This window comes from Streptomyces sp. NK15101, from assembly GCF_020400725.1.
Lineage (GTDB): Bacteria > Actinomycetota > Actinomycetes > Streptomycetales > Streptomycetaceae > Streptomyces.
Genome location: NZ_JAINVG010000019.1, coordinates 1 through 53978, shown reverse-complemented (window position 1 = coordinate 53978; position 53978 = coordinate 1). Strand labels below are relative to the sequence as shown.

Annotated in this window: 60 protein-coding genes (1 of these 60 running past the window's edge); 32 read left to right on the top strand and 28 right to left on the bottom strand. The window is 73.8% G+C overall.

Annotated features, from left to right (window positions below; translation table 11 throughout):
- Positions 1-403 carry the 3' end of a 1,4-dihydroxy-6-naphthoate synthase gene (locus K7G60_RS13415; protein WP_225801098.1) on the top strand. 452 nt of this gene lie to the left of the window's left edge, so only the last 403 of its 855 coding nucleotides appear in the window; its start codon lies beyond the left edge, outside the window; it ends in the stop codon at positions 401-403.
- 67 nt (positions 404-470) lie between these two features.
- Here the strand turns inward: K7G60_RS13415 and K7G60_RS39165 are convergent, their stop codons facing one another.
- Positions 471-854 (bottom strand): cold-shock protein, encoded by a 384-nt coding sequence (locus tag K7G60_RS39165; protein ID WP_190157633.1) that lies wholly within the window; start codon positions 852-854, stop codon positions 471-473.
- 143 nt (positions 855-997) lie between these two features.
- Between K7G60_RS39165 and K7G60_RS13405 the strand changes: the two genes are divergently transcribed.
- The gene (locus tag K7G60_RS13405) at positions 998-1276 is read left to right on the top strand and encodes a hypothetical protein (RefSeq protein WP_225801097.1); all 279 of its coding nucleotides are present in this window, start codon (positions 998-1000) and stop codon (positions 1274-1276) included.
- Here K7G60_RS13405 and K7G60_RS13400 read toward each other — a convergent pair.
- On the bottom strand, positions 1264-1908 hold the full coding sequence (locus K7G60_RS13400) for an HAD family hydrolase (RefSeq protein ID WP_225801096.1): 645 nt from the start codon (positions 1906-1908) through the stop codon (positions 1264-1266). The genes K7G60_RS13405 and K7G60_RS13400 overlap by 13 nt on opposite strands.
- A 100-nt stretch (positions 1909-2008) precedes the next feature.
- Between K7G60_RS13400 and K7G60_RS13395 the strand changes: the two genes are divergently transcribed.
- From K7G60_RS13395 to K7G60_RS13385, 3 genes are read left to right on the top strand one after another with little or no spacing between them, the layout of a single operon-like run.
- Positions 2009-3013: an iron ABC transporter permease gene (locus K7G60_RS13395; RefSeq protein ID WP_225801095.1), complete on the top strand. Its 1005-nt coding sequence runs from the start codon at positions 2009-2011 to the stop codon at positions 3011-3013.
- Positions 3010-4068: an iron chelate uptake ABC transporter family permease subunit gene (locus K7G60_RS13390; RefSeq protein WP_225801094.1), complete on the top strand. Its 1059-nt coding sequence runs from the start codon at positions 3010-3012 to the stop codon at positions 4066-4068. The genes K7G60_RS13395 and K7G60_RS13390 overlap by 4 nt, the downstream gene beginning before the upstream one ends.
- Complete coding sequence (locus tag K7G60_RS13385) at positions 4065-4871, top strand: ABC transporter ATP-binding protein (protein WP_225801093.1); 807 nt, start codon at positions 4065-4067, stop codon at positions 4869-4871. Before K7G60_RS13390 ends, K7G60_RS13385 begins: the two co-directional genes overlap by 4 nt.
- A 558-nt stretch (positions 4872-5429) precedes the next feature.
- Here the strand turns inward: K7G60_RS13385 and K7G60_RS13380 are convergent.
- Positions 5430-6485, bottom strand: a complete 1056-nt coding sequence (locus K7G60_RS13380) for a hypothetical protein (RefSeq protein ID WP_225801092.1) — start codon at positions 6483-6485, stop codon at positions 5430-5432.
- Between the two features lie 72 nt (positions 6486-6557).
- Between K7G60_RS13380 and K7G60_RS13375 the strand changes: the two genes are divergently transcribed.
- Positions 6558-9137: a helicase C-terminal domain-containing protein gene (locus K7G60_RS13375; protein WP_225801091.1), complete on the top strand. Its 2580-nt coding sequence runs from the start codon at positions 6558-6560 to the stop codon at positions 9135-9137.
- Between the two features lie 9 nt (positions 9138-9146).
- Here the strand turns inward: K7G60_RS13375 and K7G60_RS13370 are convergent, their stop codons facing one another.
- Positions 9147-9443 (bottom strand): hypothetical protein, encoded by a 297-nt coding sequence (locus K7G60_RS13370; RefSeq protein ID WP_225801090.1) that lies wholly within the window; start codon positions 9441-9443, stop codon positions 9147-9149.
- 225 nt (positions 9444-9668) lie between these two features.
- Here K7G60_RS13370 and K7G60_RS13365 point away from each other — a divergent pair, with 225 nt between their 5' ends.
- Positions 9669-11309, top strand: a complete 1641-nt coding sequence (locus K7G60_RS13365; RefSeq protein WP_225801089.1) for a DNA repair helicase XPB — start codon at positions 9669-9671, stop codon at positions 11307-11309.
- 13 nt (positions 11310-11322) lie between these two features.
- On the opposite strand, the gene K7G60_RS13360 is transcribed toward K7G60_RS13365, so the two are convergent.
- Positions 11323-11502 (bottom strand): hypothetical protein, encoded by a 180-nt coding sequence (locus K7G60_RS13360; protein ID WP_225801143.1) that lies wholly within the window; start codon positions 11500-11502, stop codon positions 11323-11325.
- A gap of 241 nt (positions 11503-11743) precedes the next feature.
- Here K7G60_RS13360 and K7G60_RS13355 point away from each other — a divergent pair, with 241 nt between their 5' ends.
- Positions 11744-13801: a UvrD-helicase domain-containing protein gene (locus tag K7G60_RS13355; protein WP_225801088.1), complete on the top strand. Its 2058-nt coding sequence runs from the start codon at positions 11744-11746 to the stop codon at positions 13799-13801.
- Between the two features lie 371 nt (positions 13802-14172).
- Here the strand turns inward: K7G60_RS13355 and K7G60_RS13350 are convergent, their stop codons facing one another.
- Both K7G60_RS13350 and K7G60_RS13345 read right to left on the bottom strand, forming a co-directional pair.
- Complete coding sequence (locus K7G60_RS13350; protein WP_225801087.1) at positions 14173-15054, bottom strand: aminoglycoside phosphotransferase family protein; 882 nt, start codon at positions 15052-15054, stop codon at positions 14173-14175.
- A 17-nt stretch (positions 15055-15071) separates the two neighbouring features.
- Complete coding sequence (locus tag K7G60_RS13345; RefSeq protein ID WP_225801086.1) at positions 15072-15662, bottom strand: TetR/AcrR family transcriptional regulator; 591 nt, start codon at positions 15660-15662, stop codon at positions 15072-15074.
- A 111-nt stretch (positions 15663-15773) separates the two neighbouring features.
- Here K7G60_RS13345 and K7G60_RS13340 point away from each other — a divergent pair, with 111 nt between their 5' ends.
- Positions 15774-16373 (top strand): DUF2867 domain-containing protein, encoded by a 600-nt coding sequence (locus K7G60_RS13340; protein WP_225801085.1) that lies wholly within the window; start codon positions 15774-15776, stop codon positions 16371-16373.
- A gap of 64 nt (positions 16374-16437) precedes the next feature.
- Here the strand turns inward: K7G60_RS13340 and K7G60_RS13335 are convergent, their stop codons facing one another.
- Both K7G60_RS13335 and K7G60_RS13330 read right to left on the bottom strand, forming a co-directional pair.
- Positions 16438-17130, bottom strand: coding sequence for a copper homeostasis protein CutC (locus tag K7G60_RS13335; protein ID WP_225801084.1), 693 nt, complete (start codon positions 17128-17130; stop codon positions 16438-16440).
- 51 nt (positions 17131-17181) lie between these two features.
- Positions 17182-18186, bottom strand: coding sequence for a hypothetical protein (locus K7G60_RS13330; RefSeq protein ID WP_225801083.1), 1005 nt, complete (start codon positions 18184-18186; stop codon positions 17182-17184).
- 186 nt (positions 18187-18372) lie between these two features.
- On the opposite strand from K7G60_RS13330, the gene K7G60_RS13325 reads away from it, so the two are divergent.
- The 3 genes from K7G60_RS13325 (at position 18373) to K7G60_RS13315 (ending at position 21439) form a co-directional block, all read left to right on the top strand.
- Entirely contained in the window at positions 18373-18654 is a 282-nt protein-coding gene (locus tag K7G60_RS13325; protein ID WP_225801082.1) for a heavy-metal-associated domain-containing protein, read from the top strand.
- Between the two features lie 197 nt (positions 18655-18851).
- Positions 18852-21116 carry a cation-translocating P-type ATPase gene (locus tag K7G60_RS13320; protein ID WP_225801081.1) on the top strand — a complete coding sequence of 755 codons (2265 nt, stop codon included), beginning with the start codon at positions 18852-18854 and terminating at the stop codon, positions 21114-21116.
- A 41-nt stretch (positions 21117-21157) separates the two neighbouring features.
- Positions 21158-21439 (top strand): metal-sensitive transcriptional regulator, encoded by a 282-nt coding sequence (locus tag K7G60_RS13315; protein ID WP_015035316.1) that lies wholly within the window; start codon positions 21158-21160, stop codon positions 21437-21439.
- 18 nt (positions 21440-21457) lie between these two features.
- Here the strand turns inward: K7G60_RS13315 and K7G60_RS13310 are convergent, their stop codons facing one another.
- Positions 21458-21613 (bottom strand): hypothetical protein, encoded by a 156-nt coding sequence (locus tag K7G60_RS13310; protein WP_158718993.1) that lies wholly within the window; start codon positions 21611-21613, stop codon positions 21458-21460.
- A gap of 83 nt (positions 21614-21696) precedes the next feature.
- Between K7G60_RS13310 and K7G60_RS13305 the strand changes: the two genes are divergently transcribed.
- From K7G60_RS13305 to K7G60_RS13275, 7 genes are all read left to right on the top strand, one after another.
- Positions 21697-22086 (top strand): BlaI/MecI/CopY family transcriptional regulator, encoded by a 390-nt coding sequence (locus K7G60_RS13305; protein ID WP_225801080.1) that lies wholly within the window; start codon positions 21697-21699, stop codon positions 22084-22086.
- Between the two features lie 102 nt (positions 22087-22188).
- A complete protein-coding gene (locus K7G60_RS13300; RefSeq protein WP_225801079.1) occupies positions 22189-23100 on the top strand; it encodes a M56 family metallopeptidase in 912 nt (303 codons plus the stop codon).
- A gap of 123 nt (positions 23101-23223) precedes the next feature.
- On the top strand, positions 23224-23706 hold the full coding sequence (locus K7G60_RS13295) for an N-acetyltransferase (protein WP_225801078.1): 483 nt from the start codon (positions 23224-23226) through the stop codon (positions 23704-23706).
- Positions 23707-23941: 235 nt separating this feature from the next.
- Positions 23942-24835 carry a cyclopropane-fatty-acyl-phospholipid synthase family protein gene (locus tag K7G60_RS13290; protein WP_225801077.1) on the top strand — a complete coding sequence of 298 codons (894 nt, stop codon included), beginning with the start codon at positions 23942-23944 and terminating at the stop codon, positions 24833-24835.
- Between the two features lie 100 nt (positions 24836-24935).
- Positions 24936-25376, top strand: a complete 441-nt coding sequence (locus K7G60_RS13285; RefSeq protein WP_225801076.1) for a Fur family transcriptional regulator — start codon at positions 24936-24938, stop codon at positions 25374-25376.
- Positions 25377-25513: 137 nt separating this feature from the next.
- The gene (locus K7G60_RS39160) at positions 25514-26545 is read left to right on the top strand and encodes a helix-turn-helix domain-containing protein (RefSeq protein WP_308080963.1); all 1032 of its coding nucleotides are present in this window, start codon (positions 25514-25516) and stop codon (positions 26543-26545) included.
- Positions 26546-26687: 142 nt separating this feature from the next.
- Entirely contained in the window at positions 26688-27740 is a 1053-nt protein-coding gene (locus K7G60_RS13275; RefSeq protein WP_225801075.1) for a helix-turn-helix transcriptional regulator, read from the top strand.
- Positions 27741-27919: 179 nt separating this feature from the next.
- On the opposite strand, the gene K7G60_RS13270 is transcribed toward K7G60_RS13275, so the two are convergent.
- The 6 genes from K7G60_RS13270 to asnB all read right to left on the bottom strand — a co-directional run bounded on the left by K7G60_RS13270 (position 27920) and on the right by asnB (position 35267).
- Complete coding sequence (locus tag K7G60_RS13270; RefSeq protein ID WP_225801074.1) at positions 27920-28126, bottom strand: hypothetical protein; 207 nt, start codon at positions 28124-28126, stop codon at positions 27920-27922.
- A 217-nt stretch (positions 28127-28343) separates the two neighbouring features.
- Positions 28344-29624 carry a D-inositol-3-phosphate glycosyltransferase gene (mshA, locus tag K7G60_RS13265; RefSeq protein WP_225801135.1) on the bottom strand — a complete coding sequence of 427 codons (1281 nt, stop codon included), beginning with the start codon at positions 29622-29624 and terminating at the stop codon, positions 28344-28346.
- A 145-nt stretch (positions 29625-29769) separates the two neighbouring features.
- Positions 29770-31335, bottom strand: coding sequence for a class I tRNA ligase family protein (locus tag K7G60_RS13260; protein ID WP_225801073.1), 1566 nt, complete (start codon positions 31333-31335; stop codon positions 29770-29772).
- A gap of 37 nt (positions 31336-31372) precedes the next feature.
- Complete coding sequence (locus tag K7G60_RS13255; RefSeq protein WP_225801072.1) at positions 31373-32119, bottom strand: SDR family oxidoreductase; 747 nt, start codon at positions 32117-32119, stop codon at positions 31373-31375.
- A gap of 99 nt (positions 32120-32218) precedes the next feature.
- The gene (locus tag K7G60_RS13250) at positions 32219-33118 is read right to left on the bottom strand and encodes a 2-methylaconitate cis-trans isomerase PrpF family protein (protein WP_225801071.1); all 900 of its coding nucleotides are present in this window, start codon (positions 33116-33118) and stop codon (positions 32219-32221) included.
- A 349-nt stretch (positions 33119-33467) separates the two neighbouring features.
- Positions 33468-35267, bottom strand: a complete 1800-nt coding sequence (gene asnB, locus K7G60_RS13245; protein ID WP_225801070.1) for an asparagine synthase (glutamine-hydrolyzing) — start codon at positions 35265-35267, stop codon at positions 33468-33470.
- 141 nt (positions 35268-35408) lie between these two features.
- Here asnB and K7G60_RS13240 point away from each other — a divergent pair, with 141 nt between their 5' ends.
- Together K7G60_RS13240 and K7G60_RS13235 are read left to right on the top strand one after the other, a co-directional pair.
- Positions 35409-36134 carry a PIG-L deacetylase family protein gene (locus K7G60_RS13240; protein WP_225801069.1) on the top strand — a complete coding sequence of 242 codons (726 nt, stop codon included), beginning with the start codon at positions 35409-35411 and terminating at the stop codon, positions 36132-36134.
- A gap of 110 nt (positions 36135-36244) precedes the next feature.
- Positions 36245-38626: a DUF11 domain-containing protein gene (locus tag K7G60_RS13235; protein ID WP_225801068.1), complete on the top strand. Its 2382-nt coding sequence runs from the start codon at positions 36245-36247 to the stop codon at positions 38624-38626.
- Between the two features lie 182 nt (positions 38627-38808).
- Here the strand turns inward: K7G60_RS13235 and K7G60_RS13230 are convergent, their stop codons facing one another.
- Entirely contained in the window at positions 38809-40140 is a 1332-nt protein-coding gene (locus K7G60_RS13230; protein ID WP_225801067.1) for a TerD family protein, read from the bottom strand.
- Positions 40141-40245: 105 nt separating this feature from the next.
- Here K7G60_RS13230 and K7G60_RS13225 point away from each other — a divergent pair, with 105 nt between their 5' ends.
- Complete coding sequence (locus K7G60_RS13225; RefSeq protein ID WP_225801066.1) at positions 40246-40830, top strand: YdeI family protein; 585 nt, start codon at positions 40246-40248, stop codon at positions 40828-40830.
- A 12-nt stretch (positions 40831-40842) separates the two neighbouring features.
- On the opposite strand, the gene K7G60_RS13220 is transcribed toward K7G60_RS13225, so the two are convergent.
- Together K7G60_RS13220 and K7G60_RS13215 are read right to left on the bottom strand one after the other, a co-directional pair.
- On the bottom strand, positions 40843-41214 hold the full coding sequence (locus K7G60_RS13220; protein WP_308080959.1) for an ATP-binding protein: 372 nt from the start codon (positions 41212-41214) through the stop codon (positions 40843-40845).
- Positions 41211-41411: a hypothetical protein gene (locus K7G60_RS13215; protein ID WP_225801065.1), complete on the bottom strand. Its 201-nt coding sequence runs from the start codon at positions 41409-41411 to the stop codon at positions 41211-41213. Before K7G60_RS13215 ends, K7G60_RS13220 begins: the two co-directional genes overlap by 4 nt.
- A gap of 117 nt (positions 41412-41528) precedes the next feature.
- On the opposite strand from K7G60_RS13215, the gene K7G60_RS13210 reads away from it, so the two are divergent.
- Together K7G60_RS13210 and K7G60_RS13205 are read left to right on the top strand one after the other, a co-directional pair.
- The gene (locus K7G60_RS13210) at positions 41529-42407 is read left to right on the top strand and encodes a helix-turn-helix transcriptional regulator (RefSeq protein WP_225801064.1); all 879 of its coding nucleotides are present in this window, start codon (positions 41529-41531) and stop codon (positions 42405-42407) included.
- Positions 42364-42567: a DUF397 domain-containing protein gene (locus K7G60_RS13205; RefSeq protein WP_225801063.1), complete on the top strand. Its 204-nt coding sequence runs from the start codon at positions 42364-42366 to the stop codon at positions 42565-42567. The genes K7G60_RS13210 and K7G60_RS13205 overlap by 44 nt, the downstream gene beginning before the upstream one ends.
- Before the next feature lie 3 nt (positions 42568-42570).
- On the opposite strand, the gene K7G60_RS13200 is transcribed toward K7G60_RS13205, so the two are convergent.
- A complete protein-coding gene (locus K7G60_RS13200; protein ID WP_225801062.1) occupies positions 42571-43488 on the bottom strand; it encodes an RNA polymerase sigma-70 factor in 918 nt (305 codons plus the stop codon).
- 12 nt (positions 43489-43500) lie between these two features.
- A complete protein-coding gene (locus K7G60_RS13195) occupies positions 43501-43974 on the bottom strand; it encodes a carboxymuconolactone decarboxylase family protein (protein WP_225801061.1) in 474 nt (157 codons plus the stop codon).
- A 180-nt stretch (positions 43975-44154) separates the two neighbouring features.
- On the opposite strand from K7G60_RS13195, the gene K7G60_RS13190 reads away from it, so the two are divergent.
- Together K7G60_RS13190 and K7G60_RS13185 are read left to right on the top strand one after the other, a co-directional pair.
- Positions 44155-44538, top strand: coding sequence for a DoxX family protein (locus K7G60_RS13190; RefSeq protein WP_225801060.1), 384 nt, complete (start codon positions 44155-44157; stop codon positions 44536-44538).
- A gap of 17 nt (positions 44539-44555) precedes the next feature.
- A complete protein-coding gene (locus K7G60_RS13185) occupies positions 44556-44846 on the top strand; it encodes a hypothetical protein (RefSeq protein WP_225801059.1) in 291 nt (96 codons plus the stop codon).
- A 31-nt stretch (positions 44847-44877) separates the two neighbouring features.
- Here the strand turns inward: K7G60_RS13185 and K7G60_RS13180 are convergent, their stop codons facing one another.
- The 3 genes from K7G60_RS13180 to K7G60_RS13170 are packed head-to-tail and all read right to left on the bottom strand — an operon-like array spanning position 44878 to position 46747.
- Complete coding sequence (locus tag K7G60_RS13180) at positions 44878-45318, bottom strand: nuclear transport factor 2 family protein (protein WP_225801058.1); 441 nt, start codon at positions 45316-45318, stop codon at positions 44878-44880.
- 26 nt (positions 45319-45344) lie between these two features.
- Positions 45345-46127, bottom strand: a complete 783-nt coding sequence (locus tag K7G60_RS13175; RefSeq protein WP_225801057.1) for an MBL fold metallo-hydrolase — start codon at positions 46125-46127, stop codon at positions 45345-45347.
- The gene (locus tag K7G60_RS13170; protein WP_225801056.1) at positions 46124-46747 is read right to left on the bottom strand and encodes an NADPH-dependent FMN reductase; all 624 of its coding nucleotides are present in this window, start codon (positions 46745-46747) and stop codon (positions 46124-46126) included. Before K7G60_RS13170 ends, K7G60_RS13175 begins: the two co-directional genes overlap by 4 nt.
- A gap of 135 nt (positions 46748-46882) precedes the next feature.
- Here K7G60_RS13170 and K7G60_RS13165 point away from each other — a divergent pair, with 135 nt between their 5' ends.
- The 4 genes from K7G60_RS13165 (at position 46883) to K7G60_RS13145 (ending at position 50193) form a co-directional block, all read left to right on the top strand.
- Positions 46883-47755, top strand: a complete 873-nt coding sequence (locus K7G60_RS13165) for a pirin family protein (RefSeq protein WP_225801055.1) — start codon at positions 46883-46885, stop codon at positions 47753-47755.
- Positions 47756-48042: 287 nt separating this feature from the next.
- Entirely contained in the window at positions 48043-49266 is a 1224-nt protein-coding gene (locus tag K7G60_RS13155; RefSeq protein ID WP_263985846.1) for an MFS transporter, read from the top strand.
- A 38-nt stretch (positions 49267-49304) separates the two neighbouring features.
- Complete coding sequence (locus tag K7G60_RS13150) at positions 49305-49988, top strand: TetR/AcrR family transcriptional regulator (protein WP_225801054.1); 684 nt, start codon at positions 49305-49307, stop codon at positions 49986-49988.
- A 16-nt stretch (positions 49989-50004) separates the two neighbouring features.
- On the top strand, positions 50005-50193 hold the full coding sequence (locus K7G60_RS13145) for a hypothetical protein (RefSeq protein ID WP_225801053.1): 189 nt from the start codon (positions 50005-50007) through the stop codon (positions 50191-50193).
- Between the two features lie 28 nt (positions 50194-50221).
- Here K7G60_RS13145 and K7G60_RS13140 read toward each other — a convergent pair whose 3' ends face one another.
- The 4 genes from K7G60_RS13140 to K7G60_RS13125 form a co-directional block, all read right to left on the bottom strand.
- Complete coding sequence (locus K7G60_RS13140) at positions 50222-50851, bottom strand: LysE family transporter (RefSeq protein ID WP_225801052.1); 630 nt, start codon at positions 50849-50851, stop codon at positions 50222-50224.
- Entirely contained in the window at positions 50848-51156 is a 309-nt protein-coding gene (locus K7G60_RS13135) for a DUF2087 domain-containing protein (protein WP_225801051.1), read from the bottom strand. The genes K7G60_RS13140 and K7G60_RS13135 overlap by 4 nt, the downstream gene beginning before the upstream one ends.
- A gap of 386 nt (positions 51157-51542) precedes the next feature.
- Complete coding sequence (locus tag K7G60_RS13130) at positions 51543-51956, bottom strand: DNA-binding protein (protein ID WP_225801050.1); 414 nt, start codon at positions 51954-51956, stop codon at positions 51543-51545.
- Positions 51938-52222, bottom strand: a complete 285-nt coding sequence (locus tag K7G60_RS13125; RefSeq protein ID WP_225801049.1) for a hypothetical protein — start codon at positions 52220-52222, stop codon at positions 51938-51940. The genes K7G60_RS13130 and K7G60_RS13125 overlap by 19 nt, the downstream gene beginning before the upstream one ends.
- 177 nt (positions 52223-52399) lie before the next feature.
- Between K7G60_RS13125 and K7G60_RS13120 the strand changes: the two genes are divergently transcribed.
- Both K7G60_RS13120 and K7G60_RS13115 read left to right on the top strand, forming a co-directional pair.
- Entirely contained in the window at positions 52400-53320 is a 921-nt protein-coding gene (locus K7G60_RS13120; protein WP_225801048.1) for a hypothetical protein, read from the top strand.
- 41 nt (positions 53321-53361) lie between these two features.
- Positions 53362-53880 (top strand): RICIN domain-containing protein, encoded by a 519-nt coding sequence (locus K7G60_RS13115; RefSeq protein ID WP_225801047.1) that lies wholly within the window; start codon positions 53362-53364, stop codon positions 53878-53880.
- Positions 53881-53978 lie beyond the last annotated feature (98 nt).

Genomic DNA, 53978 nt, shown 5'->3' with positions numbered 1-53978 from the left:
GCTCGTCATCCACGAGGCCCGCTTCACCTACAAGAACTACGGGCTGCACTGCCTCGCCGACATGGGCGAGCACTGGGAGTCCACGACCGGGCTCCCGATCCCGCTGGGCGCGATCGTCGCCCGCCGATCGCTGGGCGCCGAGACCCTGGAGCTGCTCGCCGAGTCCGCCCGCGCGTCGGTGCGGATGGCCTGGGACGACCCCGCCGCCTCCCGGCCGTACGTCCTGGAGCACGCCCAGGAGATGGACCCGAAGGTGGCCGACCAGCACATCGGTCTCTACGTGAACGAGTTCACGGCCGACCTCGGCGAGCACGGCTACGCGGCGGTCCGCGGGCTGCTCACGCGCGCCGCGGCCGAGGGACTCGTGCCGCCCCTCGGCCCGGACGCGCTGCGGTTCCCCTGACGGGGGCGCCGGACGGGGTCCGGCAGCCGCCCGAAGCCCGCGAAGCGGTGCGAGGGCGGCCGAAGGACTAGACGTCCAGCTGGTCGGCGACCGCGCGCAGCAGGCCGGCGATCTTCTTGCCCGCCGCCTTCTCCGGGTAGCGGCCGCGCTCCAGCATCGGCGTGATGTTCTCCAGGAGCGTCGTCAGGTCCTGCACGATGGACGCCAGCTCGTCGGGCTTGCGGCGCTGTGCCGCGGCGACGGACGGGGTCGGGTCGAGGACCGTGACGGACAGCGCCTGGTCGCCACGCTGACCGGCGACGACCCCGAACTCCACCCGCTGCCCCGGCTTCAGGGCGTCGACTCCGGCAGGGAGCACCGACGAGTGCACGAAGACGTCGCCGCCGTCGTCGCGGGAGAGAAAGCCGAAGCCCTTCTCGCTGTTGAACCATTTGACCTTGCCGGTAGGCACGTCTGTCCTCGTCCTCGTCCTCGTCGATGGGGATGGCAAACGGCGGGTCGTCGACCGACCCGCCGGCACCAGGCTAATGGTCAGGAGGCCGGTGACAAGACGCCGCCGACGTGTTCCTCCGGCCTGGGAACTACCCTGGCCGGATGCGTAGTGAAACCCCCGCCGTGCCGGTGGACGACAGTGCCCCGGGTGACGGACTGGTCAAGGCCGGTGTGATCCTGTTCGCGGTCGGCGCGGTCGCGACGCTGGTCACCGTGGCCCCGCTGTTCCTCGGGACGGACCCGTTCCCCACCGTCGCGTACCTCGTGTCGATGCTGATGGGGGTCGGATTCCTCGTCGCCGCCGCCGGGCTCCTGCGGTCGGTCGCGGCCCAGCGGCGGCAGGCCCGGCAGGCTTCGGCCGTTCCGGCTCAGCCGCGGTAGCCCTCCCACCAGGCACGGAAGTCCGTCAGGTCCGTCAGGACGACGTCCGCGCCGGCCGCCGCCAGCTCCTCGGCGGGGCAGGGGCCGGTCGCGACGGCCACCGAGTACGCGCCCGCGGTGGCGGCGCCCCGGACGTCGCCCACGTGGTCGCCGACGTACACCCCGGCGCCGTGCGCGCGCAGGGCCTCCGCCTTGCCCTCGGCCCACAGGCCGCCGGCGACCGCGTCGGGCTCGATGCCGAGGTGGGCGAGGTGCAGCTCGGCGTGCGGGCCGTTCTTCGCGGTGACGACGATCGTGCGGCCGCCCGCCTCGCGCACGGCCTCGATCGCGTCCCGGGCGCCCGGCATCGGGACCGTGGGCTCGATCGCGTACGACGGGTAGAGCGCCCGGTAGCGGGCGGTCATCTCCGTGACGTGTTCCGCCGGGAACCAGTGCGCGATCTCCTGCTCCAGGGGCGGCCCGAGGCGGCTCACCACGAGGTCGGCGTCGATCGGGACGCCCGTCTCGGCGGAGAAGGCGACGAAGGCGGCCCTGATGCCCGGACGGGTGTCGAGCAGGGTCAGGTCGAGGTCGAAGCCGACGGTGAGCGGGTTCGCGGGCGGGTTCGTGGACGTGGGCGGCGCGGTTGTCATGGCTCCATTGTCGGGGTGACAGGGGCCCGGGTGTTCGAATATCGGCGCCACCTAAACTGAGGTGAGCCTAACCAAACCTGCACTCCGCCGATGGGTCCCGATGCCAGCCGCTTTCCGTACCAGACGGGTCCTCGCGACCTCGGCGGCCCTCGTCGCCCTGTTCCTCGCCGCCCTCCTCAGCCTCGCCGTCGGCGCCCGCCCCGTCGCGCCCTCCACCGTCCTCGACGCCCTCCTGCACGGCGCCACCGGCGACGACGCCGAGGTCGTCCGGCAGCTCCGCGTCCCCCGCACCCTCATCGGACTGATGGTCGGCGCCGCCCTCGCGCTCGCCGGCACCGCCCTCCAGGGCATCACCCGCAACCCGATCGCCGACCCCGGCATCCTCGGCATCAGCCAGGGCTCCTCCGTCGCCGTCGTCCTCGCCATCGCCTTCCTCGGCGTGCACGAGCTCAGCGGCTACGTGTGGTTCGCCTTCGCCGGCGCCGCCCTCGCCTCGGTCGCCGTCCACGCGATCGCCTCCGCCGGACGCGGCGGGGCCACGCCCGTGAAACTGGCGCTCGGCGGGGCCGCGATCAACGCGCTGCTGCTCTCCGTCACCACCGGCGTCCTCACGACCAGGGCCTCGGCCCTCGACGAGTTCCGGTTCTGGCAGATCGGCTCCCTCGACGGACGCGACACCGAGATCGTCGGCCGGATCTGGCCCTTCCTGCTGCTCGGCGCCGTCCTCGTCGTCTCCGTGGCGCGCGGCCTCGACGCGCTCGCGCTCGGCGAGGACGTCGCCAAGGGCCTCGGACAGCGCGTCGCGACCGTACGGATCGTGGGCGGACTCGGCGCGACCGTCCTCACCGGCGCGGCCGTCGCCGCCGCAGGACCCGTCGCCTTCGTCGGCCTCGCCGTCCCCCACGTCGCCCGCGCGATCGTCGGCTCCGACCACCGCTGGGTGCTGCCGATGGCCGCGCTCGTCGGCCCGGTGATGCTGCTCACCGCCGACGTCGCCGGCCGGATCGTCTTCCCGCCGGGCGAGGTCCCGGCCGGGGTGACGACCGCCCTGATCGGGGTGCCGTTCCTGGTCGCGCTCGTACGCAGGAAGGCGGTGCCGGCATGAGCGTCCCTCTCCGGGCCCGGCCCGCCGGGTACGGGCTCGTCCGTGCCGGGCGGGCGTCCTTCCTCGTCCACCGGCGCTCCGCCCTCGTCGCCGGCGGCCTCCTGATCCTCCTGGCCACCGCCTGCGTCGCGTACCTCTGCGTCGGCGAGAGGTCCGTCGCGCCCGGCGAAGTCGTACGGATCCTCCTGGGCCGGCCGTCACCGTCCGCGTTCGTCGTCGAGGAGCTGCGCGAACCCCGGCTCGTCGTCGCCCTCGCCGTCGGCGCCGCCTTCGGCATCGCGGGGGGCCTCGTCCAGACCGTCGCCCGCAACCCGCTCGCCAGCCCCGACGTCATCGGCATCAGCCAGGGCGCCGGAGCCGTCACCGTCGCCGCGATGACCTTCGGCCTCACCTCGTACACCGTCCTGCCGTACGTCTCCGTCGCGGGCGGCGTCCTCGCCGCCGCCCTCGTGTACGCCTTCGCCTGGCGCGGCGGACTGCACGCGACCCGCTTCGTGCTCATCGGCATCGGCATCGCGATCGCCCTGCGCTCCCTCATCACCCTCTTCATGACGAAGGGCGACTACCTCGTCGCCCAGCAGGCCCAGATCTGGATGACCGGCTCCCTCAACGGGCGCGGCTGGGACGAGTCCCTGCCGATCCGCTGGACGCTGCTCCTCCTGCTGCCCGCCGTGCTGTGGGCCGCCCGCGCCCAGCGGACCGTCTCCCTGGACGACGACACGGCGACCGCGCTCGGCGCACGGCTCGGCGGAGTCCGGCTCGGGCTCGTCGCCGTCGGCGTCGTCCTCGCCTCGGTGGCGACGGGCGTCGCGGGCCCGGTCGACTTCGTGGCCCTGCTCGCCCCGCAGATCGCCCGCCGCACCACCCGGACGGCGCAGATCCCGCTGCTCTGCTCCGCGCTCACCGGCGCGGTGATCGTGGTCGTCGCCGACCTGCTCGGCCGACGGCTCCTCTCCCCCGTCGAGCTGCCCGTGGGCGTCCTCACGGCGGCGGTCGGCGCCCCGTACCTGATCTGGCTCGTCGTCCGGAGCCGAGCCGTTGGAGGCAAGACGTGAACAGGCTGCAGACCCGCGGGCTGACGCTCGCCTACGAGGACCGGACCGTCGTCGAGGAGCTCGACCTCGCGGTCCCCGACGGCAAGGTGACCGTCATCGTCGGCCCCAACGCCTGCGGCAAGTCCACGACGCTGCGGGCGCTCGGGCGGCTGCTGAAGCCGGCGGGCGGCGCGGTCCTCCTCGACGGGGAGTCGCTGGCGAAGCTGCCGACGAAGCAGATCGCCCGCTCCATCGGCCTGCTGCCGCAGACCCCCGTCGCGCCCGAGGCCATCACCGTCGCCGACCTGGTGTCCCGGGGCCGCCAGCCCCACCAGGCCTGGTGGAAGCAGTGGTCCGAGGAGGACGAGCGGGCCGTCGCCGACGCCATGGAACGCACGGACGTCGCCGCGCTCGCCGACCGGTCCGTCGACGCGCTCTCGGGCGGACAGCGGCAGCGGGTGTGGATCGCGATGGCCCTCGCCCAGGAGACCGACCTGCTCCTCCTCGACGAGCCCACCACCTATCTGGACATCTCCCACCAGGTGGAGGTCCTCGACCTGGTCCGCCGCCTCAACCGGCTGCGCGGCCGGACCGTCGTCCTCGTCCTCCACGACCTGAACCAGGCCGCCCGGTACGCCGACCACCTCGTCGCCATGAAGGCGGGGCGGGTGGTCGCGGAGGGGCCGCCGTCGGAGATCGTCACGGAGTCCCTCGTGCGGGACGTCTTCGGGCTCTCCTCGGTCGTCGTCCCGGACCCGGTGACGGGGTCGCCGCTGGTGGTGCCGGGGGCACCGTGGCACGCGGAGGCCCATCCCCCCGCCTGACCCGGGCCCACCCGGCCCCGCGGGCCCGCTTCCAGGCCCGGCGGGCACGCTTCCGGACCTTGGGCGCGCTTCCCGGGCCCGTGGACACGCTTCCGGTCCCCGCGCCGGGGCCCGAGCACTGCGGGACGGCGCCTACCCCGTTGTGGGCGGTCGTTCCGCCGGGGCAAGGGGGTCCCCCCTGCTCGAGCGGAGCCGAGAGCTTGGGGGAGGGTGGGCACAACGGAACGGCGCCCCTTGCCGGGCCCAGGCTCCCGCGCCTGAACGGCCACCACCGGTGCGGCGCACACGGGGTGCGGGTCCAGGCGCGGAACGCGGGGGCGCCGCTATGGGAGCCGTCCCGTGTGCCCACCCGTCCCGCCCCAGCGGGACGACTGCCCATACGGCAGGTGGCGGGGTGGGCGCCGCCCCGCCGGGTGCAGGCCCCACACGGCGGGGGACCGCCCGGCAGGGCGCGGCGTCCGTACGGGCGGGGCGGCGTCCAGCAGGGGTGGGCCCGTACGGGCGGGGCGCCGGACTGTCGGGGGCGGCCCGGACCGGTGGGGGCCCGGCAGCGGGGGGTCAGTGCTTGCGGGAGCGCCAGAGGAGGAAGAGGGACGAGGCGACGGCCGCACCCCGGAGGACCCAGGGCCAGGTCTCGGAGACCGCCGCCCCCATCGCCTCCCCGCCCGACGCCACCGCCTCGCCCCAGCGGCCCTCGACGCGCCCCCAGAGCCAGACGGCCCCGCTCGCGGCGGCGAGGCCGGGGATCACCAGGACGGCGCCCTTGGCCTCGGCCGGGGTCAGCCGGCGGGAGGTGTACGCGAGGAGCCAGCCCGCCGCGAGGGCGACCAGCGAACCGAAGACGGCGCCGCCGAGCAGGAGCAGCGCGGCGAGCAGGACGGAGGGGTTCGCGAGGCGGGGGCGGGACGCGGCCGCCGGTTCCGCCTCCTCGGGAGCCGCGGCCGGAGCCCCGGCCTTGCGGAGCCGGAGGAGGCGCGCCAGGCGGCGGGCCTTCCCCGGCGGGGGCTCCTCGGCCCCGTCGTCCTCGTCCTCCGCCGGGGCGGGCGGCGCGAAGAGGTCCGGGCGCTCGATGCCGCCGACGAAGCCCAGGAACCCGCCGTCGGTGTCGGCGACGTCGGCGGTGTCGCCGGCGCCGTCGGCCTCCGCCCGCCACCAGTCCGCCGCACCGCCGAGGCCTCGGCCGTCGGGACCGCGGCGGTCCTGAGCGGGGATCGCGGGGCCCGACACGCCGGGGCCCGACGCCCCGGGGCCCGACGCCTCACCGCTCGACCCCCCGCGGCCCGACCCCCCACCGTCCGACACTCCGGCGTCCGACCCCTCGCGGCCCGACACCCCGGTGCCCGACGCGCCCGCAGTCGCCCTCGGCTTCCGCAGCGGCCCCCCGGCCGGGGGGCCCGCTCGGTCCACGACCTCGTCCGGGGTGCCCAGGGCGCCGAGGATGCCCCGCACCGCCGCGGGGCTCTCCTCGCCGTGCGTGGCGCGCCGGCGGTCGATCTCGCTGCGCAGTCCGGACACGAGCTTCATCCGGTCGCTCGCCGGCAGTTGCCGCTGCTGTGCCAGATCGCCGACCCGGCTCAGATAGTCGTAGACCAACTGGTCGCTCTCGATCCCCACGGTGCCCCTCCACGGCCGGTCCACCCGGTACGGCCCGACGTTAGCGCCTGGACAGCGGCTAACGTGGTCCGGATGGGGATCGGTGAGCTCGACCGGGAGGCGCACGTGCCCGAGGTAACCAGCGCCGGCGCGGCGCCGCGCACGCTCGCGGAGGCGCTGCGCGCGCGGGGCGACGAAGGGCTCGCCGCGCTGCTGCGCGCCCGCCCGGACCTGCTGAGCCCCGTACCGAACGACCTGACGCAGCTGGCGACCCGCGCGGGCACGCGCGGTTCGGTGGTGCGGGCCCTGGAGCGGCTCGACCGGTTCGCCCTCCAGACGGCCGAAGCGCTGGCCGTCGCCCCGGACCCCGCCCCGTACCCCGTGCTCCTCGCGCTGCTCACCGGCGACGAGGGCGATCCGGAGATCGAGGCGGCGCTGCCGGGCGCGGTGGCGCTGCTGCGCGAGCAGGCCCTCGTGTGGGGCGAGGACGACCGGCTGCGGCTCGTGCGGACCGCGCGGGAGCTGCTCGCGCCCTCGCCGCAGCACCCGTCGCCGACCGGGCTGGGACCGACGGTCGCGGAGGCGACGGCGGGGATGTCGCCGGGCCGGGTGCAGGAGATCATCGCGACGGCCGGGCTGGCCGCCACGCACGATCCGGTGTCGGCGGTGGCGGCCCTCACGGAGCTGTTCACCGACCGGGCGCGGATGGGCGCGCTCCTCGACGGGGCCTCCCCCGAGGCCCTCTCCGTCCTGGACCGGCTGGTGTGGGGTCCGCCGTACGGCGAGGTGACGGCGAACCCGGCGCCTCCGGTGCGCTGGCTGCGCGACCGGGGACTGCTGCTGCCGGTGTCGGCGCGGACGATGGTGCTGCCGCGCGAGGTGGCGCTGCACCTGCGGGGCGGGCGGGCGCACCGGACGCCGGAGCCGGTGGCGCCGGTGGTGGAGGCGGCGCGCGACTACCGTCCCCAGGTGGTGGACAGCGCCGCCGCCGGGCAGGCGTACGCGACGCTCGCGACCGTCGAGGAGCTGCTGAAGTCCTGGGACCAGGGCGGCCCCCAGGTGCTGCGGGCGGGCGGGATGTCCGTGCGGGACCTCAAGCGGACGGCGGCGGCCCTGGACGTGACGGAGCAGGTCGCCGCGTTCTGGCTGGAGCTGTGCTTCGGGGCGGGACTGCTCGCCTCGGACGGGGAGGCGGACGAGCGGTACGCGCCGACGCCCGCGTACGACGACTGGCTCGACCTGCCGCCCGCCGAGCGCTGGGCGCGGCTCGTCGCGCCCTGGCTCGTGGCGACCCGCACCGCCGGGCTGGTGGGCGGCCAGGACGCGAAGGGCCGCACGCTCGCCGCCCTCGGACCGGACCTGGACCGCGCGCCCGCGCCGGAGGTCCGCCACCGGGTCCTGGAGCTCCTCGCGACCTTGCCGCCGGGCGCCGCGGCGGACCCCGAGACGGTGTTCGCCCGGCTGCGCTGGGAGCGGCCGCCGCGGGGCGCCGCGCAGCCGGCCCCGCCGCGCGCGCCGCAGGCGGCGGCCGGGGCGGACGAGGCCCCCGCCCCCGAGGTCCACGGCGACCTGCGGTCCCGGCTCGCGCGGTGGACGCTCGCCGAGGCCGAGCTGCTCGGGCTCACGGGCCGGGGCGCGCTCGCGGCCCACGCCCGGGCGCTGCTCAACCTGCCGCTCGCGGAGGCCGCGACGCCCACCGACCACGGCGGGCGGGTCGAGCTGTCGGTGGCCGCCGGGCGGGCGGCGACCCTGCTCGCGCCGCTGCTGCCGGAGGCCGTCGACCACGTGCTGCTCCAGGCCGACCTGACGGCCGTCGCGCCCGGGCCGCTGCGGCGGCCGCTGGCCGACGCGCTCGCGGTCCTGGCGGACGTGGAATCGAAGGGTGGCGCGACGGTGTACCGGTTCACGCCCGGTTCCGTGCGGCGCGCGCTCGACGCCGGGCGGTCGGCATCCGACCTGCACGACTTCCTGGCCGCGCACTCCCGGACGCCGGTGCCGCAGCCGCTCGCGTACCTGATCGACGACGTGGCCAGGAGGCACGGCCACCTGCGGATCGGGGCGGCCTCCGCGTACGTGCGCTGCGACGACGACGCCGTCCTCGGCGAGATCCTGGCCGACCGGCGCTCCGCCGCCCTGGGCCTGCGCCGTCTCGCGCCGACGGTGCTCGCCGCGCAGGCGGACCCGGCGTCGCTGCTGGAAGGGCTGCGGGCGATGGGGTACGCCCCGGCCGCCGAGTCCGCCGAGGGCGACGTCCTGGTGACCCGCGCCGACGCGTACCGCACGCCCGCCCGTACGGCCCCCGTGCCCGTCCCGGACGGCCCGCCGGCCCCCGACACGACCCTGCTCGGCGCGGCGGTGAAGGCGATCCGGGCGGGCGACCGGGCGGCGACGGCGGTACGGAAGGAGCCGGCGGCGCCCGTGGCGTCGGCGGGCGGGCTCCCCCGCACCTCGGCGGCCGAGACCCTGGCGACGGTGCAGGCGGCGGCGATGACGGGTTCGGCAGTGTGGATCGGCTACGTCAACGCGGAGGGCACGGCGAGCCAGCGCGTCATCGCCCCGGTCCGCGTCGAGGGCGGCTTCGTGACGGGCTACGACCACACGGCCGACGAGGTCCGCACGTATCCCCTGCACCGGATCACGGGCGTGGCGGAACTGGCGGACGACCAGGTGTGATCCCGCTCCTCAGGGGAGCACCCCCTCGACGACGCGGGCCAGCGCGGGGCAGGCGAGGCCGACGGCGCACGCGAGCCCCGCGAGGACCCGCCGGAGCGTCCGCCGGCGCAGGGTGCGCGCGAGGAACCAGACGGGGAGCGCCACCAGGACCGGCAGCAGCAGGCAGGCGGCGATCACGGCCGGGTGCGCGGACAGCAGACCGGCCCCGCTCCCGACGAGCAGCACGAGCAGCGGCCCGCCGAGGGCCCCGGTCGTCACCGCCGCCCACCAGTCGGGGTCGTGCGCGGCGGCGTCGGAAGCGGACACGGACTGCTTCCCGGCCCCGGGGATCGGTGGCATGCCCCTCATCCCACCGTCGCCGGCCGGTCCCGTCCATCCGTACGCCTACTCATCCGGCATGTGCCGGATACTCATGCCGACGCCGCCGCGGCGGTGGGCGTCGCGTCGACGACCGTCCCGTACCGGCCCCGGATCAGGCAGACTGGAGGATTGGCCGTCGCCGGAGCGGCCCGGGAAGGACCTGATTCTCAAGTGAATGGGCCACTCATCGTCCAGAGCGACAAGACGCTGCTCCTGGAGGTCGACCACGAGCTCGCCGAGGCCTGTCGTCGGGCCATCGCGCCGTTCGCGGAGCTGGAGCGGGCGCCGGAGCACATCCACACCTACCGGGTGACCCCGCTGGGGCTGTGGAACGCGCGGGCCGCCGGGCACGACGCCGAGCAGGTCGTCGACGCGCTCGTCGAGTACTCGCGGTACCCCGTGCCGCACGCGCTGCTCGTCGACATCGCCGAGACGATGGCCCGGTACGGACGGCTCACGCTCTCCAAGCACCCCACGCACGGGCTCGTGCTGACCACGACCGACCGGCCCGTCCTGGAGGAGATCCTCCGGTCGAGGAAGGTGCAGCCGCTGGTCGGGCAGCGGATCGACGCGGACACCGTGGCCGTGCACCCCTCCGAGCGGGGGCAGATCAAGCAGACGCTGCTGAAGCTGGGCTGGCCGGCCGAGGACCTCGCCGGGTACGTGGACGGGGAGGCGCACCGGATCGACCTCGCCGAGGACGGATGGTCGCTGCGCCCGTACCAGAAGCAGGCCGTCGACGGCTTCTGGCACGGCGGCTCCGGTGTCGTCGTGCTGCCCTGCGGGGCGGGCAAGACGCTGGTCGGGGCCGGGGCGATGGCCCAGGCGAAGGCGACGACGCTGATCCTCGTCACCAACACGGTCTCCGCGCGGCAGTGGAAGCACGAGCTGGTGAAGCGGACCTCGCTGACCGAGGACGAGATCGGCGAGTACAGCGGTGCGCGCAAGGAGATCCGGCCGGTCACCATCGCGACGTACCAGGTGCTCACCACCCGGCGGAAGGGCGTCTACCCGCACCTGGAGCTCTTCGACTCCCGGGACTGGGGGCTCATCGTCTACGACGAGGTGCACCTGCTGCCCGCGCCGGTCTTCAAGTTCACCGCCGATCTGCAGGCGCGGCGACGGCTCGGGCTGACCGCGACCCTCGTGCGGGAGGACGGCCGGGAGTCCGACGTGTTCTCGCTGATCGGGCCGAAGCGGTTCGACGCGCCGTGGAAGGAGATCGAGGCGCAGGGGTACATCGCGCCCGCCGACTGCGTCGAGGTGCGGGTGAACCTGACCGACTCGGAGCGGCTCGCTTACGCGACGGCCGAGGCGGAGGAGAAGTACCGCTTCTGCGCGACGACGGCGACGAAGCGGAAGGTGACGGAGGCCCTGGTGCGGAAGTTCGCCGGGCAGCAGATCCTCGTCATCGGGCAGTACATCGACCAGCTGGACGAGCTCGGCGAGCACCTGGACGCGCCGGTGATCAAGGGCGAGACGTCGAACAAGGAGCGGGAGCGGCTCTTCGACGCGTTCCGCAACGGCGAGATCAACGTGCTCGTGGTGTCGAAGGTCGCGAACTTCTCGATCGACCTGCCGGAGGCGACGGTCGCGATCCAGGTGTCGGGCACCTTCGGCTCCCGCCAGGAGGAAGCGCAGCGCCTGGGCCGGGTGCTGCGGCCGAAGGCGGACGGTCACCAGGCGCACTTCTACTCGGTGGTCGCGCGGGACACGATCGACCAGGACTTCGCGGCCCACCGCCAGCGGTTCCTGGCGGAGCAGGGCTACGCGTACCGGATCGTGGACGCGGACGAGCTGCTCGCGCCCTAGTCCTGCTCGCGTCCTAGTCGCGGCGCACGAGGCGGGGGCGGGGGTCCTTGACCCCCGCCTCGGGCGGGCCGTAGTCACCCAGAAGGACGACTCCGGCCGCCGCGCCGCCGAAGGCGCGTATCGCGCGGAGGGCGGTGGCGAGGCGGTGGGGGCGGGGGAGGGTGGTCACGAGGGGGAAGGTCGTCGCTGCCATGCCTCCATGATGGAATACGGACATTGCGGATACATCGGTCTGGGGACGGAATCCGGGTCCCCCTCACGTCGGACCCCGGCCCCTAGGGGGAAAAGCGATTCGCCCGGCCGGACACCCGGAGTTACACTCGTCCGCTTCCCCGCCTCCCGTTCGTGGAGCGCCGCCGCCCGGTCGGAAACCGGCGGCCACCTTGTCGTGTCCGCGTATCCACCTGCCCGGAGGCTTCACCGTGTCCGTGTCCGTGTCCGTGTCCGCATCCGCCGCGTCCGACGCTCCCGGCGCGCTCGACGACCCGCTCGCGCGCGAGCGCGCCCATCTGACCTCGTCCCGCGCCGCGCTGCGCGCGATGCGCGAGGACGTCGAGGCGCTCGACATCAAGGACGTCACCGCGAACTGGGTCAACTCCCTGGTGCTCGGACGGCAGATCGAGGACCGGATCAAGGCGCTCGCCGACCTCGCCGACACCCCGCTCTTCTTCGGGCGGCTCGACTATCTGCACACCACGCAGGAGGGGCAGCGCTTCTACATCGGGCGGCGGCACGTCCACGACGCCGACGGCGACCCGATGGTGATCGACTGGCGCGCGCCGGTCTCGCAGCCGTACTACCAGGCGTCGAAGAAGGACCCGCAGGACGTCGGCCTCCGCCGCCGCTTCGGCTACACGGGCGGCGAGCTCACCGCGTACGAGGACGAGCACCTCTCCGACCCTGAGGAGCTCGAGCACACCAGTCGGCTGCTCCAGGCCGAGATCGAGCGCCCTCGCGTCGGCCCCATGCGCGACATCGTCGCCACCATCCAGCCGGAGCAGGACGGCATCGTCCGCTCCGACCTGTCGGGAACGGTGTGCGTGCAGGGAGGTCCGGGGACCGGCAAGACGGCCGTGGGCCTGCACCGCGTCGCGTACCTCCTCTACGCGCACCGGGAGCGGCTCGCCCGCACCGGCACCCTGGTCATCGGGCCGAACCGTTCCTTCCTCCACTACATCGAGCAGGTCCTGCCCGCGCTCGGCGAGCTGGAGGTCCAGCAGGCGACGGTCGACGACCTCGTCGCGCACGTCGAGGTGCGGGGCACGGACGAGGCGGCGACGGCGGTCGTGAAGGGCGATGCCCGGATGGCGGAGGTGCTGCGGCGGGCGGTCCGCTCGCACGTGACGCTGCCGAAGGAGTCCCTGATGGTGGTGCGCGGTTCGCGGCGCTGGCGGGTACCGGCGTACGAACTGGGGGAGATGGTGAGGGAGTTGCTCGACCGCGACATCCGGTACGGCGCCGCCCGCGAGGCCCTCCCGCAGCGCATCGCGCACGCCGTCCTGGTCCGGATGGAGGAGGCCGGCGAGGCGCCCGACGACCGCGTGCAGAACGCGGTCGCGCGGAACCCGGCGGTGAAGGCCGTCGTGAAGGAGTGCTGGCCGCTCGTCGAGCCCGCGAAGCTGGTCCTGCGGCTGCTGAGCGACGCCGACTTCCTCGCCGAGCACGCCGAGGGGCTGCTCACGGAGGACGAGCAGAAGCTGCTGCTCTGGGCGAAGCCGGCGCGGAGCGTGAAGACGGCGAAGTGGTCGGCGGCGGACGCCGTCCTCATCGACGAGGCGAAGGACCTGGTGGAGCGGACGCACTCGCTCGGGCACGTGGTCCTGGACGAGGCGCAGGACCTGTCCCCCATGCAGTACCGGGCGGTGGGCCGCCGCTGCACGACCGGTTCGGCGACGGTCCTGGGCGACCTGGCGCAGGGCACGACGCCGTGGGCGACGGAGAGCTGGGCGCAGGCGCTCGGGCACCTGGGGAAGCCGGAGGCGGTGGTGGAGGAGCTGACCGCCGGTTTCCGCGTGCCGCGCGAGGTGATCGCGTACGCCTCGCGGCTCCTTCCGCACATGTCGCCGGGGCTCGCGGCGGTGGAGTCGGTCCGGGAGAACCCGGGCTCCCTGGAGGTCCGTCCCAGCGACGCGCTCGACGAGGACGTCGTCGCGGCCTGCGTGGAGGCGCTGGCGCACGAGGGTTCGATCGGCCTGATCGCCGCGGACGCGCGGATCGCTCCGCTCGCGGAGGCGCTGACGGCGGCCGGTCTCGCGTACCTCTCCCCCGGCGAGGAGACGACGGCCGAGTCGCGCCTCACGCTGGTCCCGGCCTCGCTCGCGAAGGGTCTGGAGTACGACTACGTCGTCCTGGACGAGCCGGCGGCGGTCGTCGACGGCGAACCGGACGAGCGGACGGGCCTGCGCCGGCTGTACGTGGCGCTGACGCGTGCGGTGTCGGGCCTGACGGTCGTCCACGCGGCGCCGGTTCCGGAGCAGCTGGGATCCCTGTGACCACGGTCGGGGCGCGGCACCAGGTCGATCGGCGGCCGCGCCCCGACCGGACGGCACCCCCACCGCATGGGCCCGCACCCGGCTGAGCGGCGCCTCCGCGTTCCGCGCCTGGACCCGCACCACGTGGGCGGCGCACAGCCCGGGGCAGGTTCAGGCGCGGGAGCCTCGGGCGCCGGCAAGGGCGCCGTTCCGTTGTGCCCACCCTCCCCCAAGCTCTCGGCTCCGCTCGAGCAGGGGGAACCCCCTTGCCCCGGCGGAACGCCTGCCCACAACGGGGGTGGGCGGGGGCACCGCCCCGGCGGAGCGACCGCCCACGGCGGGGGTGGGAACCGCCCCGGCGGAACGACTACCCACAACGGGGCGCGGGTCGGCTAGGTCCCGTATTCGGGGAGCGCCTGTGTCCACGTGCGGTGGGCGACCGTCGCCAGGACCGGGTTCCTGCCCCGGTAGTAGTGCTCGGTGACGACGCCCCAGCACAGGGCCCAGCCGCGCCCCCGGGCCCAGGTGGCGTCGTCGACCTGGGCGGCCTCGCGGAAGAGGGGTCGGGTGTCGGGGGTGAGCAGCGACCAGGCGGCCATGAGGTCGACGGCCGGGTCGCCCGTACCGAGGCCGCCGAAGTCGATGACGGCGTGCAGGCGGCCGTCGCGGGTCAGGAGGTTGCCGGGGAGCAGGTCGCCGTGGGTCCAGACGGGGGCGCCCCGCCAGGGCGGGAGGCGGAGGACCGATTCCCAGGCCTCTGTGGCGGCGTCGGCGTCGATCGTGCCGTCCGCCCCGAGGTCCCGGATCGCCGGGCGCATGGCGCCCTGCTCCCAGTCGGTGACCGGCCCGCCCCGCCAGGAGGCGGGCCCGCCGGTGGCGTCGACTCGGCGCAGGGAGACGCCGAATCGGCCCAACTCGACGGCGGCGTGGGCGAGATCGGCGATCGGCTCGTCGTAGGCGTCGGTCCCGTCCAGCCAGGCGAACACGGACCAGGGCCGGTCGTACCCCTCGCCGGGCACTCCCCGCCCGACGGGCGCGGGCACGGGCAGGGTCAGGTGCGGCGCGAGGCGGGGCAGCCACTCCTGCTCCTTCTCGGCCTGCCCGACGGCCCATTCGGCCTTCGGCAGCCGTACGGCGTACTCGTCGCCGAGCCGGAACATCGCGTTGTCGGTGCCGGCGGAGTCCACCTCCCGTACGGGAAGTCCCGCCCATGCGGGGAACTGGGCGGCGATCAGCCGCTCGACGAGGGCGGTGTCGATGTCGGGGGTGGCCATGCGCGCGAGGCTAGCGATCAAGCGCCCTGTGGGCCACGGGATTTCGGCTCCTTCGGCCGGTCCAGGATCAGGTCGCCGGCGCGGGCGAGGACCTCGATGCGGGTGCGGCCCCGGTGGTCGGCGGCGAGGAAGTGGTGGCCGATGGCCACGCAGAAGGCGAGGAGGGAACGGGCCTCGACCTCCTCGGGGTCGGCGCAGAAGGTGCCGATCATCTCGCGGAGCAGCTCCATGCGGCGGTTGTCGACGCGGCGCAGGCGGGCGGCGACGGTCTCGTCGCGCCGGGCCCAGTCGCGGACGGCGAGGTCGATGGGGAGGAGCCGGTCGCCGGAGAAGGTGAGCATGCCGGCGAGGGTGATGAGGGCCCTCGGGTCGCCGTCCGGGTCCTGGCGGACGCGGTCGATCACCTGGTCGGCGGCTTCCCGCTCCCAGGTGTCGAGCATGGCGGCGAGGAGCGCGTCGCGGTCGGCGAAGTGGCCGTAGAAGCCGCCCTTGGTGACGCCGAGGCGTTTGGCGAGCACTTCGACGCGGACGGCGTCGGGGCCGCCGTCGGCGAGGACGGTCAGGCCTTCCTCGACCCATCGCTCGCGGGGTGTGCGTGGGGCGCCCACGGTGTGTCCTCCCTCACTCGTCGACCGAATATACGCTTCCGTACATCAGGTCTGGCATGGTTGACCTCGTCGTTATACGCAAGCGTATAGAACTGGGAAGGCGGCAGCGCCATGAAGCTCCCCGTCACCGAACACACCACCCGGCCGTGGCGGATCCACGAGTTCACCCCCGATTTCACGATCGAGGACGTCTGGTCCTTCCGCACGCCGGGCGCCGGGCCCGACGACTTCCCGCGCGCGCTCGCGGCGATCGCGGCCGGCGCCGGTCTCTCCCGGCAGTCCGGGCCGTCGAAGTTCCTGTTCGCGGTGCGCTGGAAGCTGGGCGCCCTGCTCGGCTGGGACACCCCGAAGGCCGGCCTCGGCCCGCGCGTCCGCTCGCTGCGCGAGCGCATGCCGGAGGAGCTGACGGCGACGGCGGCCCCGGTCCCGGGGCCGGGCCCGTTCGCCCCGCTGTACGAGCTCCACGACGAGTGCGCCCGGGAGCTGGCGAACAAGACCGTCCACGGGGTGATGCACCTGGGCTGGGTGGAGACGCCCGACGGCGGCCACGAGCTCCGCATGGCGGTCCTGGTCAAGCCCAACGGCCGCATGGGCCGCTTCTACATGGCCCTGATCGCGCCCTTCCGGTACCTCGTCGTCTACCCGGCGATGACCCGCCAGTGGGAAGCCGCCTGGCGGGACCGGGAGCGGCTGCTCGCCCAGAACCCCTAGGGCACAGAACCTCCAGGGCCCAGAACCCCGGGGCGGCCGGGACTCCCGAGGGGCGTCGGGACCCTCAGGGAGCGTCGACCGCCTCGCGCCAGGTGCGGACCGCTTCCGCCGAGACCGGGTGGGTCCAGCCCCGGGGGCGGGCCGCGCCGCCGATGTGGAAGGCGGTGAGACCGGCCGCGCGGAGGGCCGGGAGGTGGTCGAGGCGGAGGCCGCCGCCGACGAGGATCCGGGGTTCGTAGCCCGGTTCGCCGGCGCGGGCGGCTTCGGCGCGGAGGGTCGGCAGTCCGTCGTCGACGCCGGTCGCCGCGCCGGCCGTCAGATAGGTGTCGAGGCCGGGCAGGTCGGCGAGGAGCTTGCGCAGGCCGTCGCGGTCGGCGGCGCGGTCGATCGCCCGGTGGAAGGTCCAGTGGCAGCCGTCCAGGACGGCGATCAGGCGCTCGACGGCCACCAGGTCCGGCTCGCCGCCGGGGGTGAGGAAGCCGAGGACGAATTCGGTCGCGCCCGCCGAGCGGAGTTCCTCCGCCCGGCCGGCCAGGGCGTCGACGTCGCCGGCCGCGAATCCGTCGCTGAGGCGGAGCATCACGCGCAGCGGGATGTCGACGGCGGCGCGGACGGCGGTGAAGCCGGCCAGGGACGGGGTGAGGCCGTCCGCCGCCATGTCGGTGACGAGTTCGAGCCGGTCGGCGCCACCGGTCTGGGCAGCGACCGCGTCCTCCTCGTCGAGGGCGATCACCTCAAGGACAGCACGGTTGGTCATCGCTCCCATTCCTCCATGAATGACGGCTACAGGTCTAGTCCAATGTTCAGACTAGTCGTGCGCGTGCTCTCCCGCACCGTGCCCCGCCTCACCCGTCCCACTCGTGGCCGGAGCGGGCGCCTCGCCCGTCGCGCCCGCCGTCACCGTGAAGGCCGCCGTGCGGACCTTCCCCTCGTGCTGGAAGTCGAGGAAGAGGCGGTACGTGCCCGCGCTGGGCGCCGTCGCCGTGAAGGAGACGTCCGGGCCGGGGCCGCCCTCGTTCGGGTGGACGTGGAGGTAGGCGAGGTCGCCGGCGCGCAGTGCGACGAGGTGTCCGTACGCGCCGAGGTACGGCTCCAGGTCCGTGACGGGCTTCCCGGCCTTGGTGACGGTGAGCCTCAGCTCGCCGGCCTTGCCCGGGTCGAGGACGCCGCCGAGCCGGACCTGGTATCCGTCGACGTTCGCGGTCGGGGCGACGGCGGGCAGCGGCTTCGGCGCGTACGCGCCCGGGACCGCGAGGTCGGCGCCGAGCGTGACGCCCTTGGCGCCGGGGGCGGCGGGCTTGAAGTCGGCGAAGGCCTTGTAGCCGCCGGCGGCCGGCAGGTCCGCGTCCACCGACCAGGTGCCGTCGGCGGCCTTCACCGGGTGCAGGTGGCGGAAGGTGTTGAGGTCGCGCGAGGCGACGATGAAGTGCAGCTCCTTGCCGTGCTCGGTGGTGAAGGCGGTGACCTTCTTGCCGGCGGCGTCCTTGACGGAGAACTTCAGGGTGCTGCGGCCGACGGCGGGGGCGGGGGTCTCCAGGGCGAGGGTGTAGCCGTCCTGGGAGATCTGGAGGCCGCCGGGGAGGGCCGAGGCGGCGGTGGCCTCCTCGTGACCTGCGTGCCCACCGGTCGCGCCCTCCTCGTGGCCCGCGTGCCCGCCCGTCTCCTCCTTCTGCGGCTCCTGGGCCGCGTGGCCCGCATGCTCCGCCTTCTTCGGCTCCTCGACGGGGCCGACCCCCTTGCCGACCCCGTACGCGGTCCCGAAGGTCGCGGCGAGCGCGGCGGCAAAGGCAGTGATCTTCACTCCGGTGTTCATGACTGCTCTCCCGTACGTGGGTGGCGTGGGCATTCCTTCGTCCGATGCACTTCACCATACCCCTGGGGGGTATCAAGTCAAGTCGCCGATCTGCTTGCGTCGGATACCGCCGGGGGGTATACATGGACTCACAGCCGGATACCCCCCGAGGGTATCTGGGCCGAGGAACCGACCGAGGAGGAAGCCATGGGCTCCTGCTGCACCCCCGACAACAGCTGCTCGACCACGGAGACCGCCGCCGTCGCGGTCGCCGACAGCACCGTCACCGTCTACGCCGTCTCCGGCATGACGTGCGGCCACTGCAAGAGCGCGATCACCAAGTCCGTCAGCGCCCTCGACGGCGTCATCTCCGTCGACGTGGACGTCGCCGGCGGCCTGGTGACCGTGACCACCGGCGGCGAGCCCGACGACGCCGTGATCACCGCGGCCGTCGACGACGCGGGCTACGAGCTGACCGGCCGGGCCTGATCCGCCGCCGGGCAGACCGGCACCCCACCGGCGTCCCCCGTCCCGGTACCCGACGGTCCGCCCGGCAGGCGGACACCGCCCGCACCACCCCGGCCGCCGGGGTCCGCCCTCCCCCAAGCTCTCGGCTTCGCTCGAGCAGGGGGACCCCCATGCCCGGACCCCGGCCCCCGAACCCCGCTACACCCGAGGAGCAGGAAATGACCACGACCACTCCGGGCACCGCCCAGGTCGAGCTCGCCATCGGCGGCATGACCTGCGCCTCGTGCGCGGCCCGCATCGAGAAGAAGCTCAACCGCATGGACGGGGTCGAGGCCACCGTCAACTACGCCACGGAGAAGGCGAAGGTCACCTTCGACGCCGACATCGACGTCGCCGACCTGATCGCCACCGTCGAGGCCACCGGCTACACCGCCAAGGAGCCCGAGCTCCCGAAGGCCGACGTCCCCGGCGAGAGCGGCCCCTCCGACGAGGAGAAGGCCGACGAGGAGCTGCGGCCGCTGAAGCAGCGGCTGATCACCGCCGTCTCGCTCGCCGTGCCGGTCATCGCGATGGCGATGGTCCCGGCGCTGCAGATCGAGTACTGGCAGTGGCTGAGCCTCACGCTGGCCGCCCCGGTCGTCGTCTACGCCGCCTGGCCCTTCCACAAGGCCGCCTGGACCAACGCCAGGCACGGCGCGGCCACCATGGACACCCTGATCTCGGTCGGCACGATCGCCGCGTTCCTCTGGTCGCTGTGGGCGCTGTTCTTCGGCACGGCCGGCACGCCCGGCATGACGCACCCCTTCGAGTTCACCATCGCCCGCACCGACGGCGCCGGGAACATCTACCTGGAGGCCGCGGCCGGCGTCACCGCCTTCATCCTGGCCGGCCGGTACTTCGAGGCCCGCTCCAAGCGCAAGGCCGGCGCGGCGCTGAAGGCGCTGATGCAGCTGGGCGCGAAGGAGGTGACCGTCCTCAGGAACGGCCGCGAGGTCACCGTGCCGACCGCCGAACTCCAGGTCGGGGACCGCTTCCTGGTCCGCCCGGGCGAGAAGATCGCCACCGACGGCACCGTCGTCGAGGGCTCCTCCGCGGTCGACGCCTCGATGCTGACCGGCGAGTCCGTGCCGGTCGAGGTCGGGGTCGGCGACTCCGTCACCGGCGCCACCCTGAACGCCGGCGGCCGCCTGGTCGTCGAGGCCACCCGCGTCGGCGCCGACACCCAGCTCGCCCGGATGGCCAAGCTCGTCGAGGACGCGCAGAACGGCAAGGCCGCCGCCCAGCGCCTCGCCGACAGGATCTCGGCCGTCTTCGTGCCGGTCGTCATCGCCCTCGCGCTCGGCACCCTCGGCTTCTGGCTGGGCACCGGCCAGGGCCTGACCGCCGCGTTCACCGCCGCCGTCGCCGTACTGATCATCGCCTGCCCCTGCGCCCTGGGCCTGGCCACCCCGACCGCCCTCATGGTCGGCACCGGCCGCGGCGCCCAGCTCGGCATCCTGATCAAGGGCCCCGAGGTCCTGGAGACCACCCGCAAGGTCGACACGATCGTCCTCGACAAGACCGGCACCGTCACCACCGGCCGGATGACCCTCCTCAAGGTCCACACCGCCGAGGGCACCGACGAGACCGACGTGCTGCGCCTGGCCGGCGCCCTGGAGCACTCCTCCGAGCACCCCATCGCCCAGGCCGTCGCCACCGGCGCCGCAGCCAAGGTCGGCACCCTGCCCACCCCCGAGGACTTCGCCAACATCCCCGGCCTCGGCGTCCAGGGCGTCGTCGAGGGCCACGCCGTCCTCGTCGGCCGCGAGAAGCTGCTCGAAGAGTGGGCGATGGAGCTGCCCGCCGGGCTCGGGTCCGCGAAGGAGGAGGCCGAGAAGGCCGGCAAGACGGCCATCGCGGTCGCCTGGGACGGCAAGGCCCGCGCGGTCCTGGAGGTCGCCGACGCGGTGAAGGAGACCAGCGCCGAGGCCATCCGTCGCCTCAGGGGCCTGGGCCTGACGCCGATCCTGCTCACCGGTGACAACAAGGCGGTCGCCGAGGCCGTCGCCGCCGAGGTCGGCATCGACGAGGTCATCGCCGAGGTCATGCCGCAGGACAAGGTCGACGTGGTCAAGCGCCTTCAGGGCGAGGGACGTTCGGTCGCCATGGTCGGTGACGGCGTGAACGACGCGGCCGCGCTCGCCCAGGCCGACCTGGGCCTCGCGATGGGCACCGGCACGGACGCCGCCATCGAGGCCGGCGACCTGACCCTGGTCCGGGGAGACCTGCGGGCCGCGGCCGACGCGATCCGGCTCTCCCGCAGGACCCTCGGCACCATCCGCTCGAACCTCTTCTGGGCCTTCGCCTACAACGTGGCCGCCCTGCCGCTCGCCGCGGCCGGACTGCTCAACCCGATGATCGCGGGCGCGGCCATGGCCTTCTCCTCGGTCTTCGTGGTTGGCAACAGCCTCCGCCTCCGCGGCTTCCAGGCCACCGACCGCTGACCATCCCGCCCTGTGAACCCCTGATCCCCGAGGAGCCCGTCGTGGCCGGTTACGGACAGCACAAGGAAGACATCATCAGACGGCTGAGGCGCATCGAGGGCCAGGTCAGGGGGGTGCAGCGGATGGTGGACGAGGACGTCTACTGCATCGACGTCCTCACCCAGGTCTCCGCCATCAACGCGGCCCTCCAGTCCTGCGCGGTGGCCCTCCTGGACGAGCACCTGAGCTGCTGCGTCACGGAGGCCATCGCCCAGGGCGGGGACCAGGCGAAGGTGAAGGTGGGCGAGGCGTCCAAGGCCATCGCCCGGCTGATCCGGACCTGACGGAAAGACGGACGGACATCAACCGCCCTTGCGCGAAGGGCAGTCGGCGGACAGCGTGAGACTCAGCCGGAGACAGAGGCCGAGCAGCTGACGGAGGAGCACCAGCTCCACCGAACCGGGGAGACCGGAGTCGCAGACCTTCGCGCAGGGGCGGTTCTTCATGAGGGTCGACATCTTGCCATCGTACCCCTGGGGGGTATACCTGGGGCGGGGAAGCGGCCCGTACGATGACAGGCCCTACGGGGGAGGGGATGCACGTGCGCCGGCTGGGAGAGCTGGAGGCCGAGATCATGGACCGGCTGTGGGCATGGCAACGGCCCGCCACGGTCCGCGAGATCGTCGACGACATCAATCGGGGACGCCGGGTCGCCTACACCACGGTGATGACGGTGGCGGACATCCTGCACCGCAAGGGGTGGCTCCGGCGCGAGAAGTCCGGACGGGCCTGGCTGTACGAGCCGGTCCGCGGCCGCGAGGAGTACACGGCGGGCCTGATGCGGGACGCCCTCGGCGACAGCCAGGACCGTCCGGCCGCCCTCCTCCGCTTCGTCGAGGTCATCTCGGACGAGGACATGGCCGCCCTGGACGCGGCCCTCCGCGCCGCCCGGGGCGAGGGCCCGGACGGCCGGGCCGGAGGCCGCGCGTGAACCGCCCCGCCACCGCCACCGGGAGCCGCGCGTGAACCGCCCCCGTCCCCACCGGGAGCCGCGCGCGAACCGCCCCGCCACCGCCACCACCGGGAGCCGCGCGTGAACCACCACGTCCTCGTCCCGCTCGGGATCGTGCTCCTCACCGGCTTCGTCGTGCCCTGGCTGCTGGGCCGGGCCCGCTGGGCCCAGCAGGTGCCCCGGTTCGCCCTCGGCCTCTGGGCCGCGTGCGGCGCCGGCTTCGCGGTCGCGTCCGCGCTGCTGCCCGCCCAGCTGGTCCTGTCGAACGCCGCCAGCCACCGCCTGGCGGACATGATGTTCGGACTCCAGCTCCCCACCTTCGGCCAGCTCCTGGACCTCGACGGGCGCGGACGGCTCGCCCTGTGCCTCTCGCTCCTCGTCCTCTCGCTGCCCACCGCCGCGTTCGTACGCCGCCTCGTCAGGGCCCGGCGGACGCGGGCGCGGCACGCGGGGGTGCTGCGGCTCGTCGGACGGTACGACCCCGCGCTGCGGGCCACCGTCCTCGACGACGACCGGCCCGCCGTCTACTGCCTGCCGGGCCGCTCGCGCCGGGTCGTCGTCTCCTCCGGCGCGGTGCACGCCCTGACGCCCGCCCAGCTCGCGGCGGCCCTCGCGCACGAGCGGGCGCACATCGCGGGCCGGCACCACCTCCTCGTCGCGGCGGCGGACGCCTTCGCCACCGTCTTCCCGCACCTCCCGCTCGCCCGGTACGGCGGGCCCGCCGTGCCCCTGCTGCTCGAAATGGCCGCGGACGACCGGGCGTTGCGCCGGTGCACGCGGGACGCGCTGGCGACGGCACTGTACGCGCTGGCCTCGGGGCGGGCGCCGCGGTCCGCGTTCGCGGCGGGCGGCCCCTCGGCCGCGCTGCGGATGCGGCGCATCCTCACCCCGTACAGCGCGGGACACCCCGTGCTGTACGGACTCCTCACGATCGCGGCGGCGGGACTCGCGATGGCCCCCCTGGTCATCGCCTGCTGCTCGTTCCCCCGGTAATCCGCGAACACCGTTATTTACTAAGCGAATTCGTAGATTTCGCATCGGTCACGGATCACGGAATGCACCGCTATTGTGGGTACGTTGGGGTTCGGACTCGGCACGTCGAAGGGTGCAAAACCAATGCAGCTCGCCGGCGTTCGTACGGCAGCGGCCGGCGACGCGACCACGATATCCAGACTGCTTGCCGACACCATCCGGAGCAGCTACGCCGGAATACTGGACGAAATCCCGATGCGGCGGCTGATCTCCGCGCAATGCGCACTCCCCCGCATACGCGCGGAAATTGAAATTCCGGGGGGTGCGCCCGGCTGGCTCGGCTGGCTGGTCGCCACCGGCCCGGAGGGCGCGGTCGTCGGCGTGGCCGCCGGCGGCGTCCCGGTCCCCGGCGAGGGCGAGGTGTACGCGCTCGCGGTGGAGCCCGGCGCGCGCCGCGCCGGCGTCGGTACGGCCCTGCTCGCAGCCACGACCGACCGGATGCGCGGCTACGGCGCCCGGGAGCAGCGCGTGGAGCTCCCGGCGGAGGCCGACCCGGCGCTCCCCTTCTACGCCCGCCTCGGCTTCGCGGCCCTCTCCCCGAGGCGCTGGAGCCGGCCGCTCGCCTGACCGGCCGCTCGCCCGACCACTCGCCCCACCGGCCGCTCGCCCGGCCGACCGCTCGTCCACGGCCGGCCGCTCCCCCGACGCCCACCGTGGCAGATCCACGCCATCGCGTGTTCACGCAGCCCGATCCGGTGGATCGGGGTTCGCCTCCCAGGTCAGGATGGGTCCAGCGGCGCGGGCCCGGCGGCACGGGTACCCCGCCCCGACGGCATGGACCGAGCGAGCCCCTGGAGGAGCGATGCACACACCGAGCGGCACTTCCCTGCCCGTCGTGCCCGCAGCGCTCGCTCCGGTCCTGCCGTCCCGGTACGGCCTCGACCAGGAGCCCGCCCCCGGCGCGGGCGTCCGGATCACCGCCGACACCCTCCCCGGGCTCGAATCGGTCTCCCCCGCCGACGAGGGCTCCGTCTGGCTGCACGACGCCCTGCTCGGCCCGCACAGCGCGGACATCGTCCGCTACCTCAGCCTCGCCCGCTCCACCGGCGGACCCGTCCTCGACCTCGGCTCCGGCGCCGGGCGGCTCGCCGTCCCGTTCGCCCGGCACGGCTTCGCCGTGGAAGCCGTGGACCGGGACGCCTCGGCCCTGGAGCGCCTCGAAGGCTGGGCCCGCCGGATCGGCCCGCAGGTGGCCGGGCTCGTCGTCACCCACCGCGCGGACCTGACCGACCTCCGCCTGGAGGGCAGCTACCGGCTGGCGCTGCTCGCGGGTGCCATGGTCACGGCCGTCCCGCCGGCCAGCCGGCCGGAGCTGCTGCGCGAGGTCGCCGCCCATCTGGAGGCGGGCGGGGCGCTCGCCCTCGACTACACCGCGCACCGGCTCCCGGGCCTGATCGCGGAGCCGCGGCGGACCTGGGCGTTCCAGGTGCCGCGCTTCGACGGCATCGACGAGTGGGTGGTGGCCCGGCAGGTCTTCGACCTGCCGTCGATGAGCGAGCGGATCACGTACTACGCCGCCAGGACCGGCAAGCTCTCCTCGGAGCGGGTCGTGCTGACCACGGACAAGTGGATCGTCGACCCCGAGCGGCTCGCTGCCGAGCTGCACTCGGCGGGGCTGCACATCGAGGGCCGGCGGCGCCACCGGATCGACGAGCGGACCGAGTCCGTCCTCCTCGTGTGCAGGGCGGACGACTGATACGGGGCGGAGGGTCGGCCGAAGAGCACCTGCCGAGGTTGACGAGCAAGAGGTACGATGCCCACAAAAGTTTGGGCCGACCAGGTGGCGGGCGGAGAAGATGGCAGTCGTGGAAGAGCTGACGGGCCGCGAGGCGGTGATCCAGCGCCTGCGCGATGTCGGGCTGCGGGTCACGGGTCCGCGCCTGGAGGTGCTCACGGTGCTCGCCGCCGGCGGCCATCTGGACGTCGAGGCGATCACCACGACGGCCCGCGAGCGGCTCGGCACGCTGACCAGCCAGGCCGTGTACGAGATGCTGCGGCACTTCCAGGAGACCGGCCTGGTCAGCAAGTTCGACCGGCCCGGCCTGCCCGCGGTGTTCGAGATCTCCGGGCCGCCCCACCAGCACGCCCTGTGCACCGTGTGCGGCCGCGTGGAGAACGTCTCCGCGACCGCGCCCGAGCCGCCCCGCGGCGCCCTGCCCAAGTGGCGGGTGGACGACGCGGAGATCGTCTTCAGGGGCCTGTGCCCCGACTGCCGGGCTGCCGGTCCCGGCGCCTGAGCCGCCGTCACCTCCCCGCCTGCCCGCCGCTCCGGCCCCGGCCCCGGCCAACTCCGTGCGTGCCGTTCGATTTTGTGGCAGGGTCTAGCGGGGCGATTCGACAGGGTCCACCGGATCCGAGGGGAGTCTGCTGCGCCGTGTCCAGAAACGCCGCCGTGTCCCGGGCGGGGAGCGATCAGGCTCTCGCCTTCTACCAGGAACTCCGCGCCCGCCCCGAGGCCGGCTTCGACGAGGTCGCCGCCCGGCTCGAACTCTCCGCCGAAGAGCGGGAGCGATGTCGCGACGAACTCGCCTCCTTAGGACTCACCGCCGCCCCCGGACCCTCGGACCCGGGCCCCCGTCCCCTCGTCCTCGACCCGGACGTCGCCCTGCTGCGGCTGCTGCGCCGGGAGCGCGACCGGCTCCAGGACCGCCTCGCCGCGACCAGCCGCGCGCACACCGCCCTCGAAGCCCTCGCCGGACCGTTCCTGCGGGCCGGGGCCGCGCCCCGGTCCGAGGTCGAGGTCGAGATCGTCGACGACCCGCAGCGGGTGCTGCGGGAGCTCTCGGACCTGACGGAGTCCGTGCGGACCGCCGTCCACGTCATGCACACCGGGTCCGTGCGGCGCGAGGAGATGGCCGCCGAGCTGGAGCGGGACCGCTCCCGGGCCGCCCGCGGGGTGCGGGTCCGCGCCATGTACAGCCGCCGGGTCGGCACCGTGCCCGAGATGACCCAGCACCTGGAGGACCGGGCGGCGCTCGGCGTGGAGCTGCGGCTCTCCCCCGTCGTCCCGATGAACATGGTCCTCGCCGACGAGAACTTCGCCCTGCTGCCGACGGACCCGCACGACCCGGACTCGCCCGTCATCCTCGCCCGCGGGCCGGGCCTGGTCCGCTCGTACCTCGCGCTGTACGAGTACTGCTGGCAGGCGGCCGCCCGGTACGGCGAGGAGCCCGGGGAGTCCGGCGGCGACGGCCTCTCGGACCAGCAGCGGGCCGCGCTGCACATGCTCGCCTCGGGCATCAAGGACGAGCAGATCGCGCGCAGCCTCGGCGTCTCGCTGCGGACGGTGAGCCGGCTGCTCTCCGAGGTCATGCAGGAGCTGGGGGCGGCGAGCCGCTTCGAGGCCGGCGTCAAGGCGGCCCGGCTCGGGCTCCTCGACGGCGAGGGGCCGGAACCCGTGGGCTAGTACGGGGAGTTCGTATGTCATGGGGGACGCGCACGGTCCACGGGGGCCGTGCGGGCCGCGAGAAGCGCACGACGGACTCCCGCCGCGCCGTATGACGGGGTGAGGGCGGGGCCGACTCGGAGGATGAGGGGGTCACTTCGCCATGGTCACCGCGGGCGACGGCACGGGGGACGGCACGACCGACGTCCTGCTTGCCGTGTACCAGGAGCTGCGCCGCCGGGGCGTCTCGGACTTCGAAGAGGTCCGTAGAGAACTCGGGCTGGCGCCGGAGGAGTACGAGCGATGTCGCCGCGAACTCCTCTCCCTGGGTCTCATCGTGCCCACGGGGCAGGTGCACGCCACCATCACGGCCGTTCAGGACGGCAGCTGGCGGTCCGAGACGGACACGGTGGCGGCGATCGATCCGGAGATCGCCCTCCTGCGGCTCCTGGAGCGGGAGCGGGAGCGGCTGCGGGAGCACCTGGCCGAGGCGGACGAGGCGTACAGCACGCTGGAGGTCCTGGCGGGCTCCTATCTGCGGGCCGAGGCGCTGACCCGGGCGGAGGCGCACGTCGAGGCGCTGACGGACTACCGCAGGATCCAGCAGGCCATCGAGGACATCACCGACGTGATGCAGGAGAGTTCGGCCTCGCTGCACCCGGGGACGCCGGGCCGGCAGAACCCGGAACTGATGCTCGACCGGGACCGGCGGCAGATCTCCAACGGGGTGCGGGTGCGCGCCATCTACGGCCGCCAGGAGGCGACGGACCCGCAGATGGAGAAGTTCCTCGGGCAGCGGGCGGAGCTGGGGGTGGAGATCAGGCTCGCGCCGGTGGTGCCGATGAACCTGATCATCGCCGACCAGCAGTTCGCCCTGGTGCCGATCCGGCCGGAGGAGCCGGGCGAGGGCGCGATCCTGGCGCGGGGCAGCGCGCTGGTGCGGCCCTATCTGAGCCTGTACGAGCACTGCTGGCACACGGCGACGCCGTACGGGAACGAGGCGGCGGCGGAGGCGGGTGGTGACGGCCTATCGGAGCAGCAGCGAGCCGCGCTGCACATGCTGGCCTCGGGGATGAAGGACGAGCGGATCGCGCGCACGCTCGGGGTGTCGCTGCGGACGGTCAGCCGGATGATCTCGGAGCTGATGCAGGAGCTGGGGGCGACGAGCCGTTTCGAGGCGGGCGCGCGGGCGGTGCGGCTCGGCTGGCTGGACTGAGCGTCCGGCCGGCGGGAGGCCGGAGCGGGCATTCGGGCCGTCGTTCGTCGGAGCGGGCATTCGGGCCGGCGGACGACGGGAAATGCGCGGGGCCCCGCAATCGTGGCAGCGATTGCGGGGCCTCACTGTGGGGGGGATCGCCCAGGGGAATTGCCGGGTGAATATCCCGGTGGATCGATTCAGTTGGTGGGGCTGGGGGTCGGGTCCGTCGGGGCGACCGGCCAGCCGTTGTCTTCCGCGACGCCGGCGATGGTGTGGGGGGTGACCGGGGCGCTGTCGGGGGAGGCGGCGAAGGCGGCGCCGGCCGCGACCGCGGTACACGCCGCCATCGCGACCATGAGGCGGGTGACGGCCTTGCGGATACCGGTGTTCTGCGCGACGGACATGATTCCTCCAGGACTTGGAATGTGAATTCGGTCTTCCGGGGGCCCGTGCCGCCGGGCGTTCCCTGAAGACATCTCCATTCTGTCCCGGCCCCCGAATCGAATCCAGGGATTGTCTCTGCGTGGATCTGCCATGGCGTGGATGCGTCAATCTGCCGTCAGGACAACGGAATTGAGGGATCCGGAGCGCGCCATACCTTTGGTCGAACCAAAAGAGATGCTAGACTTGTGCTACGGCCTTCTCGTTCCTCCAGGAGAGAGGGGCCGCCGGGGCAGGGGCGTGCCGCCGCCCCTGCCCCACCTCCCGTTCGAGCGCACCCCGGTACACCTCGACGGTCCGCGCGGCCGACGCCCGCCAGCTCATCCCGCGCGCATGGCGCACCGCCGCCGCCCCCATCGTCTCCACCATCTCCGGGTGCGCCGCGAACAGGCGCAGCCGGCGCGCGTACTCCACCGGGTCGTGGCCCCGCACGAGCAGCCCCGTCACCCCGTCCCACACCGCCGTCGGCAGCCCGCCCACCGCCGCCGCGAGCACCGGAGTCCCGCACGCCTGCGCCTCCACCGCCACCAGGCCGAACGACTCGCTGCGCGACGGGACCACCAGCACGTCCGCCGCCCGGTACCAGTCCGCGAGCCGCTCCTGCGGCACGGGCGGGCAGGGCCGCAGCACGTCGGTGACCCCCAGCTCCTCCGCCAGCCGCCGGACCGAGCCCTGCTCGGAGGCGCCCGAGTGCCCGCCCACCACCGGCACCAGGAGCCGGCGGCGCAGCTCCGGCGCCTGGTGCAGCAGCTCCGCCACCGCCCGCACGAGCACGTCCGGGCCCTTCAGCGGCTGGATGCGTCCCGCGTACAGCGGCACGAACGCCCCGGCCGGCAGACCGAGCCGGGCCCGGGCCGCCGCCCGCCCGTCCCCCGGGTGGAAGGTGCGCAGGTCCACCCCGGGCCGCACGACCTCGGTCCGCTCCCCCTCCGCCCCGTACAGCGAGCGCAGCGCCTCCGCCTCGTCGGCCGTGTTCGCGATCAGCCGGTCCGCGCTGCCCACCACCTGGTGCTCGCCCCGGACGCGGAGCTCCGGCTCGGGGGTGTCGCCCTCGGCGAGCGAGGCGTTCTTCACCCGGGCCAGGGTGTGGGCGGTGTGCACGAGCGGTATCCGCCAGCCCACCGCGGCGATCCGGCCCGCCTGGCCGGAGAGCCAGTAGTGCGAGTGGACCAGGTCGTAGCGCCGCTCCTCCTTGAGCAGCGCCAGCGAGAACGGCACCACCAGGTCGGGCATGGCCTCCTTGGGCAGCGCCCGGCGCGGCCCGGCGTGGAGGTGCCGGACCCGCACGCCCGGCGCGAGCTCGACGAGCGGGGGCGCGCCCTCGCCCCGGCAGCGGGTGAACAGGTCGACCTCCGCGCCCTGTTCGGCGAGGGCGCGGGAGAGCTCGACCATGTAGACGTTCATGCCGCCGGCGTCCCCCGTCCCGGGCTGGTGGAGCGGGGAGGTGTGGACGCTGAGCATGGCGACGCGCAGGGACACGTGGGGCTCCTGACGAGAGGGAGGCGGGGGACCACGTGTCCCTGCGCGTCGCGCGCATGGTCACGCGGCAGGGGCATTCCTACGGAGGTACTTAGTTGCTTAGTAGTACGGGGCGGGAACGAGCGGGTCAGAAACCGAAGACCGGACCCGACGGCGGTGCCAGCCGGGTCCCCGGCAGCGGCGGCAGCAGCGCCTGCCAGTCGACCGGCCGCCCCGGCTCCACCCGCAGCGCCGCCGCGAGCCGGTCGGCGCCCTCCGGCATCACCGGCCGCGACCAGGCCGCGAGCGCCGACGCCACCGCCAACTGGGCCGCGAGCGCCGGAAGGTGACGGCAGGAGGTGCTGGGCCGGCACCGCTCATGGGCGTTGACGTGACCGAAGTCGGCCGCCGAGCGGACCATCTCGTCCAGGACGGCGACAGCCCGGCGCGGATCGAACGCGTCGGGGCCGTACGCCTCGCGCAGGTCGTCCACGCCCCGGTGCAGCCGCCGCTCCAGGATCTCCCAGCCGGTGCCGCCGGGCAGCGCCTGCGGGGCGAGGCCGCCGCACTCCTCCCGCACCGCCGAGAAGAGCCGGGACAGCCAGCTGTTCCAGTTCTCGTCCAGCTCGCGCCGGGCGGCGGCGAGCCGCTCCCGCCGGAAGACCGTGCGCCGTCCCAGCGGACGGGCCTGCAGGACGTGCCGGCGCAGGGTGTCGGAGCCGTACTCGGTGAGCAGGTCGAGGGCCCAGACGTTGCCCTCCTGGACGCCCTCCTCGATGACGTACGACTCGTTGACGTTGAAGTCCTGCGGCAGCTTGACGTCCTGCGCGAGGAGCAGCACCGGCAGCAGCACGGCGTGGCAGAAGGCGTGCCCGAAGCCGCAGAAGTGGATCGCGCGGCGCGGCAGCGGGCCCTTCACGTCATAGCCGAAGAGGTGCATCGCGGCGGCCTCGAAGCAGCCGTCGATGCGGTGCTCGGGGAAGCCCTCGACGGGCACCGCCAGACCCCACTCGCCGGGGTGGCCGACCGCGATGTCCGGCAGCCCGTCCTCGACGAGCGACTCGCACAGCGCCGCGAGCCGCGGCGGAAGGCCCGCCGTCGCCCAGTAGTCGGCGAGCGTGTCCCGGAACGGCTCCAAGGGCACGTAGAGCCGGCGGCAGCGGCGGGCGACCGCCGGGGGGGCGCAGAGCGCGCAGCGCGCCGAGATCAGGTCGCCGCCGTCGTTCGGCCGGGCGCACTCGTGGCACATCCCGCCGTCGCTGGCCGCGCCGCAGTGCGGGCACGTGCCGGTCGCGTGCGCCCCGTGCAGCCAGCGGCCGCACGGCTCGCAGTACGGGAGGAGCCGGGTCCGGGGGGCGATGACGCCCTGCGCGTACAGCTTCGCGAAGAGGTCCTGCACCCAGCGCCCGTACCCCTTGTCGCGGCGCGGGCGCACGATGTGGTCGAACTCCACGCCCGAGCGCAGCCAGTCGGCGGTGATCGCGGCGCGGTAGCCCTCCGCGACCTCCTCGGGCTTGCGGTGGTGGCGCAGCGCGCGGACCTCGACGGAGCTGGCGTGGTCGGCGGTGCCGGTGGTGAACCGGACCGCCTCGCCCTCCGCGCGCAGGAAGCGCGTGAGGACGTCGGCGGCGACGTACGGCCCGGCGAGGTGGCCGATGTGGAGTTCGCCGTGGGTGGCGGGAGGAGTCGCGGTGATCCAGACGGGGGTGCTCATGGGACCTCCTTGACGGGGCGCCGGGGGCGCAGGGCGGTCAGCGGGGCTCGAAGTGGAAGGAGCGGATGAAGCAGTCGCGGGGCTGCTCGACGGCGTAGACGATGCACTCGAAAAGGGCCTGCGTGGTGAGTTTCTCGTCGGGCGCCATTCCGTCCGGGTTCGCTCCGTCCCATTCCGCGAAGCGCGGGTCCGAGGTCGAGAAATCGGGCGGGAAGAGGGAGAAGACGCGGACCCCGGAGGGCCGCAGCCGGCGCGACAGGATGTCCGCGAAACCCGCCTGGGCGCTCTTCGCCGCCCAGAAGGCCTCGTGGGCGGCGCCGGCGGTCGCGGCGGAGGCGCCCTCGGCGTCGCGGACGGCGACCATGTTCACGATGTCGGGCCGCAGTGAGCCGCGCAGCAGCGGCAGGAAGTGCTTCACCATCAGGACCGTGCCGCCGGCCGTCGACTCGATCGTCTCCACGATCTCGGCGTCGCTCGCCGACTCCAGGTCCATGCCGTCGAGCCAGCGGGCACCGTTGTTCACCAACAGGTCGACCCGGTCGGTCCGTTCGCCGACCCGGGCCGCGAACTCCCGTATCTCGGCGGGCCTGCTCAGGTCGCATCCGAAGGCGTGGATGCGGTCACGGGCCGAGCCCACGACCTCGGTACGGGTCCGCTCGGCGGCCTCCACGGTCCGCGCCGACACGTAGACCTCGGCGCCGAGATGCGCGAATCCGACGGCGAGCGCGCGACCGAAATAGCGGGACGCGCCGGTCACGACGACACGCAGATTCTCGAATTTCATGTGTGTCCGCTCTCCCCATCTCGCCACGGATACCGATGGCCGGTCCATTTCAGCGTGGCAGAGGAACGGGGGCGCGGGCCCGGTGAGCGGGGTGCGCGTTCACGCCGTTGCGTGGATACGCCAGGGCAGTCGGAGGCCTTCCAGGACCTCGGCGCGCTTGTGGTGGACGCGGACGCGGTCGGATGCGGTGGAGACGGTGACCGTGCCGGTCGGGGTCCGTACGGGCCCCCGCACGGCGGGCACCACGGTCCCGTCGATCGCCCCCGCGGCGGCGAGGGCGGCGGCGCCGGTGAGGGCGAGCCGGGGGTGCCAGCCGCCGACGGTGAGCGCGCGGACGGCCAGGCCCTCGGGTCCGTCGGTGAAGGCGGCGATCTTGGGGAGGGCGGAGTCCGGGGGGTGGCCCAGGAGCCGGGCGGCGCGGGCGCGGAGCGCGAGGAGCCGGTCGTGGAGGTCCTGCTCCGGCAGGTGCCGTGCGTCGACGAACACGTACGGATTGCCGTACCGCACGAGCGAGACGGGCACGCCGTCGAGGACGTCGACGGGACGGCCGGTGGGGAGGGTGCCGGGCCCGGTGGGCGGCCGGAGGAAGCTGAGCGTGTACGTGCCCTCGTCCCCGTGCGGCTCGCAGAGGACGGTGTCCCCGGTGGTCACCGCCCGGACGGTGACGGGCCCCGGCCTCCCGTCGGCGACGACGCAGGCGAGCAGGGAGTGCCCGCAGCCGGCGCGGAAGTCGAACCGGCCGTCGGGGAGGGCCTGGACGAAGCGGTAGTGGAGGGCGTGTGGGTTTCGGGGGGCCTGGCCGTAGACGGCGATCTTGTTGATGCCGGCGTGGGGGGTGCCGGCGAGGCCGCGGAGCAGCTGCGCGAGCTCACCGCGCAGGGCGAGGGCGCCTGGGGGCAGTTGATCGGCCCTCAGGACGAGGGTGGGGCCGGGGGCGTCGTGGGCGCGGACGATTGTGGCCCCCGTTGTGGGCGGTCGTTCCGTCGGGGCGGTGCCCACCCCTTGCGCCCCGTCCCGTTGTGGGCATGCGTTCCGCCGGGGCGAAGGGGGTCCCCCCTGCTCGAGCGGAGCCGAGAGCTCGGGGGAGGGTGGGCACAACGGGACGGCGCCCTTGCCGGCGCCCGAGGCTCCCGCGCCCGAACCCGCACCACCTTGTGCGCCGCCGCTCGTGGTGCGGGTCCAGGCACGGAACTCGGAGGCGCCGCCAAGGACGCCGTCCCGTGTGCCCACCCGTCCCGCCCCGCGGGACGATTGCCCACACGGAGGCGCGGAAGCCGGAGGCGCGGAAGCCGGGGCGGGTTCCGGGGCGGGTTCCGGGGCGGGTTCGGGACGGAGAGGTCCCGGGGGGTCAGGCCGCACAGCCGGTGGGGATCCGCATGCCCTGGACGACCTCCGTCCAGAGTTCGTGGACCGCGAGGGACCAGAGCGTCAGGGCCGCCTGCGGAGTGGGGTGCTCCAGGTGCCGGGCCAGGAGCTTCGCCGCCCGGTCCGCGCGGATCCTCCCGCCGAGGACCAGCCGCGCCGGGGAGAGCATCTCCCGGACCAGGTCGAGGAGGGGGCCCCCGGGCGCCAGCATGGCCGCCACGGGCAGGGTGAAGGGCTGCTTCGGGCGGCGGAGCACCGAGGCCGGCAGGAGCTCCGCGCCCGCCTCGTACAGCGCCCGCTTGCCCGTCCGCGCGGCCGTCGGCAGGGAGCGCGCGTGGGTGACGACGGACGGCTGGCAGAACGGCAGCCGCGCTTCGACGGCCCAGGCCATGGAGAGGTGGTCGAGGCGCCGCAGGTGGTACGCGGGGAGCCGCCACCGGGTCTCGAAGGCGGTCATCGCGGTGATCCGGTCCGCGCCGACGGCCTCGGCGGAGCGGAGTTCCTGCGCGATGCGGTCGGCGGCGGAGCCCTGGTCGGCGATGTAGGCGCGGTAGTTGGACGTGTAGAGGTGTTCGCGCAGGAGGCGGGGCGCGGCCGAGAGGGCGTCGGTGTAGGCGTCGGCCCATTCGGGGCCGGCCGCGAGGGCGGCGCGCATCCGGTCGTACCCGCCGAAGAGTTCGTCGGCGCCGTCGCCGGCGAGGGCGACGGTGAAGCCGTTCTCGCGGACGGCGCGGAAGAGGGCGTAGGTGGAGAGGGTGATGGGGTCGGCGTTGGGCTGGCCGAGGTGGCGGACGGTCCGGGTGAGGAGGGAGCCGAGTTCGTCGGGGTCGACGGCGACCTCGTGGTGGACGGTCCGGGCGCGGCGGGCGACGGAGCGGGCGTACGCGGCTTCGGAGTCGGGCCAGCGGCCCCGGTAGGTGAGGTGGAAGGTGTGCAGCGGCGGCGCGTCGGTCTCGCGGGCGTGTTCGGCGGCGAGGGCGGTGACGAGTCCGGAGTCGAGTCCGCCGCTGGTGACGGCGCAGACGGGCACCTCGGCCCGGGCGAGCCGGCGCACCTCGTGGCGCAGGACGTCCTGGGTGTCGCCGACGGGGGCGGCGCGGTGCGGGCCGCGGCGGCGGACGACGGGGGCGGCGCCGGGGCGCACGAGGGCGGTGGCGCCGGGCGGCAGGACGTCGACGCCGTCGAGCGCGGTGTGCGCGGAGAAGGAGGTGCGGGTGGCGAGGACGGTGTCGAGGGCGTCGTCGCGGGGGGAGATCCGTACGCCTTCGAAGGCGAGGAGGGCGGGGATCTCGGAGGCGAAGCGGGTGGAGCCGTCGTGCGGGTCGTGGTGCAGGTGGAGCGGCTTCATGCCCATGTCGTCGACGGCGAGGACGAGTCGGGTGCTGCCGGGCCGCAGGTCGAGGAGCGCGACGGCGAACATGCCGTCGAGGTGTTCGGCGAAGGCGGGGCCGTACTCGGCGTAGAGCGCGGGCAGGACGGTGCCGTCGCAGCGGTCGGGGAAGCGGTGGCCGCGGGCGGCGAGGGTGCGGCGGAGCTCGGCGTGGTTGTAGATCTCGCCGTTGAGCACGGCGAGGACGCCGGGCAGGTGGGGCAGCCGGTAGGGCTGCTGTCCGCCGCGGGGGTCGGTGACGGCGAGGCGGTCGCAGCCGAGCGACCAGCCGGGCCCGCTGAGCACCTGGTGCTCGTCGGGGCCGCCGTGGCGCTGGCGGGCGGAGACCGCCGCGAGCTGGGCCGGCTCGGGGCGGTCCGCCCCGGCGGCGAAGGAGCCGAGAATCCTGCACATGCCGGTCGCCTCCGAATCGACTCATGAGCTCAACCAATGATTTGAATCTACCAACTTTTTGAATGGCGCGTAAGTGCCATGTCCTATTCACGCCACGGGTTGGCCTTGCGACACCCCCCGCGGCCCCAACAGGCTGGCCCCATGGAGGACTTCAACCGGACCACCCCCGAGTCCCTGCTCGTCGTAGCCGCGCACCCGGACGACATCGAGTTCTGCGTCAGCGGCACCGTCATGCAGTGGATCGAGCGCGGCACCCGCGTCACGTACTGCATCGTCACGGACGGCGGCGCGGGCGGTTACGACGAAGCGCTCCCCCGCCAGGCCATGGCGGACCTGCGCCGCGCCGAGCAGGTCCACTCGGCCAAGCTCAGCGGCGTCGCCGACGTCCGCTTCCTCGGCTACCCCGACAGCTTCGTGGAGCCGTCCGTGGAACTCCGCCGCGACCTGTGCCGGGTCATCCGCGAAGTACGGCCGCAGCGCGCCATCATCCCTTCCCCCGAGATCAACTGGGCCCGCGTCGCCGACCTCCACCCCGACCACCGGGCGGTCGGGGACGCCTGTCTGCGCGCCGTCTACCCCGAGGCCCGCAACCCCTTCGCCCACCCCGAGCTCCTCAAGGCGGAGGGCCTGGAGCCGTGGACCGTCCACGAGCTGTGGCTGATGACCGGCCCCACCCCGAACCAGTACGTCGACGTCACCTCCGTCTTCGACCGCAAGGTCGAGGCCCTGCGCATCCACACCTCGCAGACGGCCCACTTCGACGACCTGGCGGGCCTCCTGCGCGACTGGCTCGGCGAGCACGCGGCGGCCGGCGGCCTGCCCCCGGGCCGGATGGCCGAGGCCTTCCAGATCGTCCACATCGACTGAGCCTTGTCGCCCCCCGGGGCCCGTGAGACCGTGAGCACTCAACTCTCAACATTCAGGCGTGAGTTCACGCGGCGACAGTCCCGAGGCCGGACGCCGAGCACTGGAAGGGCGTGTCGGACCGGTTCGGACGGCCGTCCGCGGCCACCGGGATCATCGCCGACGGCATGAAGGAGTGCGGCGACATCGTCGCGGGCGGGAAGAACGCCGTCCTCGACCTCCTCGACGGCCTCCTCCTCACCTCCCGTGCCCTCGCCGGCCACCTGACCGGCCCGCTCGCCGACGCGGCCAAGGCCGCCGCCGAGGACCAGAAGCGCAGGGAGGACGACCCCAGGGACCGCTTCAGGTGGGGGAACCGAGCGACGCGGGAGCGTGAGGCGGGGGCGCCCCTCACCCCTGGGGGTGGACCGCCGCCGTCCAGTAGGCGCAGTCCGCCCCGCCGTGGACCGCCCGTCCGCCGCCGTCGCAGAAAGCTGTGGCCCCGCAGCTTCCGACGGACGGAGAGGTCCCGCATGCCCCTGCAATCCCCCTGGCGCCGGGCCCGGCGCGCCGGCGCGGCCGGCGTCGCGGCCCTGGCGCTCGTCCTGGGCCTGCCCGCCGCGGCGACGGCCGCGCCCGGCGACCTGGACCCCACCTTCGACGGCGACGGCAGGGTCGTCACGGACCTGGGCGGCTACGCGGGCGCCCAGGGCATGGCCGTACAGTCCGACGGCAGGATCGTCACGATCGGCTACGGCTACTCCGACGAGACCTCCGGCGACTTCACGCTGACGCGCCACAACCCCGACGGCAGTCTGGACCCCACCTTCGACGGCGACGGCGTCGTCACCACCGACTTCGGCAACAACGAGGAGGGCCTGGCGCTGGCCCTGCAGCCGGACGGGAAGACCGTGGCAGTCGGGGGGTCCACCGACATCGCCGGCAACGGCACCTGGGCGGCGGCCCGCTACAACGCCGACGGCAGCCTGGACACGAGCTTCGGCGACGGCGGCAGGGTGATCACGGACATCGACGTCGACACGATCGACGCCGCCTACGCGGTGGCGGTGCAGTCCGACGGCCGGATCGTCGCCGGCGGGTCGAGCTTCGGGAGGTGGACGCTGGTGCGCTGGAACTCCTCCGGTGCCCTGGACCCGGACTTCGACGGCGACGGCATCGTCACCGGCACCTTCGGCACCGCGTGCTGCGGGATCCAGGACCTGGCGCTGCAGCCCGACGGCAAGATCGTCGCCGCCGGAGGCGCGAACGGTCTCGCTCTGGCCCGCTACAACCCCGACGGCAGTCTGGACGCCACCTTCGACGGCGACGGCCGGGTGACCACCGGCACGGGATCCGCCGACGGCGTGGCACTGCAGTCCGACGGCAGGATCGTCACCGCCGGCAAGAGCGGGAACACCTTCCTGGTGCGGCGGTTCACCGCCGCCGGTGCTCCGGACACGAGCTTCGACGGCGACGGCGTCGTCACCACCGCCTTCGGCCCCGAGGACGGCGGCGCCTACGACGTGGCGCTGCAGTCCGACGGCCGGATCGTCGCCGTCGGCGACTACGCCGGCGACTTCGCGCTGACGCGGTACAACACCGGCGGCAGCCTCGACACGGGCTTCAGCGGCGACGGCAAGGTGACCACCGACTTCGGCGGCCCCGACGACCGGGCCACCCAGGTGGCGCTGCAGACCGACGGCAGGATCGTCACCGCCGGACTCGCCGGCACGGCCGTCAGCTTCGACGAGGACCGGGCCCTGGCCCGCCACCTGGGCGGTGGCGGCGTCGAGCCGCCGGCGAACGTGGACGTGGCGGTGACGAAGAACGGGCCCGCCACGGTCAGCATCGGCGACACCGCCACGTACACCGTCGGCGTGGCGAACAACAGCACCACGGCCGCGGCGACGAACGTCCAGCTGACCGACACCCTGACGGGGACGGCGACCATCCTGTCGGCGACCACCGACCGGGGCACGTGCACCGTCACCACCGGCCGGGTCACCTGCGCGATCGGCACGCTCAACGCCGCCGGCACCGCCGGCTCGACCGCCACGGTGACGATCGTCGCCGAACCCTCGCGGACCGGCACGCTCACCGACACCGCGACGGTCACCACGACACCGGCCGACACCGCGACGGGCAACAACACCGCGACCCGCACCACCACCGTGAACAACAACCGCGGCTGCACGATCATCGGGACCAGCGGCAACGACACCCTCAACGGCAGCTACAACAGCGACGTGATCTGCGCCCTCAGCGGCAACGACACGATCAACGCGAGCTTCGGGAACGACACCGTCCACGCCGGGCCGGGCAACGACCGGGCCGACGGCAGCTACGGCAACGACGCGCTCATCGCCGGGCCGGGCAGCGACACGCTCCTCGGCAACTACGGCAGCGACAGCCTCAACACCGTCGACGGCGTCGCCGGCAACGACACCGCGAACGGCGGCTACAACACCGACACCTGCACCACGGACCCGGGCGACATCCGCGTCAGCTGCCCGTGACCCCTCACGGAAAGGGGCCCGGAGTCGCGGAGACTCCGGGCCCCTTCCCGTCGTGCGGACGTCGTCGGCGGCGCCGCCGGGACAGCTGCTCCTGTCGCGCCGGAGCGCCCGGGACCAGGAGGCGCCGACGCCCTCGGCGACCGGCAGGCCGGTGTCGCCGTTCCGGTACGCGGGACGGGAACCTAGCGCCCCGACCGGGACCAGAAGCCCCCGCCGCCCCCGGGGCGGGGCTCCATGGACCAGGCCCCGTCCGCCTCGACGACGAGGAGACGCGGCCCCCGGGGGAGGTCGCCCTTCCCCCGGCCCCGGTCGCGCCGGCTGAACCGGTACTCCCAGTGGCCGCCCTTCCGGTGGGCCGCGACGCCGAAGTACCCCTTCTTGTCCTCGTCGCCCTCGAACCGGAACCTGACGCCGGTCTCGTCGCCGGTGTACGCCAGGACGTCCGGCCCGTACCCCTCCACCGGCCCGTCGAACGGACGCAGCGTCGACACCGGGCGGAGCCTGATCATCCACCGGCCGCGCGTGTCGACCCTCAGCCGCAACGGCGACTGACCGTCGTGGTGCAGGACGCCCACCCCGCGCAGATCCTCCATGCGGCTCCTCATGACCTGCCGCCACCTGCGCTTGCGGACGGTCAGCGTGACGATGTCCAGATAAGCGGCACCCTTCTTCACCACGTCGACGGCGATGAAGCCACGGGGGAGGACGAGGCCGGTCTCGACGTCCTCCTTGCCCTCGCCCTGGTACTCGAAGTACGGGAATTCCGGCCCGAATTCGGACGGCAGACCGTTGAGCCGCCCGAGGGGTCCGGCGACCGGCGCGCCGGAGTACGGGACGGGGGCACCGGACTTCTCGACGGCGAGGGGCGCGGGGGTGCCCTGTGGGGGTGCGGGCGCGGCGACGGGAGCGGATGCGGGCACGGCGACAGGGGCCTCCGTCACGGCCTCGACCTCGACCTCGTCCTCCTCCCCCGCCTCCTCCTCCGACGCCGAGAAGCCGAAGTCCGTCGCCAGGGCCGGCAGCCCCGAGTCGTACCCCTGCCCCACCGCCCGGAACTTCCACCCCCCGTTCCTGCGGTAGAACTCGCCCAGCAGGATCGCGGTCTCCGTCGTCGCGTCCTCCACCGCGTACAGCGCCAGCTGCGCGCCGGTGGTCGCGCTCACCGCCCGTACGTACAGGTCCTCGACCTCCCCGAACGTCCCGCCGTCGCAGGACGCCGCGACCACGACCCGCTCCACGGACGGCTCGACCCGGCCCGGGTCCACCTCCAGCCAGTCCGCGACGACCCCGCCCTCGCCCTGGGCCTCACCCAGGAGCCGTATGCCGCTCCCGGCGTGCTCGGGCTGGTTGTAGAAGACCAGGTCTCCCCGGTCCCTGACCCTGCCGTCCGCGTCGACCAGCAGCGCGGCCGCGTCGACCTTCGGCGCCTCCGGCCCACCGGACCGGCGGACGACGGCGACCCGCATCGGCTCGCCGCTGAGCGGAAGGTTTCCCCCCTTGATGATCTGCGTCATGCCCGCATCCTGGCAGCCCGGGTTTCCGGACGACCAGCCGTCGCCGCCGAGTCGGTGCCGTGACCGGGCGGAATCACCGGGGCGCTGCGGACTAGCCTGGAACGCATGGAGGAGTTCAACGGGGTGGAAGCCGTCGCGTTCCCGGACGCGGCGGCCTTCGAGAACTGGCTGGCCGAGCATCACACCCGCCGCGAGGGCGTGTGGGTCAAGGTCGCGAAGAAGGCGTCGGGGATCGCGTCGGTCACGGATGACGAACTGGTCGACGTGGGGCTGTGCTGGGGCTGGATCTCCGGGCAGCGCCGGGGCCTTGACGACCGGTACTACCTGCAGAAGTACGGACCGCGGCGGCCGAGGAGCCTGTGGTCGCGGGTGAACGTCGAGAAGGTCGCGGCGCTCGCGGCGGCGGGCCGGATGCGAGAGCCCGGCCTCGCCGAGGTCCGACGGGCCCAGGAGGACGGCCGCTGGGACCGCGCGTACGCGTCGCAGGCGGCGGCCGTCGTCCCGGACGACCTCGCGGCGGCGCTCGCCGCGGACCCGGCGGCGCGTGCGGCGTTCGACGCGCTCGACCGGACCGCCCGCTACCTCGTGATGCTCCCGCTGCTCCAGGCCGCGACGCCGGAGACCCGGCGGACGCGACTCGACCGGGCGGTACGGAGCCTGACGGAAGGGCGCCCGGCGGGCGAAGGGTGATCGTCCCGGTCCCTACGACCAGCGCCCGGCGCCCAGTTCGCACCAGACCGTCTTCCCGTACGGCCCCTGGTCCACGCCCCACCGGACCGCCACCGCGTCCAGCAGCGCGAGCCCCCGCCCCGACTCGGCGTCCTCCGCCGCGTCCCGCAGCACCGGCCACACCCGGGGGTCGGGGTCGGTCACCGCGACCCGCGTCCGCCCGCCCCGCGCGGCGACGACCCGCACGGTCACCGGAGTCCCCTCCCCCACGTGCCGGATGACGTTCGTCAGCAGCTCGCTCACACAGAGCCGCACGTCGTCCCCCTCCACCATCCGCCGCACCTCCGCCACCTCCTTGGGCAGCGCGAGCAGCTCCACCCGGAGCGGCAGCCCGGGGAGGGTCACCCGCCGGCCGCCTTCCGCAGGACGTCGGTCAGTCGGCGCGCGGTCGCCACGTTGCAGCCACCGAGCGCGACGAGCGGCGGCCGGATATTGGACCCCGCGAGCGTCACCACGTCCACCCCCAGGGAGGGCAGCGTGATGCCGTGAGCTGCGAGAGCGGTACGGAGCGCCTCGACGTCGGGCCTGATGTCGTCGTCCATGGAGGGCGTCCACCTTTCGTTGCGTGCCGTGACGAACCCCTCACACGCTGCCGCCCCGCGCCCTACCGTGGGAAGCGTTTCCCGCTCCACGGAGCAAGGTGCGAAAGGCGGTCGACGGTGGCTGCGCGCAAGGACATCGACGGCTCGGCGAGCGTCCCGCAGTTCTACGGGAAGGAGCTCCGCTTCAAGAGGGAGGAGGCGGGGCTGACGCTGGAGGGGTTGGTGGAGGGCAGTTTCTACGGGGTGACGTATCTGAGCGAGATCGAGCGGGGCAAGCGGACGATGCCGCTGGACCTGGCTCAGCACGTCGACCGTGTGCTGGGGACGGACGGTTTCTTCCAGCGCGGCTGCGAGGACGTCCGCAAGGCGAGGCGGAAGGGGCACGCGCCTTACTTCGAGCGCGTGCTGGAGGCGGAGAAGCGCGCGCTGACGATCCAGCAGTGGTCGCCCACGGTGATTCCTGGCCTGCTGCAGACGGGCCCGTACATGCGGGCGCTGTTCCAGGCTGAATGGGCCCAAGACCTTCCGGAGGAGATCGAGGAGAAGATCACCGGTCGCCTCGCACGCGCCCAGCTCTTCGAGGAGAACCACAAGCAACCCGAGTACTGGGCCATCCTCCACGAGTCCGTCATCCGGCTGCCCGTTTTATCCGGAGAGCGGATGGCCCAGCAGCTGGATCACATCGCGGGCCTCATCAAGCGCGGTCGGATCTTTACGCAGATCCTCCCGTGGAACGCCGGCGCCCATGCACTGATGCTGGGCAACGCCATGGCACTTGCCTTCGTCGATGCGCCACCACTCGTCTACATGGAAGGCCAGCACCATGGGCACACCATCGATGATCCGGGCCTCGTGAAGCAGTATCAGAGGTCGTACGATCTCCTCAGGGCCGCCGCTTTGCCGCTGGAGGCGTCCCTCGCACTGATCGAGGATGCGGCAGAGGGCTACCGAAATGGCAAGCAACCGGATCGACTTGCGCGCCTCTACCTGGCGTAAGAGCAGCTACAGCAATACGTCCGGCGGCGACTGCGTCGAAGTGGCCGACAACCTCCCCGGCCTCGTCCCCGTCCGTGACTCCAAGCGCCCCGACGGCCCCGTCCTCGTCGTCCCCGTCGCCGCGTGGGCGCCGTTCGTCGAGGCCGTCAAGGCGGGTTGAGGCCTACCCCCGGCGGGCCGCGCGGACCTGGTCGTTGATCGCCCAGGCGTCGGCGACCGGGCCCAGGTGGGCGAGCTTGTCGGGGTTGATGACCGAGCGGATGGTCTGGACGCGGCCGTCGACGATGTCGAGGGACAGCGTGTGCAGGACCTTGCCGTCCCGGTCGCGGACGATGGCGCCGGGCTGGCCGTTGACCTCGTGCGGCTCCAGCGTGAGCTCCACCCGGAGCATCACGGGGAAGAGCGCGGCCAGCAGCTTGGCCACGCTGTCCGCGCCGACGAGGACGCGGGCGAGCTGCGGGGCCTTGCCGCCGCCGTCGCCGGCCATCTGGACGTCGGCGGCGAGGACGCTCCGCAGGCCGTCGACGTCGCCGCCCTTGAGCGCGTCGAAGAAGCGGGCGGCGAGTTCCTGCCGTTCGGCGCGGTCGGCCTCGAAACGGGGCCGGCCGTCCCGCATGTGCCGCCGGGCGCGTACCAGCAGCTGGCGGCAGGCCGCCTCCGTACGGCCGACGGCGGAGGCGACCTCGTCGAAGTCGAAGCCGAAGACCTCGCGCAGGACGAACACGGAGCGTTCGAGGGGGCTGAGGCGTTCGAGGAGGAGCAGCGCGGCCATGGACACGGAGTCGGCGAGCTCGGCCGCGCGTTCGGGGTCCTCGTAGGGATCGTCCAGGAGCGGCTCGGGGAACCACGGGCCGACGTACTCCTCGCGGCGGACGCGCGCGGAGCGGAGTACGTCGATGGCGACGCGGGTGACCGTGGCGGACAGGAACGCCTTGGGTGACGCGGGCGTGGTCGAGGAGGCGTCGTACCGCAGCCAGGTCTCCTGGACGGCGTCCTCGGCCTCGCTGACGCTGCCGAGTATCCGGTAGGCGATCGAGAACAGCAGCGGTCGCAGTTCCTCGAACTCCTCGACCTTGCCCATGTCACTCCCCGTTCAGTGGAATTGGCCGGCCTCGTAGCCGCCGGCCGGCTGCTTGCTGATGATGTTCATGCGGGTGGCGGCGTTCATGAAGGAAACCAGGAGGACGAGGGCGGTGAGCTGTTCTTCGTCGAAGTGCCGGGCGGCCTGCTCCCAGACCTCGTCGCTGACGCCCTCGCCGGCGTCGGCGACGCGGGTGCCCTGCTCGGCGAGGGCGAGGGCGGCGCGCTCGGCCTCGGTGTAGACGGTGGCCTCGCGCCAGCCGGCGACGAGGCCGAGGCGGACGGGGCTCTCGCCGGCCGCGATGGCCTCCTTGGTGTGCATGTCGAGGCAGACGCCGCAGCCGTTGATCTGGCTGACGCGCAGGGAGACGAGCTCCTGCACGGCGGCCGGGAGGGTGGAGTCCTTGAGGATCCGGCCGGCGGCCATGAGGTGCTTGAGGGCCTTGCCGGCGGTGGGGCTGGCGAAGAAGTCGAGTCGCGCGTCCATCGTCGTGTCTCCTCGGTGCGAGTCGGTGTGTCGGTGGGCTTACGTCCCCGAGACGAGACGGCGCGGCGCCCTGTGACACGGCCTCGGTGTGATCCAGGTCTCGGTCGCGGGGTGTCACGGGCCGGGGCGCGGTCTCGTCTCGGGGGCGAGCACGCCTCGACTCGACCAAGGAGCCGCACCATGGACCTCGCCCTGTGGATCGTCGCCGGACTGATGGCCTTCGTATGCCTCGTCGGCAGCGCCAAGATGTTCCTGCCGAGGGAGCGGATGGCGGCACTGGGCGCGTCGGCACAGTGGGTGCTGGAGTTCAGCCCGGGTGCGCTGAGGGCGATCGGCGCCGTGGAGCTGCTCGCGGCGGTGGGCCTGGTCCTGCCCGCCGTGCTCGGCATCGCGCCGGTGCTCGTGCCGGTGACCGCGACGGGGCTCGTGCTGCTGTTCGTGGGGGCGCTGGCGACGAGGCTGCGGCGCGGCGAGCGGGCGACGATCGCCGGGGACGCGATCTATCTGGGCCTGTGCCTGTTCCTGGCGTGGGGGCGGTTCGGTCCCGCGGCGTTCACCGCGTGAGCGCCTACGATCGGGCCATGGCCGCCTCTTCGCGTCTTTCGCTCTGGTCCCGGGACTCGTTCCTGTCCATCGGTTCGGTCGGTTCGACCCTGTCGATCGGTTCGGTCGGGTCGTTCCTCTCGGTCGGGTCGGTCGGCTCCGCCGCCTCGGCGCTCTCCGTCGGGTCCTGGGCGAGCGTCGGCTCCCTGTTGTCGGCGCGGTCGTGCTGGTCGGTGCTCTCGTACCGCTCCGGGCGGGGCGTCATGGCGGCGGGCGCGGTGCTCGCGGTCGCGGGGGCCGTCGCCCTGACGGCCGGACGGGAACGCTGAGACCGGTACCGCTGGGGCCGGTACGGGGGCGCTACCGCTCCGAGTCCGTGCGCGGTCCGAAGAGCGTCCGATGGGACTCGGCGATCGGGACGTCGTTGATGCTTGCCTCGCGCCGGGACATCAGGCCGTCGGGGGTGAACTCCCAGAGTTCGTTGCCGTGGCTGCGGTACCACTGGCCGGTCTCGTCGTGCCATTCGTACTGGAAGCGGACGGCGATGCGGTCGTCGGTGAACGCCCACAGCTGCTTGCGGAGCGCGTACCCGTTCTCCTTCGCCCACTTGCGGGCCAGGAAGGCCCTGATCTCGTCACGACCCTCGAGGAACTCCTCGCGGTTGCGCCAGACGGAGTCGGGTGTGTAGGCGAGGGCGACCCGGTCGGGGTCGCGGGTGTTCCAGGCGTCCTCGGCGGCCCGCACCTTGGCGGCGGCGGTCTCGGCGGTGAACGGGGGGGGCGGGGGGCGCTGCTCGGTCATGGAAGGTCCTTCCTGGCTCGTGGTGTTCAGGTGGTCCGGAGGGTCTCGGGGACGCCCGGGCGGAGCCATCGCAGCCGCCCCGCGAGGTCCGGGGCCGCGAAGGCCTCCGTGATGCGGTCCGGGTCCTCGGCGAGGTGGTCCCAGGAGTCGAAGTGGAGGGGGATCACCGTCCGGGCGCCGAGGGTCCGGGCGAGGGCGGCGCCCTCTCCGGCGCTCATCGAGAAGGCGCGGTCGCCGGTGGACGGGAAGTGCGCGTCGCCCAGGTGGAGGAAGGCCGTGTCGATGCGGAACCGGGCGCCGATCTCCGTCAGGGCGTCGTGCCGGACGGTGTCGCCGGAGACGTAGAGCGTGCCGCCCTCGTGGGCGACGACGAAGCCGGTGACGGGGCCCGTGACGTGTTCGGTGCCCTCCGGGCCGTGCCGGGCGGGGGTGGCCGTGACCGTGACGGTCGTCGCCCCGGCGGTGACCGTCCGGCTCTCCCAGGGGGCGAGGCCCTCCGCCCGGCCGCCGAGGCGTTCGGCGGCCTCCGGGGTGGTGAGGACCGCCCCCGCGCGGCCGAGGACCTCGCGGCCGGTCGGGTCGAGGTTGTCGGCGTGCTGGTCGTGCGAGAGCAGGACCAGGTCGACGGGCGGGAGTTCGGCGGCGGTCAGGGCGGGGCCGGCGGTGCGGTGGAGCGGGCGGGCGCCCGGGTAGTCGGCGGGGGCCGCGTCGAGGGCGGGGTCGGTGAGGACGGTGAGGTCGCCGATGCGGAGGAGGACGGTCGCCGTGCCGAGGTAGGTGGCGGTGACGGTCCCGAGGCGGGCGCTCACGCGGCGGGCTTCGAGGCGTCGGCCTTCGTCGCGTCGGCCTTCGTCGCGGTGGCCTTCGAGGCGTCGATCTTGGCCTGGAGGGAGGTCAGGAGGCCCCGGAGGAGCTCGATGGTGACCTCGTCCGTGAGGTTGCCGTCGGCGTCGAAGCGCTCGTGGGAGCGGAAGACGTGGACCTCGGGCTTCACGACGACGTCGCTGTCGGTCCAGACGAAGACCTGACGGAGGGCCAGCTGGGCCCGGACGGTGCCGAAGCTGGTGGGCGCGGCGCCGAGGATCGCGACGGGCTTGCGGTGCAGCGGGAGCCCCTCGGTCCCGGTCCAGTCGGTGGACAGCCAGTCGAGCGCGTTCTTGAGGACGCCGGGGACGGAGTAGTTGAACTCCGGGGTGGCGATGAGGAGCCCGTCCGCCTCCGTGACCCGGCGGCGGAGCTCGCCGACGACGGCCGGGCGCAGCTCGGGGGTGTCGAGGTCCAGGTCGTACGGCGGGATCTCGCGGAGGTCCTCGTAGATCTGGATCTCCTGGCCGCCGGGGTTGAACTTCTGGGCGGCGCGCAGGAGTCGCGTGTTGTGCGAGGTGGAGCGGAGCGATCCGGAGATGGCGAGGATCGTGGACGCGGTCATGGGAGGTCCCCCGTCGATCGGATGAGCCGGCGGGTGCCGGACTCGACGGCCACAAAGCTAAACCGATCGGTTCAGTCTGTCAACGAAACAGTTCAGTCTTGACAGTGAACTGAATGGTGTAGTTCATTCGAAGGCATGACCGCACTCACCGCAGGGCGAACCGTCGCCCGCACGGCCCGCCCCTTCCACACCCACGAGGGCGCCGGATTCCCGGTCCGCCGCCCCTTCCCCACCGAGGAACTTCCCTTCGTGGACCCCTTCCTGATGGTCGACCAGGTGGGACCGGTCGACCTGGCGCCCGGCGAGGCGAAGGGCGCTCCCCCGCACCCGCACCGGGGCTTCGAGACGATCCAGTACGTCCTCGACGGCGACATCGCGAACGCCGACTCGCGCGGCCACCGCGCCGTCGTCCGCGCGGGCGGCGTCCAGTGGCTCACCGCAGGCTCCGGGATCGTCCACGAGGCCCTGCCCACCCCGGAGTTCCTCGCCTCGGGCGGCCGGCAGCACATGCTCCAGATCTGGCTGAACCTCCCCGCCCGCCTCAAGGGCGTCCCGCCGGAGAGCCAGAACGTCGAGGCCGCCGGCCTGCCGGTGGCGGTGACCCCGGAGGGCGCCGAGGTCACGGTCCTCGCCGGGACCAGCCACGGCGTGACCGGCCCCTTCGAGACCCGTACGCCGGTACTGGTCGCCCACGGGCGGCTCGCAGCGGGCACGGGCGCCGAGTTCACGGCCCCGGCCGGGCACAACGCGATGGTGTACGTGATGCGGGGCGAGGCGACGGTGGCCGGCACGCACCTCCCCGACGGCCACCTCGCGGTCCTCGCGAGGGACGGCGAGCGCTTCACGGTCGAGGCCCCGGGCGCGGCCGCCGAGGTGCTGGTCCTGACGGGCGAACCGATCGGCGAACCGGTCGCCCGGAGCGGCCCCTTCGTGATGAACACCCCCGCGGAACTCCGCCAGGCGGAGCGGGACTTCAGGCAGGGCCTGATGGGGCGGATGCCGTCGTGACGACACTGCGGACACCGGCGTCTCCGGGGACGCCGACAACACCGGCCCCGACGCCTCGGGTCCCGGTGACCCCAGTGACCCCGGTCACTCCCGTGGCCCCGCCTCCGGCCCTGGCGACCCCGACGGCTCGGGTCCCGGTGGCCCCGATGACCCCTGTGACCCCGGCGGCCCCGCCTCCGCCTCCGCCTCCGGCCCTGGAGGCCCTGGATCCGGGGGCCTTGATGGCCCCGGGGACGCCGGCGACGCCGACACCGGCGGCTCGGGTCCCGGTGACTCCGGTGGCCCCGATGACGCCGGTGACCCCGGTGGCCCCGCCCCTGGTGGCCTTGGCCCCGCCCCCGGCGGCCATGGATCCGGGGGCCCCGCCCGCCCCCGCCGTCCGGCGGGTCGCCGCCAGGACCGGCCTGCTGCTCGGCGCCCTCGCCGCGCCCGCCGCGATGGGGGTGTCCGGGCCGAGCCTCGCGCTCCCCGAGGCCGCCCGCGCGCTGGCCGTCGCCCCCGGCGCCGCGGCCTGGCTGATGACGGCGTTCGGGCTCGGCATGGCGGTCGGCACCCCGCTCCTCTCGGCCACCGCGGGGCGGCGGCGCGGTCCCGCCGGGGTCATCAGGGCCGCCGCCGTCCTCGTGGCCCTCGGCGCGCTCCTCGTCCTCCTCGCGCCGGACCTGTCCCTGGCGGTCGCCGGGCGGGCCGTGGAGGCGGCCGGTGCGGCGGGCCTGAGCGTCGCCGCGTTCCAGCTCGCCGGCCGGGACCGCTCGGGCCGGATCCCGGGCCTGGTCGCGATCGGCAACGCGGCGGGCGGCACCGCCGGCCTGTTCGTGGGAGCCGCGGCGGCCGGGGCGCTCGGCTGGCGCGCGGCCCTGGTCCTCCCGCTCCTCGGCCTGCTCTCCCTGCGCCCGGTGCTCCGCCTGGCGGACGCGGAGACGAGGCGGGCCGACGACGGCGCCTCCCGCGGTACGCCTGGACTCCCCCGCACGCCCGGACTCCCCCGCGCGCCCAGGCTCCCCCGCACCCTCGGCCTCCCCCTCGACGTCCTCCGCGACCGCCGCTTCCTCGGCGCCGCCGCGCTGATGCTGACGCTCTCGACCGTCAACTTCGCCCTGCTGTACGCCGCTCCGCGCCGCGTCGCCGCGCTCACCGGCTGGAGCCCGGTGGAGACCGGGGCCGTCGCGTCCGTCGCCGCGCTCGCCGGGGCGCTGCTGTCGTGGCGGCTGGTGCGCGCTGCCCCGTCGCTGGACCCCGCCCGGCTGAGGGCGGTCCTGACGCTCGGTTCGGGCGCGGCGCTCGTGCTCGCCGTGACCGGGCCCTGGGCAGCGGCCGTCCTGCTCGGCTCGGGGACGAGCGCGCTCGTCACGGCCGGCGGGCAGGGGCTGCTTTCGGGCGCCGCGGCCGAGGGGCTGCCGGCGGCCCGGCGCGGTGTCGCGATCGGCCTGTTCAACCTGGCCTTCCTGACCGGCGTCGCGGCAGGTCCCGCACTCGCGGCCTTTGCAGACCAAACCGTTCAGTTCATATAGTGGGGCCTCCAGCCGCCACGACCACCGAAGGACCGCCCATGGGAGCCGGAGCCGACGCACAGCACGCCGACGCGATCGACGAGTACGGCATCCCGATCATCCCGGACCCGGCGGACGCGGCCTCGCGCAAGCGCCAGGCGATCATCGACGCGGCGCTCGCGGAGTTCCTCGCGGAGGGGTACTCGGCGGCGTCCATGGACGCGATCACCCGCGGTTCCGGCGTGTCGAAGGCGACGATCTACAAGCACTTCGGCAGCAAGGAACGCCTGTTCCTGGCCGTCATCGGCGGCGTCCTGCCGAAGACGTACGCCGATCTGGAGCCCTCGAACTCCGCGCTCGCCGACGCCCCCGACCTGCGGACCGCCCTCGTCCGGCTCACCACCGACTGGGCCCGGATCCTGCTGCGGCCCGACATCATGAAGCTGCGCCGCCTCGTCATCGGCGAGATCGACCGCTTCCCGCAGCTCGGCCAGCTCTGGTACCGGGTCACGTACGACATGAACAACGGCCCGTTGATCGAGGCCGTCACCGAACTGGACGCACGCGGCACCCTCGACGTCCCCGACCCGGCACTCGCCGTGCAGCAGCTGGTCGCGGCGACGGTGGGCGTGCCGCAGCTCGTCCGCACCTTCTCCCCCGACGCCGAGCTGGACGACGCGGAGCTGACGCGGATGATCGCCTCGGGAGTGGACCTCTTCCTGGCCCGGTACGCCCGCGTCTGAGGCGGCGTTCCCGGGGTTGCGCGTTTGGGCCGCGCACCCACGGAGATGCATACTCGCGGCGTCGATCAGCGCGGACGACCGCGCCCGGGCCCTGCGGTGGCTCCAGGAGAACGCCGAGGACTTCCTCGGCTTCGACTTCCTGTTCACGGCCATCGCGAAGGTGCGCCCCGGCATCGACATGGTCCGGCTGCTGCCGGACGCCTGACGGCCGCCCCGGAGGGCGGCCGTTCGGGTCACCCCTGCGCGACGAGCCGCACCGCGAGGACGACGATCAACGTGCTCGACGCGAGTGCCGTGCCCAGCCGTCCCCGGGCGCCCGTCAGGGTGCGGCCGAGGAGCGTGCCGCCCAGGGCGAGGAGGAGCTGCCAGCTGGCCGAGGCGATGAAGGCGGCGAGGACGAAGGCGGTGCGGTCGATGGGGGTGTCGGGGGCGGAGGGCCCGGTGGCGAGGACGAGGGCGGCGAAGTAGACCACCGTCATGGGGTTGAGGATCGTGATCCCCAGGAAGGTGAGGTACGCGCGGGCGGGAGTGAGCGCGCCCCCGTCGTCGCGTGAGGCGAGACCGCCCGTACGGTACGCGGCGAGCGCCGCCCACCCGGCCCGGACGGCGAGCACCGTGAGCACGAGCGCGGACGCCCAGCGCAGCGGGACCGTCACGGGGGTCAGCAGGGGAACGAGCGCGGAGCCTCCGGCCACGGCGAGCAGGGCGTAGGCCCCGTCGGCGGTGGCGACGCCGAGGGCCGCGCCGGCGCCCGTGCGCCAGCCGGTGCGGGCCGTGACGGCCACGAGGTAGGCGCCGACCGCGCCGACCGGGATCGCGATGCCGTAGCCGGCGAGCAGGCCGGCCACCACCGCGGCCGTCACGCGACGGCGGGGATCGCGCCTCCGGGGGAGCCGGGCCGCTGCTGTCGGCGGTAGTCCGCGCCGTCCTTCGTACGGGAGAGGAAGCCGCCGGTCACGAGGTGGCGGCGCAGCGCAGGAAAGTCCTCGTGCACGGTGCGCAGGGCGTCGTTGACCTCGGCCTCGCGGTAGGTCCGGTCCGTCTCGAAGAGGGTCGCGACGAGGTGCGCGAGCAGCGCCTCGCGGCGGGCGGGCTTGCGCGGGATCGCCTTGAGGCGCCCGTCGGCGGAGAACAGGTCCGCGACGGGGCGGGAGGGATGACTGGTCATGCCCGAGAGCGTGGCGCCCCGGGCCCCGCCGGGCAAAGGGTTTTCCCCGCGCTCACTCGGAGCCGGGCCGCACGAGCACGTCCGCGGCCCGCTGCACGCCGGGAACGGTCCGAGGGGCCCCGGTCCACTGCACGCCGGGAACGGTCCGAGGGACCCCGGTCCACTGCACGCCGGGAACGGTCCGAGGGGCCCCGGCCCGCTCGGAGATCGGCCGATGGATCTCCTCGTACCTCTCCTCGGTCCGACCGGGAATCCGGACGGTGACGATGACGCCTCGGCCCGTGCCCGTGCTCCTGTACGTCCGGAAGGGAATCCCGACCGGCCGACCAGCGGGCCCCGCCGCCCGCACGGCGGCGGGACCCTGACGAGCGAGGCGAGGAAGCGAGTCACACGGCGATGAGTCGGACTCGGGTGCCGCAGAGCTTGGTCATGTCGTCGACGTCCGAGGTCAGCATGGCCACAGGACGCTGCTGGCGCAGGGCGATCTCCGCCACGGCCGCGTCGATGGCGTACTTGTGGCCGTGCAGGCCCGCATCCACCAGCAGGGACGAAGCCGCTCTCGCCTCCTCGTCGCCCACCGGGACGACTCGCAAGCCGGACAACACCCAGTTCAGGCGGGCCCTGTTCGTGCGCGCGTGGACGGCCCCGATGACGGTGAGGGCGCAGATCACGACCTCCATGCCACGGGAACGGGCTTCCATGACCAGCGCGACCACGGTTTCGTCGTCGTCGAGCAGCTTGGAGAGCCCCTCGCCGTCGAGGACGAGCGTGCCTTCGTGACTCAGCTTGCGGCGGGCCACCGGCCTTCTTCCGCGAACACGTCGTCGAAGGCCTTCCCGGCCCCTTGCTTCGCCTGCTCGGAGACCGGCCCGTTCCGGCGCTCGTAGTCCGCCAGGTACTCGTCCAGCACCTGGCCCCGCAGCTCCCGCTCGACAGCCGCGGCGACGAACGCGGAGAACTCACGCTTGCCCACCCGGGCGCGGATCGCCTCCGCCGTCCCTTCGGGCAGGGAAAGACTGACGCGCGTCGCCGGTCCTTCACCGATGTTGTACGCCATCTCGGACATGACCCCAGTGTGTCAAAAGAGTAGGAAAACCGGAACGCGGTATCACTCGTACGGAGGTTGTTGACGCAGCGTGTCGGAATGGACACGGCGCGTGCGGTACGTTCACGCAAAACGGCCCCCGTCGATGGCGCCAACCATCGGCGAGGGCCTGAACCACTAGTGGAATCGGAGTCCACTGTGATCTATCGGCACTTTAACGCGCCCGCGCGCGCCTTCAGCCAGTTCTCGCACGACATCATCCGGCACCCCCGCCTCAGCTCCGACGCCGTTCGCCTCCTGACCTGGCAGCTCTCCCTCCCCCGGGGCGCCCGCGAGTCACTCTCCCGCACCGCCGAGCGTGCCCGGATCGGGGCATGCGCCTTCGGGCGCGCCAAGCGGGAGCTCAAGGAGGAGGGCTTCCTGCACGAGCGGCGCGTGCAGGGCGCCGGAGGACGGTGGATGACCCAACAGGTCCTCTCCAGCTGCCCGCTGACGGCCGGTGAGGCCGCCAAGCTCCTGGCCTGCACGCCCGTCGCGTCTCCGCAGGTGGCACCGGGTCCCCGGAAACCGGCCGTCGGTCGGCCGACATCCCCGCCGACCGGCGGTCATCCGAAGAAAGACCCCCAGGAGGACACCTCCGACCTTCCGCCGCAGGCGGACGCCGTCGAGGAGTCACCCCGCCTGGAGGAGGCCCGCGCCCTCGTCGGCGCCCTGCCCGTCCTCTCCCCCGCCCTGCGGCACGTCCCGCCCGGCATGCGCGACGAACTCACCCGCCTCGCCGCCCGCTGGCTCGACACCGGCCACACCCCCGCCGAGGTCCACGAACGCATCCGGCGCGGCCTGCCCGGCGACGGGACGCCCGTCCACCGCCCCGGCGGGCTCGTCCGGTACCTCCTGCGTGACGTACCGCCCCGGCCCCTGCCGACCCCGCGCACATCCGGGGAGACGGTCTCCGCGCGGCTGCGCGGAACCCGCGAGTGCACCGGTGACCACACTCAAGCAACGCTGTTCCGACCCGTCGCGGACGAAACCCTCTGTTCCGCGTGCGCGACATCGGCCGGCGAGCGGCGCGCCACCTTTGAACCGCCTGCCGCGTTCCCTACTGTGCCGACGTCTTGATCAAGTTGATCATGCATCGGTTGAGGGAAGGCCCAGAAGGCATGCGTATACCCAAGAAGTTCCCCGGTCGGACCGCTGTGGCGCTCGCCGCCGCCGTCGGGTTCACCACGACGCTGGTCCAGGCGACCCCGGCGTCCGCCGCGACCCTGCCGTTCATCATGAAGAACCAGGCGAGCGGCATGTGTCTGGACGTCCCCGGCGGCACGGGCAACTGGGGCACCCAGCTCATCCAGTGGCCCTGCAACGGAGGCGCCAACCAGAAGTTCTACTTCGACGAGGTCAACGGCACGCCCGTGCTGAGAAGCGCCGCCAACAACCTGTGCATCGAGGTTCCGGGCTACCGCACCGACAACGGCGCCCCCGTCACCCAGTGGGGGTGCAACGGCGGCACCAACCAGCGCTGGTACATGACGTCGGCCACCGGCGCGATGCTCGACGAGTACCGCAACTACAACAGCAAGCTGTGCATGGAGGTGGCGGACTGGAGCGGCTCCGCGGGCGCACCGATCCGTCAGTGGGAATGCCACCACGGCGCCAACCAGCAGTTCCGCGACTACTGACAGGCAGGTGCCCGGGACCTTCGTCGTCCCGGGCACCTGTACGCGTCGCCGGCCACCCGGGTGGGTGGCCGGCGACGGGCCTTTCAGTGCGCTGCTCC

Excerpts from the sequence above, each read along its gene's own strand:
- K7G60_RS13405 (WP_225801097.1), top strand. The coding sequence starts at position 998 with ATGCGTAGTGAAACCCCCGCCGTGCCGGTGGACGACAGTGCCCCGGGT.
- K7G60_RS13400 (WP_225801096.1), bottom strand. The coding sequence starts at position 1,908 with ATGACAACCGCGCCGCCCACGTCCACGAACCCGCCCGCGAACCCGCTC.
- K7G60_RS13395 (WP_225801095.1), top strand. The coding sequence starts at position 2,009 with ATGCCAGCCGCTTTCCGTACCAGACGGGTCCTCGCGACCTCGGCGGCC.
- K7G60_RS13390 (WP_225801094.1), top strand. The coding sequence starts at position 3,010 with ATGAGCGTCCCTCTCCGGGCCCGGCCCGCCGGGTACGGGCTCGTCCGT.
- K7G60_RS13375 (WP_225801091.1), top strand. The coding sequence starts at position 6,558 with ATGGGGATCGGTGAGCTCGACCGGGAGGCGCACGTGCCCGAGGTAACC.
- K7G60_RS13360 (WP_225801143.1), bottom strand. The coding sequence starts at position 11,502 with ATGGCAGCGACGACCTTCCCCCTCGTGACCACCCTCCCCCGCCCCCAC.
- K7G60_RS13350 (WP_225801087.1), bottom strand. The coding sequence starts at position 15,054 with ATGGCCACCCCCGACATCGACACCGCCCTCGTCGAGCGGCTGATCGCC.
- K7G60_RS13340 (WP_225801085.1), top strand. The coding sequence starts at position 15,774 with ATGAAGCTCCCCGTCACCGAACACACCACCCGGCCGTGGCGGATCCAC.
- K7G60_RS13335 (WP_225801084.1), bottom strand. The coding sequence starts at position 17,130 with ATGACCAACCGTGCTGTCCTTGAGGTGATCGCCCTCGACGAGGAGGAC.
- K7G60_RS13330 (WP_225801083.1), bottom strand. The coding sequence starts at position 18,186 with ATGAACACCGGAGTGAAGATCACTGCCTTTGCCGCCGCGCTCGCCGCG.
- K7G60_RS13325 (WP_225801082.1), top strand. The coding sequence starts at position 18,373 with ATGGGCTCCTGCTGCACCCCCGACAACAGCTGCTCGACCACGGAGACC.
- K7G60_RS13320 (WP_225801081.1), top strand. The coding sequence starts at position 18,852 with ATGACCACGACCACTCCGGGCACCGCCCAGGTCGAGCTCGCCATCGGC.
- K7G60_RS13310 (WP_158718993.1), bottom strand. The coding sequence starts at position 21,613 with ATGTCGACCCTCATGAAGAACCGCCCCTGCGCGAAGGTCTGCGACTCC.
- K7G60_RS13295 (WP_225801078.1), top strand. The coding sequence starts at position 23,224 with ATGCAGCTCGCCGGCGTTCGTACGGCAGCGGCCGGCGACGCGACCACG.
- K7G60_RS13290 (WP_225801077.1), top strand. The coding sequence starts at position 23,942 with ATGCACACACCGAGCGGCACTTCCCTGCCCGTCGTGCCCGCAGCGCTC.
- K7G60_RS13285 (WP_225801076.1), top strand. The coding sequence starts at position 24,936 with ATGGCAGTCGTGGAAGAGCTGACGGGCCGCGAGGCGGTGATCCAGCGC.
- K7G60_RS13275 (WP_225801075.1), top strand. The coding sequence starts at position 26,688 with ATGGTCACCGCGGGCGACGGCACGGGGGACGGCACGACCGACGTCCTG.
- K7G60_RS13270 (WP_225801074.1), bottom strand. The coding sequence starts at position 28,126 with ATGTCCGTCGCGCAGAACACCGGTATCCGCAAGGCCGTCACCCGCCTC.
- mshA (WP_225801135.1), bottom strand. The coding sequence starts at position 29,624 with ATGCTCAGCGTCCACACCTCCCCGCTCCACCAGCCCGGGACGGGGGAC.
- K7G60_RS13260 (WP_225801073.1), bottom strand. The coding sequence starts at position 31,335 with ATGAGCACCCCCGTCTGGATCACCGCGACTCCTCCCGCCACCCACGGC.
- K7G60_RS13255 (WP_225801072.1), bottom strand. The coding sequence starts at position 32,119 with ATGAAATTCGAGAATCTGCGTGTCGTCGTGACCGGCGCGTCCCGCTAT.
- asnB (WP_225801070.1), bottom strand. The coding sequence starts at position 35,267 with ATGTGCAGGATTCTCGGCTCCTTCGCCGCCGGGGCGGACCGCCCCGAG.
- K7G60_RS13240 (WP_225801069.1), top strand. The coding sequence starts at position 35,409 with ATGGAGGACTTCAACCGGACCACCCCCGAGTCCCTGCTCGTCGTAGCC.
- K7G60_RS13230 (WP_225801067.1), bottom strand. The coding sequence starts at position 40,140 with ATGACGCAGATCATCAAGGGGGGAAACCTTCCGCTCAGCGGCGAGCCG.
- K7G60_RS13225 (WP_225801066.1), top strand. The coding sequence starts at position 40,246 with ATGGAGGAGTTCAACGGGGTGGAAGCCGTCGCGTTCCCGGACGCGGCG.
- K7G60_RS13215 (WP_225801065.1), bottom strand. The coding sequence starts at position 41,411 with ATGGACGACGACATCAGGCCCGACGTCGAGGCGCTCCGTACCGCTCTC.
- K7G60_RS13205 (WP_225801063.1), top strand. The coding sequence starts at position 42,364 with ATGGCAAGCAACCGGATCGACTTGCGCGCCTCTACCTGGCGTAAGAGC.
- K7G60_RS13200 (WP_225801062.1), bottom strand. The coding sequence starts at position 43,488 with ATGGGCAAGGTCGAGGAGTTCGAGGAACTGCGACCGCTGCTGTTCTCG.
- K7G60_RS13195 (WP_225801061.1), bottom strand. The coding sequence starts at position 43,974 with ATGGACGCGCGACTCGACTTCTTCGCCAGCCCCACCGCCGGCAAGGCC.
- K7G60_RS13190 (WP_225801060.1), top strand. The coding sequence starts at position 44,155 with ATGGACCTCGCCCTGTGGATCGTCGCCGGACTGATGGCCTTCGTATGC.
- K7G60_RS13185 (WP_225801059.1), top strand. The coding sequence starts at position 44,556 with ATGGCCGCCTCTTCGCGTCTTTCGCTCTGGTCCCGGGACTCGTTCCTG.
- K7G60_RS13180 (WP_225801058.1), bottom strand. The coding sequence starts at position 45,318 with ATGACCGAGCAGCGCCCCCCGCCCCCCCCGTTCACCGCCGAGACCGCC.
- K7G60_RS13170 (WP_225801056.1), bottom strand. The coding sequence starts at position 46,747 with ATGACCGCGTCCACGATCCTCGCCATCTCCGGATCGCTCCGCTCCACC.
- K7G60_RS13165 (WP_225801055.1), top strand. The coding sequence starts at position 46,883 with ATGACCGCACTCACCGCAGGGCGAACCGTCGCCCGCACGGCCCGCCCC.
- K7G60_RS13155 (WP_263985846.1), top strand. The coding sequence starts at position 48,043 with ATGACGCCGGTGACCCCGGTGGCCCCGCCCCTGGTGGCCTTGGCCCCG.
- K7G60_RS13150 (WP_225801054.1), top strand. The coding sequence starts at position 49,305 with ATGGGAGCCGGAGCCGACGCACAGCACGCCGACGCGATCGACGAGTAC.
- K7G60_RS13135 (WP_225801051.1), bottom strand. The coding sequence starts at position 51,156 with ATGACCAGTCATCCCTCCCGCCCCGTCGCGGACCTGTTCTCCGCCGAC.
- K7G60_RS13125 (WP_225801049.1), bottom strand. The coding sequence starts at position 52,222 with ATGTCCGAGATGGCGTACAACATCGGTGAAGGACCGGCGACGCGCGTC.
- K7G60_RS13115 (WP_225801047.1), top strand. The coding sequence starts at position 53,362 with ATGCGTATACCCAAGAAGTTCCCCGGTCGGACCGCTGTGGCGCTCGCC.